This window comes from Bacillus sp. BF2-3, assembly GCF_008368795.1.
GTDB lineage: Bacteria > Bacillota > Bacilli > Bacillales > Bacillaceae_G > Bacillus_A > Bacillus_A cereus.
In genome coordinates this window covers 1-57671 of sequence record NZ_QOSA01000009.1, presented here as the reverse complement: position 1 = coordinate 57671, position 57671 = coordinate 1, and the positions used below count along the sequence as shown (strand labels likewise).

Here is a 57671-nt window from a genome sequence, read left to right as displayed (position 1 = left end):
TGTATAAAGTTGAAGCAATTGAGCTTATAGGAAGCACGACTTCAACTTAACTCCTTGCTCCACCTGAATTTTAAGGTGGGAGTTTTACTGCCTGTAAATAGTGGGCTAAATAGCGAAATAATCCCCACCTTATATTTTTAATAAGGTGGGGATTATTATACTACTCTGCAATTTCCTCATATAAAAAGTACGTTACATTATAAATATGTTCTACTTCATCGTCTGTCATAAACAGTAATTCGTCACGCTCAATCCCTTTTTTCTTTTCAATAAACTCAATCATGTTTTTGCGTTCTTCTCTCTTCATCAATTTTATTTCTCCTCTCAATCTGTTTTAATACAGTTTATTTAAGTTAATGCTATTATATAACAGAATCTTTAGAAAGTTCCACCTATTTTATTGTTTTTTTCAAAAGAACTTTTCGACAAAACAAGCCCACCTAAGGGGGGCTTGTTTTATTTTATAGTCGTAAAAACTCAGGCTCCGTCGTACCGGCACCATCGATGTAATAAATTGTGTCGGGGTTGATTTTTATCAATACGTAATTAGGGTCTTCAGGGCCGAGTAACCAACGTTTTAAGCTATTATTCCAAAACTTGTTTTTTAATGTCGAGTCTTCCTCAATTGAAGCCAATCCTTCAACTTCAATATAATCTTCATCTAATTTTTTCCCTTCTCGTCCGAGTAGTACATGGACATTAGGATTTTGTTCAATATCTGTTATCTTTTTTGATTGTCGATCTGTTGCAACATACAGTACAAAATCTTCATGGAAAAACATCATAAAGGCGCTATGAGGTTTCTCATTTCGTACTGTAGATAATACACCAGTACGTTGACCTTGAATAATAGTTGCGATTTTTTCTTTTAAGTGCATAATTTTAACCCCTTTTCACAATTTATAATTCTGTCTGTTTAAACAAGATAATTTAAATATCTTTCATACTGTTTTCTTCAATCCGATTTTTTAAACGTAATTGTGATGAAATCGGACAAGTTAGGAGAAGAATAATAATAATATTGAGGAGAAATACATACGATGGAAGGATGAAAAACATGTTTAATAAAATATTTCTTATAGTAGCGCTTATAGGTGTACCACTATCTGTACTTGGAAAAACACTTCATTGGCCAGAAACAATTATGTTCGCTGTGTATTGTGTTACGATTATCGCATTAGCTGGTTTTATGGGTAGAGCAACAGAGAGTCTAGCAATTGTTTCTGGTCCTAGAATAGGCGGATTATTAAATGCTACTTTCGGTAATGCTGTTGAACTTATCATTTCAATTTTTGCACTTCAAGCAGGGTTAATTGAAGTGGTGTTAGCTTCTTTAACGGGATCTGTACTTGGAAATTTATTATTAGTAGGAGGGTTATCCTTCTTTGTTGGAGGTCTTAAATACAAAAGACAAAGTTTTAATGTATATGATGCAAGGCATAATTCAGCTTTATTAATATTTGCTGTTGTTGTGGCCTTTGTTATTCCAGAGATCTTTTCAATGAAGATGGACGCTGGCAAGACGTATCAATTAAGTATAGGTGTTTCTATTATTATGATTATCATGTACCTTGCTGCATTACTATTTAAGTTAGTTACGCACCGTGGTGTATATCAACATAAAAGTGACGAAGTAGCGCATGAAGAAGAGCCAGAGTGGTCGAAAGGGAAGGCGCTACTTATTTTAGCGATAGCAACACTAGCGGTAGCTTATGTGTCAGAGGCACTCGTGCATACTTTTGAAACTGTTGCAAAGTCATTTGGCTGGTCAGAGTTATTTATAGGGGTTATTATCGTTGCAATTGTTGGGAATGCAGCGGAACATGCGTCTGCAATTATTATGGCTTATAAAAATAAAGTAAATATTGCAGTTGAAATTGCAATAGGCTCTACATTACAAATCGCCATGTTTGTTGCTCCTGTATTAGTATTACTATCTATGTTCTTCGCGCAAAGGATGCCTTTAGTATTTACCATACCAGAACTTGTGTCTATGATTACAGCCGTTTTCTTAACGATTGCGATTTCCAATGATGGAGATACAAACTGGTTTGAAGGAGGCACTTTACTAGCGGCGTATGTCATTATGGGAATTGGTTTTTATTTATTATGAAAAATAGGCATAACAATTGCGCTCAGAGAAAACAATAAACGAAGTAGTATATATACCTACATAGGAAGGAGCCAGACAGGTGAAACGAGTATACAGCATATGTCTTTCAACTATGGTCTCGTTTATTTTATTATTTCCTAACATGAGTTTTGCAAAGACAACAGTAGGAACAAAAATGCCTTCATCTGTTTTAAATATTTCAAAAGACAATACATTTCCAAATGATGCGCAAGATTTGCCACGTTTACAACCAAGTAAATTTGCTCAAGAGCTATTGAAAACGGCTAATATTAAAATTGAAAATCCAGACTTAATTCGGATGTTTAATGAAACGACAATTTCAAATGCGCCACTTGCAGTAGGGTATCGGGCAAAAATTTATTTAGGTCAATGGGCCTTACATTATGAATCAGTAGACACATCGATTAATTGGGAATATAAACAAGTGAATCGAAATGTGTATGATAATCGCGGAGGAGACCGTTTATATCCACTTCGCTATAAGCAAGAAACACAAAAGACGGTTGAAGGCGATTTAACAGCAGATATGAAAGATGCTGCAGATGTGAAAAAAATGATGCTTCTCAAAGCACTTGAAAAAGTACAATTACCTCTTTCGTTTAAGACAACTATTGGTTATGGTACTGGACATGAGCGTGTGTATAATATTAGTCCGAGTCAACTTGGATATTTATACGCTTATACACCAGCAGTAAATGAAAAGGGAAAAGTAACATTTGGAGAAGTGTATCTTGTATTAAAGGGAAATCAAAAAAGACTTGTTGTGAAAAATATTACTTCTCAAGGAATTGGAGCGGCAATTCCAATTCATGATCATTTGTTTTTTAAATTTATTTCTTCTTCTCACTCGCAATAACATAAAAAACGTCAGCTTATAAGCTGACGTTTTTTTTATAATGTAATGTTTGCTGTTTTTGATAAGAAATCTTCTGTCGGATAGTAGCTGTTTTTTACAAGAACATTTGGTCCAAGACATTTTACTGCAGGACAGTGGCAGCTTAATGATTTTGCTGTTTTTGAAGTGCTCCATTTTTCATACGCTTCTTGTAATGTGTTTGTTTGTATGTTTCCTAGAAGTGGAACATCACCAAAGTCCGTCACAATAATATTTCCATCGAAAATATTTACATTTAAACGAGAACGGCCATCTGGATCATTACGAACAGTTACATTTTTGCTCTCTTGCAATTTTTTAAATGTAGCTATGTCTTTTTCGTCATCGCTACAAGCATAGAAAGGTAACGTTCCAAATAACATCCATACATTTTCATCACGAATTTCTAGTAAATGCTCAATCGCATCACGAATTTCAGCTTTTGTTAAAATCTCTAGATTACTCGCGAAGTCACTTGGATACATTGGATGAACTTCATGACGTTTACAGCCCATCTCTTCGACGATTTGGCGGTGAATATGTTCAATATGTGGTAGAGTTCTTTTGTTTAGCATTGTTTCGGCCGATACAAGTACACCTGCATCTGATAGAGCCTTACTATTTGTAATCATTCTTTCAAATAATTTTGCACGTTGTTCGTAAGTAGGCTTACGCTCCATCATTGCAAATCCGCCTTCAACGAAGTCATCAATTGTTCCCCAGTTATGAGATATATGCAATACGTCTAAATAAGGAATAATCTGTTCGTAACGTGCTAAATCTATAGTTAAGTTAGAGTTGATTTGAGTGCGAACGCCTCGTTCATGGGCATATTTTAAGAGTGGTGTTACATAGTTGTCGACGGATTTTTTTGAAAGCATAGGTTCGCCGCCAGTAATACTTAAAGAACGTAAATGAGGAATCTCATCTAATCGTTTTAATAAAAGATCCATCGGAAGCGGATTTGGGTCTTTCGGCTGTAACGTGTAACCAACAGCGCAATGCTCACAGCGCATGTTGCATAACGTCGTCGTTGTAAATTCAACATTTGTTAATAGTAGTTTGCCGTACTCTTCAAGGTCCATATACGCTTCCCATGGATCGTAAGAAGGAGTAATCGGCTTCATTTTTTGTGATATCGTCATATGAAATACTCCTTTGACTATTGAAATAACAATTTGTCCATTCTCTATAATAGAAGAATATGTGCTTTTTATAAAGTGAAACTTTTTAGCATGGAAAGAGAGAGGGCTTACATTATAGTGGATGACTGTGACAAAATTGATGAAATTTCATGCCCATAGCAATCGTTTTTGCGGTATAATAAAAGCAACTCGAATTAAAAGGAGAGTGCCTTCATGGGAAAAGCAATTCAAGATAAAGATACACAATTAGTATATTTAAAAGAACGTTTAAATATGTTCATTGAAGTAATTGATACAATTGAACCTGAAGAAGTAGAATTAGAAGATGTAGATCGTCTTCTTGCAATGTTAGATGAATTAGAATTAAAATGTGAGCAATTTAAAAAAGACGAATAATATATTAAAAAGGCTACCAATTCCAATTTGGTAGCCTTTTTCTGTTCGGGTAATAGAAGGACGATAGAAAAAGAGGTATAATCAAGTTGTGAAAAATTTCATTTATGCTCTAATAGCGTGAAACAAATAAATAGCTAAAGAGCATAACAATTGAATTTTCAGCTCATAACGTTTTGGTAGCGTTCACAATTGAGGGGGAAGTAACAATGGAAAAGCTTCAAGAAAGCATGTATCAACTAATTGTTGAAACGTCAACGAACTTACCGAAAGATGTTCGTCGTGCGATTCAACAAGCGAAAGAGCGAGAAAATGCAGGGACTCGTTCTGCGATGGCACTTGGCACAATTACAAATAATATTAAAATGGCTGATGATAACATCTCGCCGATTTGCCAAGATACAGGGATGCCAACGTTTAAAATTTATACACCAGTTGGTGTGAATCAATTAAAGTTGAAGGAAGCTATCTATAATGCGCTTGAGCGGGCGACAAAAGATGGTAAACTTCGTCCCAATTCTGTTGATTCTCTTTTTGGAGATAATAGTGGAAATAATTTAGGACCAGGTACACCGGTGATTAAGTTTGAACAATGGGAAAAAGATTATATTGATGCACGTTTAATCCTAAAAGGTGGTGGCTGTGAGAATAAAAATATTCAATATAGCTTACCGTGTGAACTAGAAGGACTTGGACGAGCTGGCCGTGATTTAGAAGGGATTCGTAAATGCCTTCTTCATGCAGTATATCAAGCACAAGGGCAAGGATGTAGCGCTGGTGTAATTGGTGTTGGTATCGGGGGAGACCGCACATCAGGTTATGAATTGGCAAAAAATCAATTATTCCGTACATTAGATGATGTCAATCCAGTACCAGAGTTACAACATCTTGAAGAGTACGTATTAGAAAATGCGAATAAGCTTGGCATTGGTACGATGGGATTTGGCGGAGAAACAACTTTACTTGGTTGTAAAATTGGCGTCTATAATCGTTTGCCAGCTAGTTTCTATGTATCTGTTGCGTATAATTGCTGGGCATATCGTCGCCTTGGTGTGAAAATCCATCCTGAAACAGGAGACATTATGGATTGGCTATATCAAGAAGGTGAAGATACACTTCAGCATGAAATACAAGAAAAAACAGAGCAACGTGAGATTGTATTACAAGCACCAATTACAGAAGAGCAAATTCGTGAACTTCGCGTTGGTGATGTTGTAACAATTAATGGCATGATGTATACAGGTCGTGACGCAATCCATAAGCATTTAATGGATAATGATTGTCCAGTAGATTTAAATGGACAAATTATTTACCACTGTGGTCCAGTTGTTGTGAAAGATGAAAATGACAATTGGCAAATTAAAGCGGCAGGTCCAACGACAAGTATTCGTGAAGAACCGTACCAAGGCGATATTATGAAGAAATTCGGTATTCGCGCTGTCATTGGAAAAGGCGGTATGGGTGCGAAAACATTAGCGGCTTTAGAAGAACACGGCGGTGTATATTTAAACGCAATCGGTGGTGCAGCGCAATATTATGCTGAATGTATTAAAGAAGTGAAAGATGTTGATTTCTTACAATTTGGTATTCCAGAAGCAATGTGGCATTTACGTATCGACGGGTTTAAAGCAGTTGTAACGATGGACTCGCATGGTAATAGCTTACATGCAGATGTTGATAAAACATCACTTGAAAAATTAGCTAGCTTTAAAGAGCCAGTATTTAAGTAAATAAAAAATGCATCTCGAATGATTCGAGATGCATTTTTTTGGTATATATAGAAAAACATGTTCAGCATGAAAGAATGCGTAGCAACAGAAACTACAAGTACGATTATATATGGAAAGGAGACTATTTATGAAATATAAATGGTTATATATCGGTCTCATTTTTTCAATTATGATGGCACTTGTTCCAGTTTCAGCACTGGCTTATACAAATACTCCACATAACTGGGGAATCCCGCGTCCTAAAAATGAAACAGTACCAGATGCAGGAAAGTTATATACAGATTTACTACAAAAAAATGGCGGGTTTTATTTAGGAGATACGAAGAAAAAAGATATTTATTTAACATTTGATAATGGATATGAGAATGGATACACAGGGAAAATATTAGATGTATTAAAAGAGAAAAAAGTACCAGCAACTTTCTTTGTAACGGGGCATTACATTAAAACGCAAAAAGATTTATTGTTAAGAATGAAGGATGAAGGACACATTATTGGAAACCATTCTTGGAGTCATCCTGATTTTACAGCGGTAAATGATGAGAAACTTCGTGAAGAATTAACGAGTGTAACGGAAGAAATTAAAAAAGTAACTGGGCAAAAAGAAGTGAAATATGTACGTCCTCCGCGCGGTGTATTTAGTGAAAGAACGTTAGCTCTTACGAAAGAAATGGGCTATTATAATGTATTTTGGTCACTTGCATTTTTGGATTGGAAAGTGGATCAGCAAAGAGGATGGCAATATGCGCATAATAATGTTATGACGATGATTCATCCAGGATCTATTTTATTACTTCATGCAATATCAAAAGATAATGCAGAAGCACTTGCGAAAATCATTGATGATTTGCGCGAGAAAGGGTATCATTTTAAAAGTCTAGATGACTTAGTAAAAGGCAATCAACCGTAAGCATGTATGCTTACGGTTTTCTCATGCTATAATGATGTGTAAAAAGGATGGGGAAACGTATGTGGAGCGAACATGTTACGTTAGAGTATCCGTATCATTTTGAAGAAGTATTAAAACGTTTATCTTTTGATCCTCTTAACGTCATTCAATTAGATGAGAAAGTTATTTATATCCCGCTTTGTATAGACGAGGAACAGGTTATTGTTCGCTTACAAGGGATTGGTACTGTTCAAAATCCACAGTTTTGGATTTCTAGTCAGACAGGAGATCCAGAGAAAGTCATGAAACGAATGAGGGCCATTTTTCATTGGAATGAACCGTTTCAAGATATACAAAATCATTTTTTAAACACATCATTACGTCCACTATTTGAAACATATGCTTATACTCCAATTATTTTAGAATTTGATTATTTTGCTTGTCTGCTTCGCTGTATCATTCACCAACAAATAAATTTGAAATTTGCTACTGTGTTAACAGAACAATTTGTGAAACGGTATGGAACAGAGAAGAACGGTGTATTCTTTTTCCCCACTCCGGAAATAGTAGCAAATATTTCAATAGAAGAATTGAGAGAGCAGAAGTTTAGTCAGCGAAAGGCTGAATATATAGTAGGATTAGGTCGAAGTATTGTCAGTGGTACATTAAATTTAGCGAGTATAGAAAATGGGACGGAAGAAGACATTTCAGCACAATTGTTGCCAATTAGGGGAATTGGTGCATGGACAGTGCAAAACTTTTTAATGTTTGGGCTTGGACGGAAAAATATGTTCCCGAAAGCGGACATTGGGATTCAGCGTGCAGTGCAAGGTATATTTCAATTAGATGATAAACCTGATGATGCATTTTTAGAAAAAGTGAAACAAGAGTGTGAACCATACTGCAGTTATGCAGCGTTATATTTATGGAAAAGTATAGAGTAGAGGTGTAATAATGATACAAAAGCAACATGAGAGTAAGTTGGAAGTTGGTCAAACGTTTCCTGTGACAATTAAACGTCTTGGGATTAACGGAGAAGGCGTTGGTTATTTTAAGAGACAAGTTGTTTTTATTCCAGGGGCATTACCAGGAGAAGAAGTTGTTGCAGAAACAACGAAAATTCAGCGTGGCTTCGCTGAAGCGAAAGTGAAAAAAGTTCGTAAAGCTTCACCGCATCGTGTGAAAGCACCGTGTCCAGTATATGAGGAGTGTGGCGGTTGTCAGCTGCAACATTTAGATTATAAAGAACAATTGAATCAAAAGCGTGATATCGTTGTACAAGCATTTGAGAAGTACATGAAAAATAGTATGGAAGAGAAAATTCGCCCAACGCTTGGCATGGAAAATCCATGGCATTATCGTAATAAGAGTCAATTACAAGTGGGGCGTAAAGACGAAAAGGTTATTACAGGGCTGTATAAACAAAACTCACATCAGTTAATTGATATCGCTCACTGTATGATTCAACATAAAGCAACGAATGAAGCGACAAAAGTTGTAAGACGTATTTTAGAAAAATTAAATGTTTCTATTTACAATGAGAAAAAACAAAAAGGTTTAGTACGCACAATTGTAACACGTACTGCAGTTCAAACAGGGGAAGTACAAGTTACACTTATTACAACAAAAGAAGAATTACCAAATAAAGAACAATTTATTGCAGAAGTACAAAAACAGATGCCAGCGGTTAAATCAATTATGCAAAATGTAAACTGGCGTAAAACATCTGTTATTTTTGGCGACAAAACATTTAAATTAGCTGGAAAAGAAGTCATTCAAGAAACACTTGGCGATTTATCATTTGAATTATCAGCACGTGCATTCTTCCAGTTGAATCCAGAGCAAACAGTTGTTTTGTATAATGAAGCGAAAAAAGCAGCTGCGTTAACAGGAAACGAGAAGATTGTGGATGCGTACTGTGGTGTTGGTACAATCGGTCTTTGGCTTGCAAATGATGCAGCGGAAGTACGTGGTATGGATGTAATTCCAGAAGCAATTGCAGATGCAAGAAAAAATGCAAAGCGTCACGGATTTACAAATACGAAATATGAAGCAGGTAAAGCTGAACAATGGTTACCGAAATGGGTAAAAGAAGGATGGCGTCCAGATGTAATTGTTGTCGACCCACCACGTACAGGTTGCGATGATAAATTACTGGAAACAATTTTAAAAGTGAAGCCGAAACAAGTTGTGTACGTGTCTTGTAATCCTTCTTCATTAGCACGTGATGTACAAGCATTAATGAAGAGCTATGAAGTGGAGTATGTGCAACCAGTTGATATGTTCCCGCATACTGCGCATGTTGAGAATGTAGTTAGATTAAATTTGAAATAAGAAGGATTAAAAATGTTGATGTGGTTAACTACATCAACATTTTTTGTTATGTTAGTAGATAAATCACGTTACGTAATCAATATCCATACTTTCTGTATGGATTATATGAAATTATTTGCTGCACTCAAAAAAAATTTGTAAAAATATACAGTGTTCAGATTGTATAGACCACTCTGTATTAATAAATTACAATATGGATGTAACATAGCAAATTTGCTATAGAAAATAAGCTAAAAGGGAGAAGATTTATGAAAAAATGGTTGGCATTATTTGTTTTTGGGATGGTTTCTTTATTTGCAACTTCTGCACATGCGGAATCATATGAAACAACAAAAACATTAAAAGTATATGAAAGTCGTAGTTTTAATTCGCCTGTGAAAAAAGAACTGCAGCCAGGAGAAAGGGTTTATGTTACAAATCAACATCCTAGTGGATGGTGGAAGATAAGTGGTGGATTTATCGCACCAGAGGGCGCTAAAGTAGAAATTAATCGAACTTTTGAAGCTTTTGATTGGATTAATATGGACAGTGCGAAGTACGTATTTAGTCCTCAAACTGTTATTGCACGTGATGGTACACTAAGAGGTGAAATTTTGATTGATACATATTTGGGGCAGAAGTGGACAAGTGTAAATGGAATGCCACAAATAATGAAGCAGAATTTTGCAGCATACAGTAGCCCTGAAGCTAAAAATCCAGATGCTTGGTTCGCTCCACAAACGGTTAATATTTTGCAGACAAAAGAAAACGGTTGGTCTTTAATTAATACGTATTTAGGGCCAAAGTGGATTGTTCGTTATCCACACGTGGAACATATTAATCGTGATTTTTATGCATACAATGAACCTAAGTACATGCATCATGGTGTGAAATTCTCAGCCCAATCTGTAAGAGTACTTCAACAAGGAGAAAATGGTTGGAAGAAAATTAAGGCTGAGGTTGGAGAAAAATGGATTGCGCCACAAGGGTCTTATTACCATGTCCCAAATGTGTTTACAGCATTTGATCAACCTTTCGGTAGAGCAATCGGCACTTTTGCACCACAAACGGTATTTGTAGTTGAAGAATCTACAACATCATTTGGTTGGTTAAAAATTAGAACATACTTAGGAGATTCCTGGATTCGAACGAATCGTAATTAGTAAATAGATTACTTTATTCCTTTTAGAATGAAGTAACAATATGTTATAGTTCCCTCATATGGAAAAGCTGTATGAGGGATTATATTTTTAGGTCAATAAGACAAGGAGAATACGATGCATAATTATAAATTAACGATTCAGTACGACGGCGCACGTTTTAAAGGATGGCAACGTCTCGGTAATAACGATAATACAATTCAAGGAAAAATCGAAAGTGTCATATCTGAAATGGTCGGAAAAGAAATTGAAATTATCGGTTGTAGTAGAACAGACGCTGGTGTACATGCTTTGAATCAAGTTGCTAACTTTCAAAGTGATGAGAAGTTAGTGGAACATAAAGTGAAAAAATATTTAAATCAATATTTACCTAACGATATTAGCATTACGAATGTGGAAGAAGTACATGATCGTTTCCATGCTCGTTACAATTCTAAAGCAAAAACATATCTGTATAAAATTTGGAATGAAGAGCATACAAATCCATTTATGCGTAAATACAGCATGCATGTGAATAAAAAATTAAATGTGAAAAGCATGAAAGCAGCTGCAAAACATTTAGTTGGTTCACATGACTTTACTGCTTTTTCAAATGCGAAATCAAAGAAAAAATCTATGGTTCGAGAAGTATATACACTTGATGTGATGGAAGAGGCAGGGTTTGTACAAATTAGAGTAAGTGGTAACGGCTTCCTTCATAATATGGTAAGAAAAATTGTCGGGGCATTAATTGAAGTTGGATTAGGACAATTAGATGCTGAAGCAATTCCAAACATTTTAGAGGAAAAGCAGCGCAATCAAATTAATTGTCTTGCTGAGGCAAGTGGGTTGTATTTAGAGAATGTTGAGTTTTAATGGCAAATAAAAAAATCGGGCTAAGTAGCTCGATTTTTTTAGTATTAAGAAGATTTTTCGTTTTTTATACGTATCTTCAAATTCCAAAAAGTAGCAAGCATAATAGCTGCAAAGGAGCCAAAAATTGTTCCTAATAGCTTTGCATAAGGAGAGCTGCTTACATCGGCATTAATGAATAACATCATACAGAGCATGGCAGGGAAAAAGTATAAGTATTGTAATAACTTTAATTTTTTATCATTACTCATATATATAGCCCCTTTCTAGCATGTTATATGTTTATTATAACATATTTTACCAAGTCATTTTTACACTTGGAGACATGTTTATTTCATATGTGTAAATGCAGTTTTTTAATTCGATATTGTAAGTTTTGCCTACTTAATCCTAAAAATTTTGCAGCTTGTGAGATGTTGCCATGATTCTCTTTAAGAATTTGGTTAATGTAGTTCTTTTCCATTTTTTCTATTGTGTGTTTTAAAGTTTTAGGTGCATCAGTATTGTGAGTAGTTAGTGCATGTTGCATATTGAATTCTGTTTTTATTCGTTCGCGAAAGCGAGTAGGAAGATGAAACGCTGTAATGATGGTTTCATCTTCTATCAAGTTCATGGAACCTTCAATTATATGTTCCAACTCCCGTACGTTTCCAGGCCAATCGTAGGCATAGAAAAATTCTCTTACATTTACATCTACATCGGTTACGTTGAGCCCGAATTGAGTATTATATTTTTCAATAAAGTGCTGAACAAGAGCTGGAATATCTTCTTTTCTTTCACGTAAAGGCGGAAGACATAAAGTAACGACGCTTAATCGGTAATATAAGTCTTCCCTTAATCGATTATGTGCGATGGCTTCAAAGGGATCTTCATTGATAGTTGCTATAATGCGAACATCAATTTCTTTTTCGTGTGTACCTCCGATTCTTCGTATTGTTTTTTCTTGTATAGCCCGCAGCAACTTAGCTTGAAGTATTGGGCTTAATGAATTGATTTCATCTAATAACAAAGTTCCTCCGTTTGCTTCTTCGAATAAGCCTGATTTATCTATTGCTCCTGTAAAGGCACCTCGATTTGTGCCAAATAGTAGGCTTTCCATTAAGGTATCAGGTATAGCGGCACAGTTTTGTGAAATAAAGGGTTTTGTTGAACGCTGACTTTCATTATGGATGCTTTGTGCAAATAGTTCTTTACCAGTGCCTGTTTCTCCTACTAGAAGTATGGAGGAAGATGTACGAATTACTCTTTTTCCTTCTGTAATGATTGATTGAATGGCTTCAGAATCACCAATTATGTGATCAAAGGTAAATTTAGTGCTTTGTTTTCGAGAAGGACCTATTTTTATCGTTTGCTTTAAGTTACTAATTTCTTTTGATATTTCAATAGCGCCTTTAATTTTTCCATTTTCTATTATAGGGAAAGTATCGTTAATCGTTGTAATTTCTTGTCCTTTATTGTTAAAATACGTTTGTTTTATATTTTTCTTTGTTTTTCCAAATTTTAATGCCTCTATAAGAGTACTATTTTTATTTTCCTCAAATGCGAATACTTCTAAAGGACTTTTATATAGCACATCTGAGCGCTCCATTGATTCAATTTCCATCATTTTGCGGTTATAGATAATCGTCTTACTTTCCTCATTAATAATATGAATTCCGATGTCGAGTTCATTGAGTAAAGTTTCATATAGCATATTCATTTCAATGATCTGTTTTAAATTAATTTCTTCTGTACGCATAGATTATCTTCTCCTCATTCCACCCTATGAAGACTGACTTTTTATAATTTTATTAAAATTCTTATAAAATCGCAAAAATTTTTTGCTATTTTCCTTTTAAAATCTCTGAAATGATAGAAAAATTTTGCGGTTATGAAGTTTTTTTTTTGAGAAACCTTCATTTTAAATAGGAATTGGAGATTGGTACGCATTTTGCATAAATAATAATTGATATATCTAAAGGAGGGGTATGCAACGTTTCAGTACCAACTAATAAGAAGGAGGAGTGTATAAAGTGAAGACGGTTATAGAATGCGTGTATAGTCCTTGTTACGGGAAAGTAGAGAAGTTATTTGTTACGGAAAGTTCTTACGTATATGAGTGGGAGAAATTAGCATTAATTGAAACAATAGATAAACAGAAAGTAGAAATTAAGATAGGGATCAGTGGTTATATTGAATCATTAGAAGTAGTAGAAGGACAAGCTATTGCTGATCAAAAGTTATTAATAACAGTAAGGGATGACCTTTTAGTAACAGGCAGTGATTAATGTAAGTGACGTGTATTTTTGCTCTTTTAAATCATTATTTTTACGGTGAATAATTTTAAAAACGCTTACATTAAATGGGTTTACAAAGTGAAAAGGGGGGATTTATATGATGAATCAAAATCAAGGATTAAAAAGAGAATTGAAAAGCAGGCACATATTTATGATTGCACTTGGAGGTGTTATTGGTACCGGTCTTTTTTTAGGATCTGGGTATACAATTCATGAAGCTGGGCCTGGAGGAGCGATTGTAGCATATCTTGTTGGAGGATTTGTTATGTATTTAACGATGCTCTGTCTTGGAGAGTTAGCTGTTGCAATGCCTGACGCAGGATCTTATCAAACGTATGCTACGAAGCATATTTCCCCTGCAGCGGGTTATGTAGTTGGATGGATGTCATGGTTAAACTGGTCAGCTACGATAGGGATTGAACTAATTGCAGTTAGTATTTTAATGAAACGATGGTTTCCTGATGTACCTTCATGGATTTGGTGCGTAGTGTTTGCGGTACTCCTCTTTGCTATTAATGCGTTATCTTCAAGAAGTTTTGCGGAAGTTGAATTTTGGTTTGCAAGTATTAAAGTAATTACGATTATTGCATTTATTATTTTAGGTGGGGCAGCAATGTTTGGTTTTCTAGATATGAAAGGAAATGAACCAGCACCGATGTTCTCTAGTTTTACTGATTATGGTGGATTGTTCCCCAATGGATTATCAGCCATTTTAATTACGATGATTGCAGTTAATTTTTCTTTCCAAGGAACAGAATTAGTTGGTATTGCAGCAGGTGAGAGTGAAAATCCAGAGAAAACAATCCCGAAGGCAATTAACAATACAGTTTGGCGTATACTTGTTTTCTTTGTACTATCTATTTTTATTCTTGCTGGACTATTCCCTTGGCAACAAGCGGGAGTAATTGAAAGTCCATTTGTAGTTGTATTTGATAAAATTGGTATTCCTTATGCAGCAGATATTATAAATTTTGTTATCATTACAGCAGTGCTATCCGTTGCGAATTCAGGGTTATATGCAACTTCTCGTATGCTATGGTCTATGTCTAATCAAGGAATGATTAGTCCGATTTTTGGTAAGTTATCTAAAAACGGTGTTCCTATTTATGCATTGATTGTAAGTACAATTGTAGGCTGCCTTTCATTACTATCAGGTATTTATGCGGAAGATACAGTTTATTTATGGCTACTTTCTATTGCTGGGTTCGGGGCGATATTAGTTTGGGCATCTATTGCTCTATCTAACTTATTAGCTAGGAGGTCATACATAAAGCAGGGCGGGGATGTGAAAGAATTGAAATTTAAAACACCTCTGTATCCATTCGTACCACTGCTTGCACTAGTATTAAATGTAACAGTAATTATTGGTATGGCCTTTATTCCAGAGCAAAGAATGGCATTGTATTGCGGAATTCCATTTATGATTGTTTGTTTACTGTTTTACCGTGCGACAAGAAATAAGGCACGTAAAGTAGAACATATTGAAAAGACAAATACGACGGAAGTAGAGAGCTTCTAATATGAATTAATTTGGAGACTGTAAGATTTGTAAACAGTCTCTTTTTTTGTGAAAATAAAGTTGGAAACATACTACGTATGTAAAGGGGAATTAGTGATGAATAAAAAAGTTTCACAGCTATTAGAGCAGATTGATTTACGAAAAGATGAGTTACTAGAGCTTACAAAGAATTTAATTCGTTTTGAAACACCAGCACCGCCGGCGAGAAATACAAATGAGGCACAACAATTTGTTGCAGAGTTTCTAAGAGAACAAAATTTTAGTGTTGATAAATGGGATGTATATCCTAATGATCCGAACGTTGTTGGTGTGAAAAAAGGGGCAAAAAGTGACTCATATAAAAGTCTTATTATTAATGGACATATGGATGTAGCTGAAGTATCGGCAGATGAGGCGTGGGAAACAAATCCGTTTGAGCCATTTATAAAAGATGGTTGGTTAGTTGGACGTGGTGCAGCTGATATGAAAGGGGGAATAGCTGGAGCGCTATTTGCTATTCAGCTATTACAAGAAGCTGGTATTGAATTACCTGGAGATTTAATCTTTCAATCCGTAATTGGAGAAGAAGTTGGAGAAGCTGGTACACTTCAATGCTGCAAAAGAGGTTATGATGCTGATTTTGCAGTCGTAGTGGATACGAGTAATTTACATATGCAAGGACAGGGCGGCGTAATTACTGGCTGGATTACTGTGAAAAGCCCTCAAACGTTTCATGATGCAACGCGTAGGCAAATGATTCATGCTGGAGGACGTTTATTTGGAGCGAGTGCAATTGAAAAAATGATGAAAATTGTGCAAAGTTTACAAGAATTAGAGCGTCATTGGGCAGTTATGAAAACATATGAAGGCTATCCGTCTGGAACAACAACAATTAATCCAGCTGTTATTGAGGGTGGAAGACATGCAGCTTTTATTGCGGATGAGTGCCGGTTATGGATAACAGTGCACTTTTATCCGAATGAAACACATGAACAAATAATAAAAGAAATTGAAGAGTATATCGGTAAAGTAGCAGCTGCCGATCCATGGCTAAGTGAAAATCCACCACAATTTAAGTGGGGCGGAGAATCAATGATTGTGGATCGTGGCGAAATTTTCCCTTCTTTAGAAATAGATAGTGAACATACAGCTGTAAAAACGCTTAGCTCAGTACATGAATCAATTCTTTCTAAAAACGCAATTTTAGATATGTCTGCAACGGTAACGGATGGTGGTTGGTTTAGTGAATTTCATATTCCGGCTGTTATTTACGGACCAGGCACATTAGAGGAAGCTCATTCAATAAATGAGAAAGTAGAAGTAGAGCAGTTAATTGAATTTACAAAAGTAATAACAGCATTTATATATGAATGGTGTCATATGAAAAAATAGATTAGTATGTTGAAATCGTACAGGTATGTATACTTGTACGATTTTTTAGTGAACTATTTCAGAGTTAAATAGAAACAACTGAAATAGTTCTTTATTTTTCTATGTCTTTCGTTTTAGTTCCATTAATTTCTCTTTTGCTAATTCAACAGCAATCGCATCATCTAAATAGCCAATTGGAAAGAGATAGTCGGGAATAATATCTGTCGATAAAATGAAATACAGTAATGCGCCACCAAGAACTGCACGCTCTTCTTTTGGAATCGTTTCATTGCAAAATTGTTGATACATATCTGTTAATTGTTCAATGAAAGGGCCAGCACTATCAATTTGTTCTAACTTGCTCGCGAAACTTTCATGAATGCGCTTTTCACCTTCTGTTGTTTGAGCATATCGTTCATAGTTTTCAAGTTCTTGTTTTACGCGGGTTGTTGTGTAGTCGAAATCGAATAAGTTAGAGGATTGCAGAGTTTGCTGAATTGTATCAAGAGATGTGTACATATCCGTCTTTTCTTTATTAATGTGAGGAGAATCAGGATACATTTCATCAAATAACAATTGGGGTGGAACTTGCAGACATTCTGCGAATTTTTGTAGGTGTTTTTGTTTTGGCGGTTGTTTACCATTCATAATTCTTGAGATTGTTGCGGGATCAATATTTGTAAGCATTCCGAGTTGGCGCATAGATAAGGCACGTTCTTTTAAAAGTTTTTTTATTAATCTACTAAGCCGCTCATTTGGATTTTCTTTAGGCATAGCGAAGGCACTCCTTTTTATTGTTGAAAAAATGTTGAGCATTTATTACATGTATATGAAACAGACAGGCACAGTTGCTCAACATTTTCATAAGATGCATGGAAAAGTGAGGAAAAGGGGTGGCTATTTATGAGTACGGCAGGTCTATTTTCAATTTTTTTAATCGGGATTGCTTCTAATTTAGATAATGCAGGTGTTGGGATTGCATATGGCATTCGTAAAATTAGAATTTCGTGGTTCAACAATTTTATCATCGCATTTTTTGGGTTTTTATTTACTTTATTAGCTGGATTTTTTGGGAACTGGATCGCGTTATTTATTTCAGAGTTTACAGCAAACCTGATTGGAGCAATCGTTTTAGGGATAATCGGGGTGTTTATTTTGTGCCAGCCTTTCTTGAGTCAAAGAAATACCGTAGGCTCTAAAGATCGTAATGTACTTATGGGAATTTTACGTGATCCAGAAAAAGCAGATTTTGATGGTTCTAAAACAATTAGTTTTTCAGAAGCAATTGTATTAGGGATTGCGTTGTCTATTAATAATATTGCAGGTGGATTTGATGCTGGGATAACAAATTTGAACCTTTGGCTTACAGCAACTATTTCAGGGGTGTTTAGTTTTATTTGTATTAGTGGCTTTGCGTATGTAGGGAAACGATTTTTAGCAGAATACTTAGGAAAGTGGGCGACAGTTATCGCAGGAGTGTTATTAATTCTTATTGGGATTGATCAGTTGTTGTAAGGAGAGTAGAAAACAAGGTTCGAGTATTTCCTTGGAAATACAGCAAGGGATTGCATATATCGACGTACTTTTCTCCATACTAATACGGATTTCTTTTAAGAAAGGGGGATTTGTATGGGACGCGGGAAAGCATTTGATCATAAGAAAAAAGGGCATGATCATCAACCACCTAAAGGTGCGTTCATTCATAAAGATGTAAATGAACATACTTTGGAAGAGGAAGAGCTACCAGTAAATATTGAGGCGTATAAAAATAGTTTAAAAAAACATTAAAAGCACCTACATAGGTGCTTTTTTACCGTATATCTTCAATTAATTGTTCCGATTCTTCATGCATACTGTACTCACTTAATACTTGAATGCAAAGCCATTTTAATTCCTCAATCGTATGCTCAAGTTCTTCAGGAAGCACGTGATAAATGTCTTCAAGTCCCATCCCGAAATGAATAAGTTCAAGTACTTGATCATCGATGTTCCGATCCATTAATAATTCAAGTACTTCTAAATTGAATATGTATCGGTGAGCTTCGTCGAGTGAAACAACTTTTAACTTCAAGCTTTCTACAATACTCAATATAAAAAGAAGGATTGTTTTTTCAAGAACAGGTTGTTTTCCCATTTGAAATATTAGTTTCATCTTTCACACCTCCACATATAGCGCTAGGTTGTACTATATTATTCAGGAGGGGGGAACAAATATGCATGATATAGAGAAACTTTCAGCACTGTTTTTATAAGAAGATTGATAACTGACAAAATTGAGGTTTTGGCGAAATAAAAAATCCTGCTAGTATAGCAGGATAACTCGCGATTAAAAAATGCTCCAACCTTCTTGAGCAGAAAGAAGTTCAAGAATTTTAAAACCAGCAATACTATTTCCGTTTGCATCTAAAGCTGGTCCGAAAATACCGATTCCCATGTCTCCTTTTACGCAGCCAAAAATACCACCGGCTACACCGCTTTTTGCAGGAATACCAACACGAATTGCAAATTCACCAGATTCGTTATACATACCACATGTGACCATAAATGTTTTGCAAATTTTTGTAATATGTTTAGGGATGATTTGTTTCTTTTTATATGGATCATATCCATCCATTGCAAAAATTAAGCCGATACGTGCTAAATCGATGCAGTTTACTTCAACTGCGCATTGACGAGTATATAAATCCATAAGTTCTTCAATATCACAATCGATAATTCCGTTTTGTTTCATATAATAACAAAGTGAACGGTTTAGATAAGCTGTCTCTAGTTCTGAATCGGCAACTTTAGAGGAATAATTAATAGTAGGATTATCTGTTATTTCACGTACAAAGTGAAGAATACGTTCCATTTTTTCCTCGTTATCTTTTCCTGCTAACATGCTTGTAATAGCTAATGCTCCTGCATTTATCATTGGATTAAGGGGTTTGGACGGACTTGTCGTTTCTAACTTAATAATAGAATTAAATGGATCACCCGTTGGTTCCATTCCAACTTTAGAAAATACATATTCTTCACCACGGTCTAAAAGGGCAAGGGCAAGTGTAATTACTTTGGAAATACTTTGAAGAGTAAATAGTGTTTGTGAGTTGCCTGCATGGATATATTCTGTTTCTTTATGGAAAATGGCAATCCCTAAATCGTCTGGATTTGCATTTCCTAGTTCGGGGATATAAGTAGCAAGTTTTCCTTTTTTCGTATATGGTTTTACTTGTTCTAACAACTGTTGTAAGTTGTTTGTTTCAATGCACTGCATAGTACCAACGCTCCTATTTTGAATTAACTAAGTTTACTTTTCCCGATATGCTCGGAAATAAATAATAACATGAAAAAGTGGAATGATAAAACGAAAGTTCAATGTGATATAATAGGTCTTTCGTTTCGAGTATTCTGTATTTTAAAAAGGAGAATTTTCCTTTTATATAACAGTTTGGAAATAGAAGATTTATCCATAAAAAGTTCAGAAATAAAAACTACACATCTATACAACTATATGTTATTATGGTTATGTAATAGAAAGCGTTTTCTAAAGCGTACTTATAATGATAACGATTTCATAAATTTAATTAGGGGGAATTAAAATGTTGCAGTTTTTACAACGTATTGGTAAAGCTTTAATGCTTCCGATCGCAGTACTACCAGCAGCAGGATTATTGCTTCGTTTAGGGCAACCAGATGTATTTGATATTCCTGTTATGGCACAGGCCGGCGCAGCAGTTTTTGATAACTTAGCACTTATTTTTGCAATTGGTATTGCAATCGGTCTTTCAGTGGATGGTAGTGGTGCAGCAGGTCTTGCAGGTGCAATTGGTTATCTTGTTATGAAAAATAGTATTGATGCACTTAGCAAAGGGTATTCAACTGCTGAATTACAAGGTAAATTAGGTAAAGTCCAAGATTTAATAGGTAATAGCGCAAATGTAGATCCATCTAAGCTTGCAGATACAATGACACAAGTATCTAAGGCTGCTGAATTATCGACTAAAGTAGATATGAAAGTTTTAGGTGGTATTATTGTTGGTGTTATAGCAGGACTCCTTTATAATAAATTCCATAAGATTAAACTTCCAGAATGGTTAGGTTTCTTTGCTGGAAAACGTTTCGTTCCAATTGTTACATCAGTTGTGATGCTGATATTAGGAATTCTATTTGCACAAATTTGGCCAACAATTCAAAATGGTATTGATGCATTAGCTCATGGAATTGTTAATTTAGGTGCAATTGGTTCAGGATTATTTGGTTTATTAAACCGTTTATTAATCCCAATTGGTTTACACCACGTAATGAACACATACTTCTGGTTTGTATTTGGGGACTTTACAAATGCAGCAGGTAATGTTGTTAATGGTGATATTGCTCGTTTCCTTGCAGGTGACAAAACAGCAGGTATGTTTATGACTGGTTTCTTCCCAGTTATGATGTTCGGTTTACCAGCAGCATGTTTCGCAATGATTGCAGCTGCTAAACCAGAAAAGCGTAAAGCAGTTACTGGTATGTTAGCTGGTCTAGCATTAACTTCATTCTTAACTGGTATTACAGAGCCTATTGAATTCTCATTCATGTTCTTATCACCAGTATTATATGGTATTCATGCTGTACTAACAGGTCTTTCTTTATTCATTACAACATCACTTGGCATTCATGATGGTTTCTCATTTAGTGCCGGTGCAATCGATTATGCTTTAAACTTCGGTATTGCAACAAAACCAGTCTTACTAGCAGGTATCGGTTTAATTTACGCAGCAATTTATTTCATAGTATTCTACTTCTTAATTAAGAAGTTCGATTTAAAAACTCCTGGTCGTGAAGATGACGATGAGTTAGTTGAAGATGGTGATGCACCAGTTGCAGGTTCAATTGGTGAAACTTACGTAGCAGCTTTAGGCGGAAAAGAAAACTTAACAGTTATTGATAACTGTGCAACACGTCTACGCTTACAAGTAAAAGATGCTGGTCAAGTAAATGAAGCAGCATTAAAACGTGCTGGTGCAAAAGGTGTTATGAAATTAAGTAATACTAGTGTACAAGTTATCGTAGGTACAAATGTTGAATCTGTTGCCGATGATATGAAAAAACACGTATAAATAATGAGATAAGAGGATGTCCCAAAAGATTGATAACATCAATTTTTTAGAGGATATCCTCTTTTTTTTTTGTTAATAATTTAACGGGAATCTTACTTTTGTAAATTTTCTTTTTCTTTTTTGTACATATAGGTTGGTAATATGTGCAGTGCGTGATAAAGTAGGGATGATATAGAATGGATTATCCATAATCTACTAAAACGAATCTTTAGTAGAGGAATTAAATTATTGGTGAGTAAGGGGAAAAAAGCAATTATGGATCAGGAAAAAAATAATGCGAATGGGAAAGCACATCGGCCGATTGTATACATAAAAAGAACAATCATTCTCGTCTTACTATTATCACTTGTATATTTCATGTATACAAAAATTGTTGCGCATAATAAGAAAGAAGAAACTTTAAAAGCGGCAGCAGAAATGAAGAAACAAGAAGAGTTAAAAAAGAAAGAAGAAAAAAAGAAACAAGAAGTACAGAAGCAAAAACAAAAAGAGCAGGAAGAACAAATGAAGCAAGCGCAAGCAGCGGAGAAACCTGCTGAAGGACCACCTCAAGAAATTAATGAAAACGCTCAATTGGACCAGTATTTACAAAACGCAGGATTTAGCGGGACAGCTGTTATTGTGAAGAACGGAAAAGTTCTTCTGAATAAAGGGTACGGTATGGCAAATAAAGAGCAGCAAGTACCGAATAATTCAGAGACGACTTTTTATATTGGTTCTATTTCAAAGGCGTTTGTAGCAACTGCTATTATGCAATTGAAAGATCAAAATAAATTACAAGTAGAAGATACTGTTGCGAAGTATATTCCAGATTTTCCACAAGGTAATAATATTCAGCTAAAACATCTATTAACACATACATCAGGGATTCCCGAATATGAGCAGGGAAAAGAAGATATTTCTCATGAAGAACTGATAAAGCGGATAGGAAATCAAAAGCGTATTGGTGGTCCGGGAGAGAAGTGGAAGTATTCTGATTCGAACTACTCTATACTTGCTTATATTGCAGAGAAGGTAAGTGGGCAGTCACTCGAAGAATATATTAAACAACATATTTTTGCTACTGCGGGTATGAAACATTCTGGCTTTGGCACAGCGTTAGAACAAACAAGATTCCCATCAACGGGTTATAAAATAGTAAATAATAATATGACAACACCTAATATTCCAAGCATGTCACAACTTTATGGTTGTGGTGATATATATACGAGTGCACATGATTTATATTTATTTAATGAGGCGTTATACTCTGGAAAATTAATTTCAAAAGAGAGTTACGATCAAATGTTTACGGGTGGAAAAAAGGATTACGGGTTTGGATGGTACGTAGACCCAGGAAGCTATTCGAATCATGGTGTAATGCCAGGTTGGAATTGCTTAAACGGATTTAGTAAAAATGGCAGTGTATATGTTGTTTTATTATCTAACATTCAAAATAATATTAAATCATTTGGTAAAGTGAATAATGACATTTATTCGATATTGCGGAATATTGAAGTGTAAGAAACTATCCTTTTGGATAGTTTTTTTTATGCTCTGAAACAAATATTTCTTTTAGAAAATGTATGTCTTACCTATCACAAAAATATCCATTTTGTATACATTAAGATGTATGGATGTAAAATTTTATAATCTAAAAATAATAGGAGGAGAAGTGTATGTGTCTGTTCAGAAAATATTGGCATAAATTATCAAGATTGTTTAATAGACAATTAGATTATTTTTTAGATAATAAGTTATTGCCTGCTGTGGAAAGACTTTTATTTTCACAAAACTTCGCGAGATTTATTCAAAGAAACTCTAAGCAAGCTACGGAAGAAGTTATTGAATCAAGTAGATTTCAATCTATTATTTGTAACATTTTAAAAGAATGCAATACATCACCTTTTAAAGAAATTGCAAAGCGGTATTTAGGTAAAAACGTAGAAATTACGGTGACAGTTGGACAATTAACAGGTGTTATTGTAGCAGTTGGTGATGACTTCTTAACATTGCAAGAAGGAATAGGAACAGAGGTTTTATTACCATTTATAAGTATTATATCAATTAAAGAAGCGTAAGAAAGGAGACTTATATATGTTATTTACTGATGAATTACGTAACCATGTTGGCGAACTAGTGCAAGTTGTGACAGCTGTAGAAATCATTGCAGGCGTTCTTTTATCTGTGACGGATGGGGCAGTAATTGTTCGTACTTCTCCTTCTTATGGACCACCAGAAGATGTAGTTGTGCGTATTCCTATTATTGCTTATGTTCGCTTGGAAGGGTAAGAGTGATACAAGTATGAGAGTGTCAGTTGTTATTCCAGTGCATAATGAAGCAAGTACTTTATCAAAAGTTTTAGTAGAGGTAAGAAAGCTCGAACCATATGAAGTTATCATAGTAGATAATGGATCTACAGATGGGACGAAGGAAATAGCATTACAGCATAATTGCCGTGTGATTTATTATAGAGATTCTCTTGGTAATGATGTGGGACGGGCAATTGGTGCTAGAGAAGCAAAAGGTGAGATTGTTTTGTTTTTAGATGGTGATATCGTCATGAAAAGTGAAGAATTATACAATTTTATTAAAGGAATACGACAAGGGCATGAGATTGTTTTAAATAATTTAACATGGTCCGTTTACTTGAAGATGAGACCGCATTATACGACGGTTGGAAAATATATGTTAAATCGTTATTTGAACAAGAAAGAGTTTGTTGTAGGATCTTTAATTGCAATACCACATGCGATAAGTCGTAAAGTGATTGAAAAACTGGGGTGGTGGAATTTAGCAGATCCAGCATTATTTCAAGCGATGGCGATGTCTAGAGGAGTAGATATTTCTGATATGGCTTCAGTTGATGTCATCTACACAAATAAAGTTCGACCTGTGCATACTGGTACATCACCTGGCTCTCCTTATCCGAAAGCGACTAGTCGTATTATGGGTGATCATTTGCGAGCTTTACAATACGTAATCGAAACATATGGTAAACGCGGTGGTTTTTCAGAGAACAATAGAGATAGAGAGTTTGTAGGAAAGTATAAACCAGTTTTATTACAAAAGAATAAAGCGAAATATAGTGCCATTATCCCAGTATCAGAAGAGAAAATAACCATAAGGTCTGTTATAAAAGAAGTGAAAGAAGCAGGTGTAGATGAAATTATAGTTGTCGCGAATGGAGCAGATGTTGAGACTGTTAAACAGGCAAAGCTAGAGAATGTTATTGTTGTTGAATTTACGAAGGCGCTTGGACATAATGTAGCACGAGCAATAGGTGCCATGCATGCTACGGCAGATATTTGTTTATTCGTTGATAGTGATCTTGTTATTCCAGCAAAAAAACTCACTCTATTTTTACATGCTGTTGAAGATGGAAATGACGTGGTGTTAAATGATTTACAATGCTTATTAGATATGTTTCATCCAGCAGATCCAATTAGTATGGGAAAATACTTTGTGAATTTGATAGCGAAACGACCAGATTTATGGAATAACTCACTAACTGCTGTACCACATGCCATTCATAAGAAGGTAATAGAGAAAATAGGATATGATTCACTTATCATTCCGCCATTAGCACAAGTGAAAGCTATTTTAGAAGGATTCTCTATTACAACAGTAGAGTTAGTAGATGTTATAAAAACAAATCGCGTACGTCCAGAGCAACACGAATTTGTAAATGGGCGTATTTCAGCATTTGATCGTATTTTCGGTGATCAACTTGAAGCGGTTGCGTATTTATTACAATGTACGGACGAACGTGGTGGTTTTACAGATGGAGATAGAGATAGAGATGTAATTCAACAATTGAGAAGGGAAGAAGAGAATACAAATGAATAGTAGTAAAGTAGCTATTATTGGGCTAGGGTATGTTGGCCTTCCTTTAGCGGTACATTTTGCAGAAAGAGGGCATACAGTACTTGGATTAGATAAAGATATTAGAAAAATAGACTCAATTATAAAAGGAGAAAGTTATATTCCGGATGTTTCTTCTAAAGAGTTACAAAGTTTATTGACGAAAAAAAAATTAACAGTAAATACACCGGATCAAGGCATTGCTGATTTTCAAAATAGTGATTATGTTATTGTCACTGTCCCGACTCCAATTAATGAACAAAGAGAACCAGACTTAAGTGCCCTCATTTCAGCTTCGCATTATATACAACAAAACCTTCAAAAAGGACAAACCTTCATTTTTGAAAGCTCCACATATCCAGGCACACTTGAAGAAGTCATCCTACCTATTATTTCTCAAAATGGTAAAAAGGTAGGGGAAGATTTCTATATCGGATATTCCCCTGAGAGAATTGATCCAGCAAATAGTCAATATTCAGTTCAAGCTATTCCAAAAGTTATTAGTGGACAAACAGAAAAGTGTAAACAAAAGGTACAGGATTTATATAGTACCATTTTTGACGAAGTTGTACCTGTTAGCTCTCCGAAAGTAGCAGAGATGTGCAAGCTATTTGAAAATATTCAGCGCTTAGTTAACATTTCTTTAGTAAATGAACTAAACACACTATGTGAAAGTTTAGGCATTGATTTTTATGAGGCCATTGAAGCGGCATCTACAAAACCATTTGGGTTTACTCCGTATTGGCCAGGGCCAGGGATAGGGGGACATTGTATTCCCGTAGACCCTTTATATTTTCAATGGAGAATAAAAAAGAATGGGGCAATTAGTCAATTAATTGAGGCTGCACATATAATTAATGAAGAAATGCCAGAGAAAATGGTCCGGAAAGTAAAAAGTGTGGTGCAATTACCTGCAACGGTGTTAATTGTAGGGATTGCGTATAAAAAAGATGTAAATGATTTGAGAGAATCACCAGCGTTACCGATTATTCAATTATTAAGAAATCAAGGATACGAGATAGAATATCATGATCCTTATATTTCTTCCGCAGAAATTGGAGATAAGGTGTACCAATCTGTTTCTTTAGATGAAGAAAAAGTTAAAAAAGCGGATTGTATTTTAATTTTAACGGATCATTCTAATATTGATTGGAAGCTTTTTAAAGGAATGGATCGAGTAATAGATACACGCGGGATTGTAAAGAAGGTGAGTAAATGAGTAAGAAATGTTTAATTACAGGTGGGGCCGGATTTATCGGGTCGCATTTAGCTGAAGAGTTGATGAGAAGAGGTTATGAGGTCACTGTTGTGGATAACTTTTATAAAGGTAAAAATAAGTACCATAAAGAGTTAATGAAAGAAATCCGTGTTATTCCAATAAGTGTTTTAGATAAAAATTCTATTTATGAATTAGTAGATCAGCATGATGTCGTGTTTCATTTAGCAGCAATTTTAGGTGTGAAAACAACAATGGAAAAAAGTATAGAGCTCATAGAAACGAATTTTGATGGGACAAGAAATGTTTTACAAGCAGCGTTAAAAGGAAAGAAGAAAGTAGTTTTTGCTTCTACTTCAGAAGTATATGGTAAGGCCAAGCCGCCTTTCTCTGAAGAGGGAGATCGATTGTACGGGGCAACTTCTAAAATTCGTTGGAGTTATGCAGTTTGTAAAACGTTGGAAGAGACATTATGTTTAGGGTACGCATTAGAAGGTTTACCAGTAACGATTGTTCGATACTTTAATATTTATGGTCCAAGAGCGAAAGATGGTCCATATGCAGGAGTAATCCCGCGATTTATCCGCGCGGCACTGCAAGGAGAAGACATTCTCGTATATGGAGATGGAAAGCAGACACGTTGTTTTACGTATGTAAGTGATGCGGTAGAGGCAACGATTCGGGCAATGGATGAGAAGGTAAATGGTGAGATTATTAATATAGGTTCTGAGAATGAAAAGAGCATAAAAGAAGTAGCAGGAGTAATTAAAAAATTAACGAATTCTTCTTCGAAGATTGTCCAAGTGCCTTTTGAAGAAGTATATCCTCATGGTTTTGAAGAAATTCCAAATAGAAGACCAGATGTAACAAAATTAAAAGAGCTTGTTCAATTTCAGGCGAAAGTAACGTGGGAAAACGGATTGAAGGAAACAATTAAGTGGTTTCTTGAACAAAACAATGGCTAAGTCATTATCTGTTATTATTCCTGCATGTAATGAGGTCGATACGATTTCAGACGTTATTCAATCGGTAAGACCATTAAATCCAGTAGAAATCATTGTAGTAGCAAACGGTTGTAATGATGGAACAGAAGATGTTGCAGATCGTTTAGGGTGTAAAGTAATCAAGCATACAGAGCTACTAGGGAACGATGTTGGACGTGCAGTCGGCGCAAAACATGCGATAGGTGATGTATTACTATTTATAGATGGTGATTTTGCTATTCCAACTTCAAAATTAAAATTATTCCTTAATCCGATTTTATACGATCAGGCAGATGTAGTTTTAAATAATTTGGATGCATTATTTTTAAAAAGGAAAAAAACCACTTCTATTACAGTATGGCGCCAAATATTAAATGCAATGTTAGAGCGTGAAGAATTAAAAATGAATTCTTTATTAGATGTACCTCATGCGCTGACGAAAGAAGTCGTTCAAAGCATCGGATATGAATGTTTTGTTAATCCTATTGTGGCTCATTTACGCCTAGTTCAAAGTAAATGGAGAATTAGTCGTCATTGTGCTATTGACGTTATTACGCCGAATAAATTTCGTCCATTCCAGCATGCTGCATATGGGACAAATCTTTCCCAATCTGAAAAAAGAATGATAGGTGATCATATAGAAGCAGTAGCAGAACGGATATTAAGCAGTGATGAGCGCGGAGGATATTATGATGGAAATAGGAAAAGGGATAGTGTCTATCATACTTTAAGTTTTGAAGAGTTTTATCAAGGGTGGGGTGTTACATCTGATTTCTATAAAGGAAAGCAACTATCGGTTGTTATTCCCGTACAAGATGAAGAGAAAACAATTGGAAACGTTATAGAAGAGCTTCGCAAAATTGAACCCTTCGAAATTATCGTTGTCGTAAATGGTTCGTCAGATAAAACGAAAAAAATTGCAAAAGACAAAGGGGCAACGACAATTGTATATAAAGAAGCACTCGGAAATGATGTGGGGCGCTCACTTGGAACGTATTTTGCAAAAGGAGAAATTGTGTTATTTATAGATGGCGATTTTGTTATTCCAGCGAGTGAGCTATATCCTTTTGCGAAAGCTATTGCAGATGGAACAGATGTTGCATTAAATGATCTGAATCATTATTTAGATTTAAGAGTACCGCTTCATCTTGTAACTGCATTTAAATATGCATTAAATTTAGCTTGTGATAGAAAAGATCTAGGCGTAGGCTCTCTTATCGCTGTACCGAATGCGTTTAGCCGTAAGTGTTTGAAAGAAATTGGGTATAGATCTTTACTGGCGCCGTGTGTAGCCCAAGTGAAAGCTATTCTTTCAGGATTTGAAGTTGCATGTGTAAGTCGTGTTGAGGTCGATAAGATGAACCGTATTCGTCCCAGTGAACATTTTGCTAAAATAGGTCATCCACCAGCTGTACTTCGAATTATAGGTGATCATATAGAAGGACTAGATCAAATAATTGCATTAACAGACAATCGTGGCGGATTCTATGATGGCAATAGAAAAAGAGATGTTTTATAGAAGTAACAAAAAAAGTGTACAACATGTGTACACTTTTTTGTTCTGTTATAAAAACTATAACAGATTAGGAGATAAGAGTATTACAGCTCTACAATGGGTATTGTTCTTATATTACAAAATAGGACTCGTATATAAGGATACCAAAAAAATACAATTAAGGAAAGGGTTAATTTTAAAGACTTTTAAATGAAGTTAACACTATATATATAGTATTTTGCTCAACATTTCACAAACATGTCACAACTATTTCGTTCACTTTCGTAAAAAAGTAGTATTCTAAGTGTGTAAGCTGTTATATAAAAAATCTTAGTCCTGTACTAATCAAAAATGGAGGAGATTAGGATGACTCAAGTATTAGAAAATGTTAAAAACGCATGGGAAAACTTTAAAGGTGAAAAATGGAAAGCAGAGATTGATGTTCGCGATTTCATTTTAAATAATGTAAACGTTTTCGAAGGGGACGAATCTTTCTTAGCAGAAGCAACTGAAGCAACGAAACAACTTTGGGATCAAGTAATGGATTTAACAACGAAAGAACGTGAAAACGGTGGCGTTCTTGATATGGATACAAAAATTGTTTCTTCTATTACATCACATGACCCAGGATACTTAAATAAAGATATTGAAAAAGTAGTCGGTTTCCAAACTGATAAACCATTTAAACGTTCTTTACAACCATATGGTGGTATTCGTATGGCAGAACAAGCTTGTGAATCTTATGGATACGAAATGGATAAAGAACTTAGTCGTATTTTTAGAGAGTGGAGAAAAACTCATAACCAAGGTGTATTTGATGCATACACACCAGAAATGAGAAATGCACGTAAATCAGGTGTTATTACTGGTCTTCCAGATGCATACGGACGTGGACGTATTATCGGTGACTATCGCCGAGTAGCGTTATATGGTATTGATCATTTAATTGAAGCGAAAAAAGCTGATTTGAATTTAACTGGTGGTGTAATGAGCGAAGATACAATGCGTTTACGCGAAGAGTTATCTGAGCAAATGCGTGCACTTCAAGAGTTAAAAGAAATGGCTGCTTCTCATGGCTTCGATATTTCTAAGCCAGCAACAAATGCACAAGAAGCATTCCAATGGTTATACTTCGCATACCTTGCAGCGATTAAAGAGCAAAACGGAGCTGCAATGAGTCTTGGACGTACTTCTACATTCTTAGATATTTACATTGAAAGAGATTTAGCAAATGGTACTTTAACAGAAGAAGAAGTACAAGAAATTGTAGATCACTTCATTATGAAATTACGTCTTGTGAAATTCGCAAGAACACCTGATTATAATGAATTATTCTCTGGTGACCCAACTTGGGTAACTGAATCTATCGGTGGTATGGCATTAGATGGTCGTCCATTAGTAACAAAGAACTCATTCCGTTTCTTGCATACATTAGATAATTTAGGACCAGCTCCAGAACCAAACTTAACTGTTCTTTGGTCTAAACAATTACCAGAGAACTTTAAAAACTACTGTGCGAAAATGTCTATTAAAACATCAGCAATTCAATATGAAAATGATGACATTATGCGTCCTGAATACGGCGATGATTACGGTATTGCATGTTGCGTATCTGCAATGAGAATCGGTAAACAAATGCAGTTCTTCGGAGCTCGTGCAAACTTAGCGAAAGCATTATTATATGCGATTAACGGTGGTAAAGATGAAAAGTCAAAAGCACAAGTTGGTCCTGAGTACGCACCAATTACTTCTGAAGTATTAAATTATGAAGAAGTTATGCATAAGTTTGATATGACAATGGAATGGTTAGCGGGTCTATATTTAAACACATTAAATGTTATCCATTACATGCATGATAAATATAGCTATGAACGTATTGAAATGGCACTTCATGATACAAACGTTCTTCGTACAATGGCAACAGGTATCGCTGGTCTATCTGTAGTAGCAGATTCATTAAGTGCAATTAAGTACGCAAAAGTAAAACCAATTCGTGATGAAAATGGTATTGCAGTTGACTTCGAGATTGAAGGAGATTTCCCTAAATACGGTAACAATGATGATCGTGTAGATGAGATTGCTGTAAATCTTGTAAAAACATTTATGAATAAACTTCGTAAACATAAAACATACAGAAACTCTGTTCATACAATGTCAATCTTAACAATCACATCTAACGTTGTTTACGGTAAGAAAACTGGTAATACTCCAGATGGCCGCCGTACTGGAGAACCATTTGCACCAGGTGCGAACCCAATGCATGGACGCGATACAAAAGGTGCATTAGCTTCATTATTATCTGTGGCTAAATTACCATATGAAGATGCACAAGATGGTATTTCTAATACATTCTCTATTATTCCGAAAGCACTTGGTAAAGAAGATGATGTACAAGTACGTAACTTAGTATCAATGCTTGATGGCTATGCAGTAAAAGAAGGGCACCACTTAAATATTAACGTATTTAACCGTGAAACATTAATGGATGCAATGGAACATCCTGAGAAGTATCCACAATTAACAATTCGTGTATCTGGTTATGCTGTAAACTTTATTAAATTAACTCGTGAACAACAAATTGATGTAATTAACCGTACAATGCATGAAAGCATGTAAATGAAAAAGGTTTCCCTTCGCTCTTAATATATAGCGAAGGGAGGCTGTTTCAATAAAGGAGGAAGTAACATGGTAAAAGGAAGAATACATTCTGTAGAGTCTTGTGGTACTGTTGATGGCCCGGGGATTCGTTATGTCATATTTACACAAGGGTGTTTATTACGTTGTCAATATTGTCATAATGCTGATACGTGGGAAATCGGTAAAGGTAAAGAAATAACAGTTGAAGAAGTGATGCAGGATGTGACATGTTACCTTCCATTTATTGAAGCTTCCGGAGGCGGTATAACAGTTAGCGGTGGAGAGCCATTATTACAGCTAGACTTTTTAATTGAGTTGTTTAAAAAGTGTAAAGCGGCTGGTATCCATACAACAATCGACTCTTCTGGTGGTTGTTATTCTGAGGAACCAGAATTCCAAAATAAGCTAGATATTTTAATGGATTATACAGATTTAGTTTTATTGGATCTGAAACATATCGATTCCAAAAAGCATCGTAAATTAACAGGGAAATCAAATGAACATATTTTACAATTTGCTCGTTATTTATCGGATAAGAATAAACCGATTTGGGTACGACACGTATTAGTTCCTGGTGTTACGGATAATGAAGAGGATCTACAAAAACTATCTAGCTTTATTCAAAGTCTGTCTAATGTTCAAAAAGTTGAAGTGTTACCATATCATAAGCTTGGTGTATATAAATGGGAGGCGCTTGGACACAAGTATCCACTCGCAAATGTAGAACCACCTACTGAGAAAAATGTAGAACATGCTAAATATATTTTACAAGCGGTCTAATCCAAATATTGGATTAGGCTTTTTGCTTTCTTTACAATAAAATCTAGAGTATATATTGATAAAAGAGTATACTGAAAGTAGAATATCCATAATTTTGTACGGAATAAATGGAGAAATTTACATAATTGTAAAGGGAAATCAAAATAGTAAAAAGAATTAAGAAGTAAAAGAGTGAGTATCATGGAATAGAGAACATTTGTAAGTTATTGCGAAAGCTCTTATAGGAAAGTATAATGTAAAGATATGAGCACAGATAGGATTAAGGGGTCAATCTTATATGCTTTGCATATCCACGACAGGTACATAGCTGAAAGGGAATTATTAGAATCTGTTTATGTAATTTTTAAGGAAAATGTTTTTCCTATTGTCGTATATGCAATATGGAGAAACAAAAAGCTAGGAGTGGATTTGTTTGATAAAAAACCCCAAGGTTTTAATATTAACTGCACATTACGGTAATGGTCATGTGCAAGTAGCAAAAACATTAGAACAAACATTTCGCCAAAAAGGAATTGAAGATGTTATTGTATGCGACTTGTTTGGAGAATCACATCCATTTATAACTGACATTACAAAATATCTATATTTAAAAAGTTATACAATAGGAAAAGAATTATATCGTTTGTTTTATTACGGGGTAGAAAAAATTTATGATAAGAAAATAGCATCTTGGTATGCGAACTTTGGAAGAAAACGTTTGAAAACACTATTACAGGTGGAGAAACCAGATATTGTAATTAATACATTTCCAATTATCGCTGTACCAGAATTGAAGAAACAAACAGGTATTTCAATTCCTGTCTATAACGTATTAACGGATTTTTGCGTGCACAAAATATGGATTCATCGAGAAGTAGATCGTTATTTTGTTGCAACGGATCATGTGAAAGAATTGATGGTTGATATCGGTGTACCTGCGGAACAAATTGTTGAAACAGGAATTCCAATTCGGAGTAGTTTTGAGTTAAAGGTAAATCCAGAAATCATATATACTAAATATCAGTTATGTAAGAATAAAAAGATTTTACTAATTGTAGCAGGTGCTCATGGGGTATTAGGAAATGTAAAAGAACTATGCCAATCATTTATGTCAGTGCCTAATTTACAAGTAGTTGTCGTTTGTGGGAAAAATGAAGCTTTAAAACAGGATTTATTAAGTTTACAGAAGCAAAATTCCGATGTATTAAAAGTGTTTGGGTATGTTGAAAATATTGATGAATTATTCCGTGTTACTTCTTGTATGATTACGAAGCCAGGCGGAATAACATTAAGTGAAGCAGCAGCGTTGCAAGTACCTGTCATTTTATATAAGCCTGTTCCAGGACAAGAAAATGAAAATGCGATGTACTTTGAAAGAAAGGGAGCAGCAGTTGTCATTCGCGATGATAGTGAGGTTTTTGCAAAAACAGAGGCATTATTACAAGATGATGTGAAGCTTCTTCAAATGAAAGAAGCAATGAAAAGCATCTATCTTCCAGAGCCAGCTGGTCATATTGTAGATGCAATTTTGGCAGAAAATCATGCAGAACCGCGTCATATACCTATTAAATCACCTGCTCTTGCACAATCTTTTACTTAATATGAAACCCTCTTTGTATATGTAAAGAGGGTTCTTTATTATTTTCAAAGAAAATTCAGCCAGTTATCCACAAAAGGATTGCGCTTTCATTAAACAGTAAAGTCGGAATATTAACAACTATATCCACATTGTCCACAATTTTTAGAAAAATATCCACAATTAAAACAGCTGATATATGCTTTAATATAGAAAAATATTAAATGTTTTTGAAAATTACTAACAATTCTGTTGGTTTTGTGGATAAAGTTGTCCACAGCAAAAAAAGCCCATTATGTATAAGGGGCTTTTTTGCTTACTTCTATCAATCGAGAAAATTATGTAATGAAAATGAATAATTAGGGGGGAAACTTCTAATTATTCATTTTCACTTTAAATGCTTTTCGAGCGATATCCTGCTGCACGATCTGCTTTTTGAAATTCGCGTTGATAGAGAACTTCTTGTGTACTAGATAATGTGTTTTTTGCTTTATCACGTTTCTTTTTATCCATTACAAATCACCTCGTGTCTTAAAGTTACTATTTATCGTTTCCAAAGACATGAGGGGATATACGCATATGGAAAATGTTAATGATTGATTATCATTTCAGAAAATTTAGATTATGCTTCTTTTAATTGATGAGCATCTTGGAAGGTTGTATCTCGCATTGTAGCAAGTGTGTATTGATCTTTTGGAATTTCATATAAGTTATATACTTCTTCGTTTGCGTTAATTTCATCATATACGGCTTTTCTTGTTTCGTTTGCTAGATTCACATATTGCAGTTTTTCTGCAGCTTTAATAGAACGAATATTTATTTTACGAATACGCATGAAAATTGTTTCAATATCTAATTCATAGAAAAGTTCACTAAAAAATGAATCTTTTGCCAATTTATTATAGCCTTTTCCATGATATGGTTTGCCAAGCCATGTCCCGAGAAATCCAGCTTTTTCTTGCACATCAAATAAAGTAATTGTTCCGATAGGGTTACCCCATTCATCTAAAATTGTGCGTGAAATTAATTCACCACGCTCTTCAGCTTCAATCGTTTGTTTTGTTAAGAATAAATATTCTTCATAAGAATAAGCCTTTTGACGCACAAAAGGGAAGACAGCTGGATCCACCATTAACTCGTATAGAACGTGGCTGTCGTGTAAGTCGCGTTTTTTCAACATACTAACTCCTCCTCACACGAGGGTAGCATGACGAAAAAACACCCCACCCTCGAAATTTTTATATCAATCTTTAAAAAATTTCGGGGTGGGAATCGAACCCACTAGAACCAGTTTCTAACGCTGGTGGCGCACCATTTGCCTTCCCCATTCATCAATTTGAAAATGATAATCACGACACAAATTGATTATGGTTTCATTCAGTTTATAATCGTATAATACTTTATCTAGTCAAAAAAATAAACTAGTTTTTTTTATTTTTTTTGTAAATTATTTTTCCATCAATCATAGTTAGTACAGGCTTGGCTAAATAATGGAAAGGATGATGAGTCCATAACACGAGATCGGCGTCTTTTCCAACCTCGATGCTTCCAATTCTATCCTCTAAACGCAAATTTCGCGCTGGGAATATGGTGATTCCTTCTAGTGCTGTTTTCTCGTCTAATCCTTCTCTTACTGCGACAGCGGCACAAATATTTAAATATTGAATGGGTGTATAAGGATGATCTGTTGTTATAGAAACTTCCACACCATTTTTAGATAATATATGGTAAGTATCCCATGTCTTGTTTTTTAGTTCGATTTTAGAACGACGTGTCAGAGTGGGACCAACTGAAACCTTCAAATTATGTTTCGAAAGCTCTTCAACAAGAAAGTGTCCTTCTGTACAATGTTCAATACGTAGATCGAGGTTGAATTCCGTTGCAAAGCGTAGCGCAGAACTAATATCATCTGCTCGGTGAGCGTGGATACGTACGGGTATTTCACGACGTAATGCTTTTAAAATAGGAAGCATTCGAAAATCAGCTTCGTGCCCGTAGTGTTGTGCTTCATAGAATGATTCCCGAAGTAACCCCATAATCCCCATACGTGTAATGGATTCTTTTGTTCCATTACTATGGACTTTTTTAGGATTTTCTCCAAAGGCAATCTTTAAACCAGCAGGTTCTTGAATAATCATATGATCAATACAAGTTCCAGCTGTTTTTATTACACAAGTAGTCCCCCCGATAATATTTTGACTGCCAGGCATAACGTGAACGGTTGTAATTCCGTTTTGTACAGCGTCTTGAAAGGCGATATCCAAAGGGTGGATTCCATCTAAAGAACGAATATGTGGTGTTGAAACTTCAGATGTTTCATTGGCATCATTTCCAGCCCAACCAGTGCCTTCATCATAGAGACCAAGGTGAGTATGGACATCAATAAAGCCAGGTAAGAGATGGAGTGCTCGTGCATCTATAACGGTCATATCTTGAGTAGGTTGAATAAAAGGTTTGACCTCGGTAATTCGCTCTCCTGTAACGAGTACATCGCCTTGAAACTTTTGAGATGTAATAGGGTATACAATGGCTTGTTTGAGCAATATTTTCATAGGTACCTCATTTCTGTTACTTTATAATGCTAATGGAAGTTAAGGGAAAGTAACTGAAAGGTTATTTGTATGGTAATGCTTCGGATCCTAGAAAATGAAAGTTTTGAAAGAGCCCATGTAAAATTGTGTTTTAGAAGTACTACATTGTATGCGAAAGTATATTTTGTAATGCATGGTCTATTGCCGGAAATGTGTATTGGTATCCATGTTCAATTGCCTTAATGGGTAATACACGTTGCCCTTCTAGTACAAGTATGCTCATTTCACCTAATAAAGTTTGAATGATAAATGAAGGTACAGGCAACCAATGAGGCTTGTTCATTATAGTTGCAATGTTTTCTCCAAATTCCTTCATTCTTATGGGTGTTGGTGCTGTCATATTAAGAGGACCATCAATTTCTTTTTTGTGTATGATGAAATCCATCATACGAACGACATCGTCTATATGAATCCATGATAACCATTGTTTCCCAGAACCAATGGTGCCGCCGATATAGAATTGATAGGGAAGTAGCATTTTTGGAAGAGCTCCTCCATTTGCACCTAATACGACTCCAAATCTTGCGTAGATTGTTCGTATTCCGAGAGAACGTGCTTTAGATGCTTCTTGTTCCCATGAATATACTGTATTTGCTAAAAAGTCATTTCCAGGAGTCTCATGCTGTTCTGTAAAAGACTCTATTTCAGATGTTCCGTAGTATCCAATAGCACTTGCGTTAATAAATGTGTGTGGCTTTGTATGGAGTCCCTGCAATTGTTTAATGAGTCCTTTTGTTGTTTGAATTCTACTGTTTAAAATGGCTTTCTTTTGTTGCTTTGTCCATCTACTATTAATAGACTCTCCGGCTAGATTAATAACTACATCAATAGAAGAGAGGGGGAAGGTTTGTAAATCTGGTGTCCATTGAACATACTGAAGGTTAGGGTCGGAAGTTTCAGTAGTTTTTTTTCGTGTGAGAATGTAAACAGTATATCCTTTTTGAATAAAAAAAGTAGAAAGGGATTTACCGATAAAGCCTGTACCACCAGAAATTGCGATTTTCACAAGTATTTCCTCCTCATTATATATATTCTTGAAAAGAAAAAATGTTCCTCGACTATGTTAAAATAATAGAGAGGTGAGAGTATGGCTGTCATTACAAAAATAGAAGTACAAAAACGATCGAAAGAACGATTTAATATTTATATTGATAAAGGTCAAGGCGAAGAGTACGGATTTAGTGTGGATCAAGTAATCTTAATAAAACATGGATTACAAAAGGGCTTAGAAATTGATGAAATCGAGTTAGGGAATATTTTGTACAATGAAGAAGTACAAAAAGCATATTTACAAGCAATCTCCTATTTATCCTATCAAATGAGAACAAAACAAGAAATAGAAGATTTTTTACGAAAAAAAGAAGTGGGACAGGCCATCATCTCTGAAGTCGTTTCGAAATTATTACATGACCGATATATTAATGATAAAGAGTATGCTGTTTTATATATGCGAACGCAAAGTAATGTGAATCGAAAAGGTCCAACTGTTATTAAAAGAGAGTTATTAAATAAAGGTGTTCAGGATTTAATTATTACACATAGTTTACAAGAATATCCGAAGGAAAAGCAAATTGAGAATGCCTTGTTTCTCATAGAGAAGAAGAAAAAATCTTATCAAAAACATTCTTTTTTACAAATGAAACTAAAGTTAGATGAGATGCTTGTTCGAAAAGGATATTCTAGAGAAGTAATTCAAATTTGTTTGGAAGAATTGAAAGACGAAAAAGATGACGAAAAGCAACAAGAAGCGTTACACTATCATGGGAATAAATATTATGAGAAATATAAGAAGCATGATGGATGGACATTTGAAAACAAGATGAAACAAGCGTTATATCGAAAAGGATTCTCTATTGATGAAATCGAGATATTTTTGCAAATGAAACGCGAAGAGGAATGAGGAGAATAAGATGAATATGCCAAAACGCTACAGTGAAATGACACCGCATGAGCTAAGGGAAGAAATTGGCGCTTTGAAGGAGCAAGCAGTAAAAGCTGAGCAGCTTGGGATTGTCAATGAATTTGATGTATTAATGAGAAAAATGGCAATGGCTCGTGCTTATATGACGGATATAAACAAGTTCCATATTGGTGAAAAATATGAATTAGTAGAAGAACCTGGTGTATTATTTAAAATTACGTATTTCAATGGGGTATTTGCTTGGGGATATAAGCAAAATGATAATGAAGAGATTGGCATACCAATTTCCTTATTGCAAGAAAAATAAAAACCAGAGAGCACATATCTCTCTGGTTTTCATCTTTGGTAGGCGTTAAAGGAGATAGGAGATTCTAAAATTGGCGTTTTTTACATTCATTTGCCAATATAATGAGAGACTGGGTTTGTTGCGTCTGTCCGTTAACTTGCGCTTTCGCATGTTTTGGACGAGTCCACGTATGGTTAAATAATTCAGAACGACTATCTAAGCGATCACGGTAGCTCATCTTTATCACCTCGTGTAGGAAGTTAATTTAATTTGTACTACTCTTCCTGCTGATTTGCAGCACGCATACGTTCTTGTGGGTGCGTGTTAATTGTGCCGTTAGGTCGTTTCGAAGCGAAGCGTGATTTCGCTTTCGGTTGACCGTCGATTTTGCTGTTGTTTTTTGACTCAGACCAAAATTCGGCTTGTTTACCCATTGCGAACGCCCTCCTCATTATCGGTTGATACCTTTTTAAGAAGTATCAATTATAGAATGTGCAAAATTGAAGAAACTATCCTTTAGAAATGAAGGGATAAATAGGTAAAAGGAGATTATAATATGAATGATATTTATGAAACATTAACGAAAGAATTATTAGACAAGAATGACAAGCTTTCTTACGCACAAGCTCGTGCGTGGGTTGAGTTACTATGGGAAGATTTTCAAACAACTTATGCAAAATCAGGTCGTTATCAAGGCGATGAAATGACGGAACAAGTGGTACGATCATGGATTAATAATCATGGTGTACGCCTTCATGAAATGCGGACAAATAATCCGAAGTATAGTCATTTAATTAATCAAGAAGATCATTTGAAACATTAAAAAAAGCGACTTAAGTCGCTTTTTTTAATGTGGAAGTAATTCCAGTTTTTTTCGAAGCTTTTCTTCACTAAAGATCCATCCTGTATAGGAACTAATAATATTTAAATTGTGGTCGAGCTGAACGATTGCAACAAATGGATAATAATCTTTACTTCGATATCGTAAATCAATGAATCGTACTTCATAATAATGGTCATGATCAAAAATATCCCAGCGATATACAGGAGAGAAAGATAGGAAGGCTGAGATGTTTTCATCTTGTTTAGCTGCTCGCATAATATTATTGTCTGGGAACGGTACCCGATCGAACTTGTCATATATCATGATGTTACCACGGTGCCATCTCGCAACGTAGTAATAATCAGCCGTAACGACTGCTAAATGGTAATGATAAAATCGGTAAGAAGGAGAAATGATAATCTTTTCGACATTTTTGAAACGTTTGTGTACAACGCTTCTTATATTTCTGTGCATCATAATCCGTCCGATATAGTAAACAATCATTAATATATATGCCGCTAAAGCTGTATATCCCTTATGAGAACCGACGAGCATGCAAGCAATTGCAAGTATATGGATAAAGAAAATTACGGTATCGAATGTATTAATTATGCCAAGTGCGACCCATTTTTTTGTGAAAGGTCGTAATGCTTGTGTACCATAGGCGTTGAAAATATCTACAAAGACGTGAAGAAAGACGGCAATAAATGACCAAAGTAGTAGATGAAGATATGGAGCTTCTGAAAAGAAGGCGAAAGAGATGCCACTTATAAGGAATGACCAAAGAATTACCGCGGGAATAGAATGAGTAATCCCACGATGATTTCTTATATATTTAGCGTTATTACGCAATTTTAGAACTGTGTCAATGTCAGGAATGTTGGAACCAGCAATTGTAGCAAGCATAACAGCTTGGGGGCCAATATCACTTTGTGCTATAGCTGGATCTAATGTTGCTAAGCTACCTAAAGTGATACCCATAACAAGGTGAGTGGCTGTGTCCATAGAAATCCACCTCCGTTTTTTATTAATGTAACTCTTTTTATTCGATACCTCAAGTCCTTTGCCTTCTATTTCCTGTATCATCTTACTTAAATTTTTTCCTAAAATCTTTATAATAGTACTTATATGCAAAAAAATGAGGGGGATCAAGTTTGACACTTGAAATACTAAACAATTTTAATATAGAGCAGTTTCAAAATGATTTAATTGGTTGGTTTGAAGAAGAACAGCGCGACTTACCGTGGAGAAAGAATAAAGATCCATACCGCGTTTGGGTTTCTGAAATTATGTTACAGCAAACAAGAGTAGAAGCTGTAAAACCATATTACGCAAATTTTATGGGGAAGTTTCCTACACTTGAAGCGTTAGCGAACGCAGATGATGAAGAAGTATTAAAAGCATGGGAAGGTTTAGGATATTATTCTAGAGCACGTAATTTACATGCGGCAGTAAAAGAGGTAAAAGAAGTATACGGCGGAGTTGTACCAAGTGATGTAAAGAAAATTGAAAAGTTAAAAGGAGTCGGACCATATACAAAAGGTGCTATTTTAAGTATCGCATATGGTATACCAGAGCCGGCAGTTGATGGAAATGTTATGCGTGTATTATCTCGTATTTTATCAGTATGGGATGATATTGCAAAACCAAAGACTCGAAAAGTTTTTGAAGAGATTGTGCGTGAAATTATTTCGATTGAAAATCCATCTTATTTTAATCAAGGTTTGATGGAATTAGGTGCACTAATTTGTATTCCGAAAAATCCAGCATGCTTACTTTGTCCTGTACGTGAACATTGCAGAGGGTATGCTGAAGGTGTTCAAAAAGAATTACCAGTAAAAAGTAAAGCGAAAGCTCCTAAAATGGTACCTATTGTTGCAGGTGTACTTCAAACTGAAGACGGTCGTTACGTTATTAATAAACGTCCAAGTACAGGTTTGTTAGCTAACATGTGGGAGTTTCCGAATGTGGAACTTGGAGAAAGTATTCGAAATCAGAAGGAACAGCTTATAGATTATATGAAAGAAAAATTTGAGCTCGAGGTTTCTATTGATGAATACGCAATGAATGTACAACATACGTTTACACATCGTACTTGGGATATATTTGTATTTTACGGAAAAGTAACAGGTAATATTGTTGATACAGATACATTAAAATTTGTATCAAAAGAGGTATTTGAGCAATTACCTTTCTCAAAATCACACCGTACTATTTATGAAAATTGTGTGGAGAAAATTACAATGCAATAAATAAAAAAGTGTTCCCAATCTAGGGAACACTTTTTTAATCGTAAGAAATTTTTGTCCCATGAGTCCAACTAGCTTCACTTTCTTGTAAGCCGCCTCTTGATTCGATTTCTACTACAATTTCTTTGTAAATACTTTGCCCTTCTACATTTAAATAAGGCAGAACCTGTTGTAGTGAGTGATGAAAATAAGCTAATTCATCTTCTTTCCATTCATTTTTTGAAATCATCGTTAGTTCAGTCATATCGCGTCCTATATACATATTTACACCTCCATTTTCTATAGTTTGAATGAGTAACAAAAGTTATATGCGGAAATTTTAAAAAAGAAAATTACGGATAGCTTCTAAGTGAATTGGTTACATTATTGATTGTGGAGGTGAGAAAGATGAGTAAAAAACAACAAGGTTATAACAAAGCAACTTCTGGTGCTAGCATTCAAAGTACAAATGCTAGTTATGGTACAGAGTTTTCAACTGAAACAGATGTACAAGCTGTAAAACAAGCAAACGCACAATCAGAAGCAAAGAAAGCACAAGCTTCTGGTGCACAAAGTGCAAACGCTAGTTATGGTACAGAATTTGCAACTGAAACAGACGTGCATTCTGTGAAAAAACAAAATGCTAAGTCAGCTGCAAAACAATCACAATCTTCTAGCTCAAATCAGTAATGAAAGAAAAACACTTCTCTAATTCGGGAGAAGTGTTTTCTTTTTGCGTGGATCGTTGTAATGAAAAGAAAGCGAACGACATAACTTCTAATAAGTCAACAAATGTAGTCAAAGGAGAAGGAAGTTAACAATTAGAATTATGTAATTAGGAATAATAACTGATGAATAAGTCCAAAAGGGGGTAAGTAATGAACGATTTTGATAAGTTGGTAGGGGAGCAATTAGAAACGATGGATGAGTTGTTAAAGTTACAAGCACATCTAGAGAAGTATCAACAAATCGAAATGAATGAAAAAGATACGTGCGATAAAAAAGAACTGCATTTTATCCGTCAGGAAATATATAGAACAGAAGTAGCGTTGAAGATGTTACATGAGAAATTTGAAGAACAAACGAATAGTGTAATTCAATCTTTTGCAACTGAAAAAATGATTTCAAATTTAGGGTAAGATATATTGTTATCTTCAGGTGAAAAGTCCTTCTTTGTATGGAAATAGAGAAGGGCTTTTTCTATTACATGTCCTCGCTTATAAATAATACAGTACAATCCTTTTATCTCCTAAGAAGCGGTGGGGCATAGTATTCAACGATAAACCTCCTACATATTCAGTTTGAAAAATAGAGTCTTATCCCTTTAGTTTTAAAATTTCGACAAAAAAGTTATAATAGAAAAAAAGTGAATGCCGTTCAAAGGGCATTTGCAGTTGAAAGAAGGGAGCATATATGGGATTTCCCAAAGAAGGAGAAAAAGTACAAATACATAGTTATAAACATAATGGCTCCATTCATAGAATGTGGGAAGAAACAACAATTTTAAAAGGGACACAGAGTCTTGTAATCGGAGCGAATGATCGTACAGTAGTTACAGAATCGGATGGCCGAACATGGATTACTCGTGAACCAGCAATTTGCTATTTTCATGCCAACTATTGGTTTAATGTGATTGGGATGCTTAGGGAAGATGGCGTATATTATTATTGTAATTTAAGCTCACCTTTTGCGTATGATCCTGAAGCATTAAAGTATATTGATTATGATTTAGATATTAAAGTATATCCAGATATGACATATACGCTTCTAGATGAAGATGAGTATGAAAAACATAGTGAAATTATGCAGTATCCACCTGTTATTGATACAATTTTAAAACGAAATGTAGCACATTTAACACAGTGGATTCATCAAAGAAAAGGTCCATTTGCACCAGATTTCGTAGATATGTGGTATGAACGATATTTAATGTACAGAAATTAAAACAAACCTGCAGGGGGCTTCCCGGCAGGTTTGTCCTATTAGAGGGGGGATTATGTGCAAGGCATAAAAAGATATTTACAATTTGTTAAACCATATCGGTGGCTTATTGCTATTACAATTATTATTGGACTAGTTAAGTTCGGTATCCCACTTATTATGCCGTGGTTATTAAAGTATATTATCGATGATGTAATTCAAGGCGCTGGCTCACTTCAAGATAAAACATCTCAATTAATAACAGCGATTGGAATTGCTTTCTTTATTTTTGCGGTATTAAGACCACCGATTGAATATTATCGTCAATATTTCGCCCAACGTATCGCAAATACAATACTGTATGATTTGCGGAAGCATATTTTCGGTCACTTACAAAAGTTAAGTTTACGTTATTACTCCAATACAAAAACAGGGGAGATTATTTCGCGTGTCATCCATGATGTAGAACAAACGAAAGATTTTGTAATTACTGGTTTGATGAACGTCTGGTTAGATACTGCAACAATTGCTATTGCTATCATTGTTATGTTTTCTATGAATATAAAATTAACATTTGTTGCGTTATTGATTTTACCTATTTATGTAATTGCAGTGAAATATTTTTTCGGGCGTCTTCGGAAATTGACGAAAGAGCGTTCACAAGCGTTAGCGACGATGCAAGGGTATTTGCATGAACGTATTCAAGGAATGCAAGTGACACGTAGCTTTGCGTTAGAAGAGTATGAGGGGAAGCAGTTTGAAAAAAGAAATAATGAATTTTTAACGAAAGCATTAACCCATACAAGTTGGACGGCAAGAACATTTTCGGCAGTAAATACGTTAACTGATTTAGGTCCGTTACTTGTGATTGGTTTTGCAGCATATGAAGTAATTCAAGGACAGTTAACGCTAGGAACGATGGTAGCTTTTGTTGGATATATGGATAGTTTATATAGTCCGCTTCGCCGCCTTGTTAATTCATCTACAACATTAACACAATCTTTTGCATCGATGGACCGTGTGTTTGAACTGTTAGATGAAAAATACGATATTGTTAATGTGCCAAATGCGGTACAAACGAAAAAATTAAATGGAGAAATTGTATTTGACAATGTTTCTTTTCGTTATAATGTAGATGAAAAAGAGATATTACACAACTTGTCATTAACTATGCAGCCTGGAGAGAAAGTAGCGCTTGTAGGAGCAAGTGGGGGAGGAAAGTCATCTCTTGCTAGTTTGATCCCGCGTTTCTATGATGTTTCTGAAGGCACGGTTTATGTAGATGGCATAGATGTAAGAAAGTATAATATGAGAAATTTGCGTAGTCATATTGGAATTGTACTGCAAGATAATTTATTGTTTAGCGATACAATTGGAGCTAATATTTTATATGGAAATCCGAAGGCTACAGAGAAAGAGGTGATTGCAGCTGCTAAAGCTGCGCAAATTCATGATTTTATTATAGACTTACCAGATGGTTATAATACTGTCGTTGGAGAACGTGGTGTGAAGCTATCGGGCGGGCAAAGACAACGCGTGGCAATTGCACGAGTGTTTCTAAAGAATCCTTCGGTACTTATATTAGATGAAGCAACTTCAGCATTAGATTTAGAAAATGAAAGGTATATTCAAGAGGCGCTTCAGACGTTAGCTGCTGACCGGACAACGATTATAATTGCACATCGATTAGCGACGATTACGCATGTTGATACGATTATTTACATTGAAGACGGTGAGATTAAAGAGACTGGTTCTCATGAAGAGTTAATGCAAAAAAGAGGATTTTATTACAATTTATATCAACTTCAACATATAACAGAAACAGCTCCTTTAGCATAAAAGGAGCTGTTTTTTTATTCGTCTTCTTTTTTATCATCGATTTGGAGTTCTTTTTCTGGTTTATGGTATGTGTAGAAGCTATCTACAAGCAAATCTAAATGCTCTACTTCTTCACTATAGTTAATGATGGAAGAAATAAGAGGGAAGAGATGTAACCATGTTTTATATGCTTCTTCATCGTCTTTATTTTGATATTCCATAAAGATATCAATTAATTCTTGTTTACCTGTTTCAACTTCATCAAGCATTTCGACTGATTGTTGTTTTTTTGCTTTACCAATAAATTTTAATAAAACTTGTTCATGATAATGCGTTAATGAGTCAAGTTCGTTTTGGATAGATTCCTGAAATTCTTCCGGCATATAGCGCAGTTCATTTTCAGTACGGTGTAATGATTTTAACGTACTTAAAGCACGGCTTGTTGTCGCTAACATTTGTCTGAATAAAACGAGCTTACGAATTTTTGCGAACTTTACTTTTTTCGTGTAGCTTCTTTCTTCTTTATACAGCAAATAGTAATGGTTTAGTTTGATCATTTTTTCTTTCATACGATCAATATCAGTTTTTAGCGTTGTAAAATCAGAAGCCTGCCTGCTATTCATTCGAATCCATTTTACAATTTCTTCTGTATTATCAACGATACGATGATAAAGTTTTGTTTCATATTTTGGCGGCATAAATACTAAATTTACAAGTGAAGCCGCAATAATACCAATCATAATCGTCGCAAATCGAAGTAAGGCAAAACTAAAGAAATCTTCGCCTTGATACTCCATAATGGCGATAACTGTTACTAAAGCAATTGATATTGTGTTTTCTAATCGTAATTGTAATGTAAGAGCAATTACTAATATACATGTTAATCCAATAATAAAAGGATTATGTCCAAAAGCAGTAGCAAATGCGATAGCAAATATCGCACCAATTACATTTGCTTGAATTTGTTCAAGTGCTGTTAAATAAGAACGGTATACAGACGGTTGAACAGCAAAGATAGCTGAAATTCCCGCAAATACCGGACTCGGTAATTGAAGTAAAATACAAGCAAATAAAGCTAACGTGATGGCAATACCCGTTTTTAAAATGCGAGCACCAAGTTTCATACCCTTAATAAGATCCTTTCTCTTGTCATAATGAATGTACAACATGATACTATACATTCATTACAATATGTTAGCAAGTGATATTTTAGTGACGTTAAAAGAAATTAGTGTTCATTTTATCCCGCTAATTGTGAGTAGTAAGATTCACGCCTCAAAATTCAGAAGCTGGATGCCGGTAAACGTCCGATTGGTGTAGGCTAATTAAAGTTTCACTTTATAATTTTTCCTAATTCCTTTTAAACATCAGTTTTTAGTAAAAAAACCTGCTGAATTTCAGCAGGTCTCAAATTGTTACTATAGATTACTATGAGAAGCGTACTTCGTCAATTTTTTCTTAATAATGAAAATTACTCATTTTACTCTGTTGAGATAGATGGATCTGCCTGTTCTTTTTTCGGGATAATCTCAAAAAACTTGTTCTGTATATCATCTAATAATGGTGTTAACAAAGCAACTTCCTCATATTGCTCGTGCTCGTTTAGTACACGAATATAGTCTAGCAATAATTCAGTTACATCTTTCAAACCATTTTTACTAATTGGTTGTAATGTAACATTTGCGCCTTTTGCGATTCTTCTTTTTAAGGCCTGTTCTGTTAAGCCTAAGTTTGAATCACGACGCAAATAAACAACACCGCCAGTCATGCCAGCGCAAATCCATGGACCAGGGTCACCTAAAACAAGCGCTCGCCCGTTTGTCATATATTCAAAAGCAAAACCTTTAATATTGGAGTATGCACCTATATTTCCTTGCTCTTTTTCACGGAGTGGTTTTGTTATTCTACCTCCAATTATCATGTCTGCCCCAGAAAGGCGAATGCCAGCGCGAGCATCAGCGTTCCCTTGTACGTATAGTGCCCCTTTTTGTGCACCATATCCAAATCCTTTTCCGACAGAACCGTTATAATATACTCCGTCTTTTCCTTTTGATTTCGTTATATAAATCCCACCACCAAAGGAAGTTTTACCAATGCCATCTTGTGCGCCGCCATTTACGTGTATAAATAAATTTTCACTATTGTAAGCACCTAACCCATTTCCGGGAATAGAACCATTCGTATACTTTAATGTAAGTGGTTCAAGTTGAGTAGCTTCATATAGTTTACTGCGAACGCGATAACATGATTCTAGACCACCCATAACGCGTTGCTCTACACCAACGCCTACCAATTCTTTTGAGTCAGCGGAATGAACTGTCTTAAATTGTTTTTCCGATACGCCTTCTGTTGTTGTAACAGATGGATGTTCTATTATTTGTAGTAAATTACGTAAGTTTAATAAATTTTCGCCTCGAACTTGCTCTAATAAATCAGAACGCCCAACAATTGCTTGTAAATTTGTATAACCAAGCTGTCCTGTTAATCGTTTTAGTTCTACACCGAAAGAGGTGAATAAATTTAGCAGGCCAGCAACTGCGCTTTCTAATTCGCGTGGGACGAAGCGGCGTAACCCGTGTTCTTTTGCTTGTGCTTCAGACTCGATTTGTGTCGCAATTCCAACATGGCAAGTATCTAGATGGCACCCACGGCAAGTAGTACAGCCGATTGCAATCATTGATAGTGTGCCAAATCCAATACGGTTTGCTCCGAGGAGCATGATTTTCAAGGCATCATTTACACTTCGAATACCACCATCTGCCCAAATCTCTACTTTATGTCTCATGCTTGCTTCTAATAAAGCGTTGTGAGCGGCTTTAACACCAATTTCTACAGGGAGACCTACATGCTGCAATGCGTGAATACGTGCAGCGCCTGTTCCGCCATCGAATCCGCTAATGTTAATAAAATCAGCGCCAGCTTTGGCGATACCGACAGCAATTGTTCCGATATTAGGAACAACAGGGACTTTCACGGCTACTTTGGCAAGTTGATTAGCTGTTTTAATTTCTGTAATCATTTGAGCTAAATCTTCAATTGAATAAATATCATGGTTATTAGAAGGCGAAATTAAATCTGAGCCGATTGTCGCATTACGTGCTTCAGCGATTTTGGCTGTCACTTTTGAACCAGGTAAATGCCCACCTTCCCCAGGCTTTGCGCCTTGACCGATTTTGATTTCAATTAAGTTTGATGAGTTTAGTAGTTCGGCATTTACTCCAAATCGCCCAGATGCTACTTGTTGTCCACGTGTATGTGGATATTTTCCAATCATATCTTTAATTTCGCCGCCTTCACCGTTCAAGCTAATCATATTTAGCTGATCGGCTGCTTCTGCATATGCGCGAAAGGCAATTTCGTTTTGAGAACCAAATGACATAGAACTAATAATAAATGGTAAATTATGATTTTTGATGCCGATAGATACTTCTTCAGTTGGAACGACATGTTTTGTTTGTTTCGTTTGAACAAGGTGTCTGATTGCGATTGGATTATTCTCTTCTAGTTCACTTAACTTGTCACGGTAATCATCATAAGAATTTCCTTTTGCAACATCGCCGATTGCTTTCCAAATTCGCGGGAATATATGAAATGATTTTCGCATTCTAATTTTAGGATTGTTATAATCCTCTGCTCGTATTTTTGCATCTTCAACAAGTGATTCAAGTGAAAAGGCTAAATCATTTGAACCGAAGAAATTTGTAATCTGTAATATATTTGCGATTTCTTCATGTAATCCAATAGATGAATAGAGACGTCCGTAACCACGTAACTCATGAATTCCAATTGTTGAAATGACTTTTTCTAATCCTTTATTAAGTGCAGTATATAGATTCGTAATTGGTGTTTTTGTTCCATCATTTACAGTCGCGAATAATAAATATGGATTAATACCATCTGCTCCTAATCCATATAGCGTGACAATGTCATGTAAGGAGCGAAGAGCACCAGAACGTATAACGAGAGAACAATTGCGGCGTAATTTATTTTCACTTAATGCTTGATGTACTTTAGCGGTAACTAAATGTGGATCAATCCACAATCGTTCATTTAGATGGGCTTTTGCGTCATCTAATACTAGTAGGGAAGCGCCATTGTTAACAGCAGCTATCGCTTCAGAACTAATGCGGCTTAATGCGCATTGCAGAGTTTCTGACGAGCTGAATGTAGCAGAGATTGTGGCGATAGAGTTATGAGTCTTAAATAGCTCTATGAGTTGTTCGTACGTAATTGTGTGTAATTCCTCTGCAATAGGTTGTGCCACGCTGCCTTCTAAAATAATTGGTGAAAGCATTTCAACTACAAATGGCCGTTTTGCGCCGCTTAATAAACTTGGACGCTCTCCAAGTACAGTACGTGTAGAGAAGTGTTCAATTTCACGGTCACGGTCAATTGCAGGGTTTGTAACAACAGCTACACTTTCTTTAATAAAGTCAGCGATATTTCGTCTATCAGTATCGAGTGCGGCAAGTGGTGAGTCATGCCCAAGTGAGCGTATTGGCTCAACGCCTTTTGTTGCCATCTGTTCAAGAAGTTGAATATGTTCTCGGTCCCATCCGAAAGCGACGTATTCTTTCGTTTCAACTTGAACAGAATCACATAGCCCTTGGATTTTTTTCGTTTCAGGGATAGATAAATTTAAATGGTAATTGGTAGTATCAATTCGCTTTTTAAAACGGTTATATACTTGGATTTGATATTTGTCATATTCATAAAGAACAAGTTCATCTTGTTCATTCCATTTTAATCCGACTTTTTCTCCAGGAGCGAGTGGTTTTGGTTCTGCTACATATTTAGTTGGTGATACAACTCCAGGTTCAGAAGAGAAAATATAAGAGCTCTCTGTCTCTACTTTCCATACTGGGCGTAATCCAAGGGAATCAACGCTGAAAACAGCTTCATCTTTAAAACGGGAAATGATGCCAGCTGGTCCTTGTGCAAAATGTCCCCATGCTTCACGTATATACGTATATAAATCTTGTAAAGGTGTTTCATAAAGTTTAATTTCATTAATAATTGGTGGGAATAGAATTTCCATTGCTTCAAATAAGCTGTAGCCGTATTGAACAAGTAGGGTTTCTAAGGTGCGGTTTAAATCTTGAGAGTCACTGCCTCCTGCAGTAAGTGGTACATCAATCATTTCAGCTTGATCGCGTAATTTCGCAATTGTGTTAATTTCACCATTATGTCCGAGAATGCTAAATGGTTGTACACGAAAAAAATTAGATAATGTATTAGTAGAGTAGCGGTTATGTCCTAATGTCATAGTTGAAGCGATAAGCGGATGTTGTAAATCATTATAGTAGGCAACAAGCGTATCACCAGCACCTAGAACTTTATATACAACATGATCATGACTTAATGAAGCAACATGAATTGCTTCGTTTTCCTCTATTTTTATTGTGACAGAAAATAATGTTTGCTCAATATTTATAATTTCGTTTTCTGCGATAAGGGCAACTTGCCAAAATAAAGGTTCTTCTTGTTTACCAAGTGGACCGAGCGCATCTGAGTTTGTTGCATCGTCACTTTCGAAAATAATAGTAAAGTTTTTGTTGTTTAATTGCGTACGAATATAATCTTTTAAGGCAGTAATGTTTTCTTTTTTATTTAGAAAAAAATGTCCAACGATAAAGTGGGGATGATCCACAATCGTTGGATTATATCCGCTACTTTTTAGTTTTTCATTCCAAAGTGTTTTTGGTATATCAATGTGAATGCCGATGCCATCGCCCTCGCCATTAATGAAACCAGCTCTATGATTCATTTTGACGAGTGATTGTATGCAAAGGTCAATGTTTTCTTTTGTAGCAATTTTTCGTTTCTCCATAACGGAAACGATTCCACACGCATCATGTTCTGCATTTCTATAATCTCGAAATAAAGACGGTGTCCATGTATTTTTTTTATTGAGCATCCGTCAATCCCCCCTCTTGTAAAAGTTAGAATAATCTTACTATTTAAGGCGCAAATCACCTTGTACACAGAGATAGTAATGCTGTAAAAGAATATAAAACAGATAATTATGAATAATTATACTATTAATACGTAATTTATGAAATAGAAAAAAGGAAAAAAGAAAGGTGAGCTTTCTTTTTTCCTTTTAATGACGGGATTATTTATTGTCTGCTAGGGCAGCAAATGCTCTGCCGACAGCTTCGATTGTATATTCAATATCTTCTTTTGTATGTTCTGTAGTTAAGAACCATGCCTCGTATTTAGAAGGTGCTAAGTTAACTCCTTCTTGAAGCATAAGCTTGAAGAATTTACCGAACATTTCACCGTCTGTATCTTGTGCGGCATCGTAATCTTCAATTGTATTAGTTGTGAAGTATACAGTTAAAGCCCCTTTTAGACGATTTAATGTAATGTCGATATTATGTTTCGCTGCTTGCTCTAAAATTCCTTTTTCAAGCATTGCACCAAGTTCATCTAATTTCTCATAAAGCCCTTCTTGTTGAAGTACTTCTAGACAAGCGATACCTGATGCCATAGAAGCAGGGTTTCCTGCCATTGTACCAGCTTGGTATGCAGGTCCAAGCGGAGCAACTTGTTCCATAATTTCTTTCTTACCACCGTAAGCACCGATTGGTAAGCCACCGCCAATAACTTTACCAAGCGCTGTTAAGTCAGGTGTAACACCAAGTAAGTCTTGAGCACCGCCGTACATAAAGCGGAAAGCAGTAATAACTTCATCATAAATTACTAGTGCGCCAGCTTCGTGAACAAGTTCATTCACTTTTTCAAGGAATCCAGGTTTAGGCTCTACAATACCGAAGTTTCCAACGATCGGTTCTACAAGGATAGCTGCTACTTCATGACCCCATTTATCTAAAGCTTCTTTTAAAGTTTCTACATTGTTAAATGGAACGGTAATAACTTCTTGTGCGATACTTTGTGGTACGCCAGCTGAGTCAGGAGTTCCTAAAGTAGAAGGGCCAGATCCAGCTGCCACAAGTACTAAATCAGAATGACCGTGGTAACAACCAGCAAATTTCATGATTTTTGTGCGACCTGTATAAGCACGAGCAACACGAATCGTTGTCATCACTGCTTCTGTACCAGAGTTTACGAAACGGACTTTATCTAATGCAGGCATTGCTTCTTTTAACATTTTTGCGAATTTTACCTCTAGCGCTGTTGGTGTTCCATAAAGTACCCCATTTTCAGCAGCTGTTGTAATTGCTTTTGTTATATGCGGATGAGCATGTCCAGTAATAATAGGACCGTATGCTGCTAAATAATCGATATATTTATTTCCGTCTACATCCCAGAAATAAGCGCCTTTCCCACGTTCCATAGCAACAGGAGCGCCGCCGCCAACTGCTTTAAAAGAACGAGAAGGACTGTTAACACCGCCAACGATATGCTCTAAAGCTTCTTTATGTAATGCTTCTGACTTTGTGAAATTCACTACAATTCATCTCCTTACAAAAATCTATGTATTATTCTAACATGTTTTTCGAAAAGACGTATTGTTTGTGATAGCGAAGGCAGTTGGGTAAACTATTCGTTGTGACATTTAGGAGGGGGGGCCGATTATGAAATCGGTAATTGAGGTACAAGGGTTACGTAAAGAGTTTACAGCCTATTCAAGTCGTCCGGGCTTAAAGGGTGCATTTCGCGATTTATTAAATCGTAATTGTAAAATAGTACCAGCAGTAAATGATGTATCTTTTACTGTAAAGCAAGGTGAAATGGTTGGTTATATCGGTGAGAACGGTGCTGGTAAATCAACAACAATTAAAATGCTTACGGGGATTTTAACTCCGACATCAGGGCAAATCACAGTAAATGGAATGAACCCACATAAACAAAGAGAAGAATTTGTAAGAACAATTGGTGTTGTTTTTGGACAGCGTTCGCAACTTTGGTGGGATATTGCAGTACAAGAATCGTTTCGTTTATTAAAGAAAGTGTATGGTGTATCAGACGCTCAGTATAAGGAGCATATGGAGCACGTAATTGAAACGTTAGATATAGGGCCCTTATTAGATAAACCAGTTCGAAAATTATCTCTTGGTCAAAGGATGCGTTGTGAATTAGCGGCAGCCTTAATTCATAATCCACCGTTATTATTTTTAGATGAGCCAACAATTGGGTTAGATGTACTTGTGAAATTGAAAATACGTGAATTTTTAAAAGAAATGAATGAACGTTATAAAACAACAATTTTATTAACAACACACGATATTACTGATATTGAAGCTTTATGTGAGCGCGTTATCATGCTGGATGAAGGAAATATTATGTATGACGGTTCTTTAAATAATCTTCGTACGCAGTGGGGAGCGGAGAAGGAAATTCACTTTCAGTTTGTTGCACCAGTTTCCTATCAGGCTTTATCAATGGTTATGCCAGATAATCATGTCGTTTGGTCGAAAGCAAAAGAGGAAAATGCATGGGTTGCAAAAATTCCGAATGAAGAAGTTATTATTTCAATGCTTATTTCTAAAGTAGTACAAGCCTTTCAAATTAAAGATTTAAAAATTAACGAAGTGTCTACAGAGGAAATTATTCGTAACATTTATGAAGAGGGTATTACGCATGGGTAAGTATATTGAAATGATTCGAATTCGCTTTTTAATGATGCTTGCGTATCGTACAAATTACTATAGCGGGATTTTAATTTATACGATTAATATCGGTGCTTACTATTTTTTATGGCAAGCAATTTATAGTGGAAAAGAGAATATTGAAAGTTTATCTATTTCGCAAATGACCACGTATATCGCAATCGCGTGGATGGCACGTGCCTTCTATTTTAATAATATAGATAGGGAAATTGCGATGGAGATCCAAGAAGGACGTGTGGCTGTAGAATTAATTCGTCCGTATAACTATTTGGGAATGAAAGTTATGCAAGGTCTTGGCGAGGGAATATTCCGTTTTGCCTTCTTTTCCATTCCAGGCATGGTTATCGTTACGTTATTATTTTCGTTGCAAATTACAACAAATTTTCAAACTTGGTTATATTTCTTCTTATCTTTAATATTTAGTTTTATTATTAATACACAAATTAATTTAATGACGGGAATGCTTACGTTTTTCCTATTTAATAATAGTGGGATTATGTATGCAAAACGCGTTGTTATTGATTTATTTTCAGGTCTATTATTACCAATTAGTTTTTATCCGCTATGGGCCCAAAAAGCAATGATGTTTTTACCGTTTCAGGCTATTAGTTATATTCCAAGTATGATTTTTTCTGAAGGTATACAGGGGAGTAAGTTGTATGAGGCTTTAGTATTTCAAGTGATTTGGGCGATTGTACTTATTATTCCAATTGTACTCATGTGGAGAACGGCGAGAAAACGTCTAATTGTACAAGGGGGATGATGAGATGCTATATATAAACTTATTTTTACAATATGCAAGTCAATATATAAAAACAAAATTGGAGTATCGAGGCGATTTTATCGTTGGTTTACTTTCTGATTTATCGCTTCAAGCAGTTAATTTAATATTTATTCTCGTTGTATTTGGGCATACACAAGCATTGAAGGGATGGAGTCGAGAAGAAGTAATCTTTATTTATGGTTTCTTTTTAGTACCATTTGCCATCTTTTCAGCTTTCTTTAATATATGGGATTTTAATGATCGATACATTATTAAAGGGGAGATGGATCGTGTATTAACGCGGCCGATCCATAGCCTATTTCAAATTATATTAGAAAGAATGGAACTTGAATCTTTAATTGGAGCTATTACAGGGATTGTTGTAATGGGATATGCAGCTGTGGAGTTACAATTATCTTTTTACTGGTATGATTTCTTCTTATTTATATTGATGGTAGGAGGAGGAGCACTTGTATATGGAGGGATATTTGTTACGCTGGCGAGCCTTGGTTTTTGGTCGGATGCGAAAAGTTCAATTATGCCTCTTATGTATAACATAGGTAATTACGGGCGCTATCCTGTTAATATTTATAATCGTGTAATTCGTTTCATTTTAACGTTTGTTTTACCGTTTGCGTTTGTTGGAGTATATCCAGCGGCATACTTTTTAAGAAAAACAGAATGGAATAGTTATGCATTTGCGACGCCAATTGTTGGTGTTATCTGTTTTACGATTGCAATCACCCTCTGGAACCAAGGGGTAAAAAGGTATCGTGGCGCGGGTAATTAATTATAGAAGCTTGTTCGTTGCTAAGGGATAAATCAGTTCTCCACCTCATACATATAAAATGAGGTGGAGGACATGTTATGGGGATTTATTCTATTAATTGCAGCAATCGCTATTTTGAAAAGTGTCCAATTATTATGGAGTTCCTATTCGGATTCAACGCGTTTTTTTTCGCTCTATAATTTGGCCACATTATTTTTAATCTATACAACAGTACTAATCGCATTTGGATTAAGTTACGTTGTATTAGAGGAAATGGGTTTTGCAGTTTTGAAAGAGGACGGAGAAAGTTTGAACGCTCATTCTTTTCAACTCGTCGAAGTTTGTTTATATTTTAGCGCAGTTACTTTATTGTCTGTTGGATATGGTGACATATCTCCGATTGGAATTGGGCGATGGATTGCAATCGCAGAAGCGCTAATTGGATATACACTCCCTTTTGCTTTTGTGATGAGGTCTGTAATAGACAATGAAAAATAAGGAAGCATTTGTTATAGTAAAGGAAAAGAGTAGGAGTGATAACTATGATTACAGTAGGAGAAATGGCACCAGAATTCACATTAGAGGGAAGTAACGGAGAAGAAGTTCGCCTAGCTGATTTCCGCGGTAAAAATGTAGTTCTCTATTTTTATCCGAAAGATATGACGCCAGGATGTACAACTGAAGCATGTGATTTTCGTGATGCGTATGGAGTATTTCAAGAGAAGGATACGGTTATTCTTGGAGTAAGTCCTGATTCAGCGAATAGACATTTGAAATTCATTGAGAAACATGAATTGCCATTTACACTTTTAGTAGATGAAGATCATAAAGTAGCAGAGTTATACGATGTTTGGAAGTTAAAAAAGAACTTTGGGAAAGAGTATATGGGAATCGAGCGTTCTACATTCCTTATTAATAAAGACGGTGAACTTGTAAAAGAGTGGCGTAAAGTGAAAGTGAAAGGACATATTGAGGATGTTCTTTCTTATATAAAATAAATCTACATTGGAGATAAAATATGCAGAAACAAGGCAAGTGTCTATACATATTTTACTGCCTTACATAAAGTGGAAGTGTAGGGCATACCTCCTCAGATGATAGTATTCCAAGTGCGATTATGTCGCACTTTTTTCTATGGAATATATGAAGAAAAAAGGGAAAGATACATAAAAACAAGTCCTGAATATAAAAATAAACTACATACTTATAGTAGAAATATTGACGATTTATAAGAAAAGGAGTACACTCTTTATAAGAATTATAAAATAATAATCCGTATAGAATCGGGGTGCATGACGGTGGTCAAAGAAGAATTAAAAGAAGCGCTAGAAATGCTGAAAAATACGGGTGTACGCATTACTCCACAGCGTCATGCTATTTTAGAGTACCTTGTGGAATCAATGACGCACCCAACAGCGGATGATATTTATAAAGCATTAGAAGGTAAGTTTCCAAATATGAGTGTTGCAACTGTCTATAATAACTTACGTGTGTTTAAAGAGGTTGGACTTGTAAAGGAATTAACTTATGGAGACGCTTCAAGTAGATTTGATTATGTTACAAGTCAACATTATCATGTGATTTGCGAAAAATGTGGTAAGATTGTTGATTTTCCTTATGGAGGCTTGGAAAAGCTGGAAGAGGAAGCTGCGAAAACGACAGGCTTCGTTATCAATAGTCATCGCTTAGAAATTTATGGCGTTTGTCCAGAGTGTCATAAGGCGTAATATATAAGAAAGAAAGAGGC

General features: G+C 35.4%; 59 protein-coding genes and 1 pseudogene. 41 read left to right on the top strand and 19 right to left on the bottom strand.

What is annotated here, in order from left to right:
- Window positions 1-160: 160 nt before the first annotated feature.
- Together DN401_RS08960 and DN401_RS08955 are read right to left on the bottom strand one after the other, a co-directional pair.
- A complete protein-coding gene (locus DN401_RS08960) occupies window positions 161-307 on the bottom strand; it encodes a BH0509 family protein (protein ID WP_000817786.1) in 147 nt (48 codons plus the stop codon).
- A gap of 154 nt (window positions 308-461) precedes the next feature.
- On the bottom strand, window positions 462-878 hold the full coding sequence (locus DN401_RS08955; RefSeq protein WP_000550220.1) for a pyridoxamine 5'-phosphate oxidase family protein: 417 nt from the start codon (window positions 876-878) through the stop codon (window positions 462-464).
- Between the two features lie 179 nt (window positions 879-1057).
- Here DN401_RS08955 and cax point away from each other — a divergent pair, with 179 nt between their 5' ends.
- Both cax and DN401_RS08945 read left to right on the top strand, forming a co-directional pair.
- Window positions 1058-2113 (top strand): calcium/proton exchanger, encoded by a 1056-nt coding sequence (gene cax, locus DN401_RS08950; RefSeq protein ID WP_000482137.1) that lies wholly within the window; start codon window positions 1058-1060, stop codon window positions 2111-2113.
- Between the two features lie 79 nt (window positions 2114-2192).
- Window positions 2193-2990, top strand: coding sequence for a YfkD famly protein (locus tag DN401_RS08945; RefSeq protein WP_002083605.1), 798 nt, complete (start codon window positions 2193-2195; stop codon window positions 2988-2990).
- A 35-nt stretch (window positions 2991-3025) separates the two neighbouring features.
- Here the strand turns inward: DN401_RS08945 and yfkAB are convergent, their stop codons facing one another.
- Window positions 3026-4153 carry a radical SAM/CxCxxxxC motif protein YfkAB gene (yfkAB, locus tag DN401_RS08940; protein ID WP_000156016.1) on the bottom strand — a complete coding sequence of 376 codons (1128 nt, stop codon included), beginning with the start codon at window positions 4151-4153 and terminating at the stop codon, window positions 3026-3028.
- A 213-nt stretch (window positions 4154-4366) separates the two neighbouring features.
- Here yfkAB and DN401_RS08935 point away from each other — a divergent pair, with 213 nt between their 5' ends.
- The 7 genes from DN401_RS08935 (at window position 4367) to truA (ending at window position 11493) form a co-directional block, all read left to right on the top strand.
- Entirely contained in the window at window positions 4367-4549 is a 183-nt protein-coding gene (locus DN401_RS08935) for an SE1561 family protein (protein WP_000513558.1), read from the top strand.
- A gap of 206 nt (window positions 4550-4755) precedes the next feature.
- Window positions 4756-6276, top strand: coding sequence for a class I fumarate hydratase (gene fumA, locus DN401_RS08930; protein WP_149287662.1), 1521 nt, complete (start codon window positions 4756-4758; stop codon window positions 6274-6276).
- A gap of 127 nt (window positions 6277-6403) precedes the next feature.
- Entirely contained in the window at window positions 6404-7186 is a 783-nt protein-coding gene (gene pdaA / locus DN401_RS08925) for a delta-lactam-biosynthetic de-N-acetylase (RefSeq protein ID WP_000875956.1), read from the top strand.
- 59 nt (window positions 7187-7245) lie between these two features.
- Complete coding sequence (locus DN401_RS08920) at window positions 7246-8109, top strand: DNA-3-methyladenine glycosylase family protein (RefSeq protein ID WP_149287661.1); 864 nt, start codon at window positions 7246-7248, stop codon at window positions 8107-8109.
- A gap of 10 nt (window positions 8110-8119) precedes the next feature.
- Window positions 8120-9499 carry a 23S rRNA (uracil(1939)-C(5))-methyltransferase RlmD gene (rlmD, locus tag DN401_RS08915; RefSeq protein WP_000615207.1) on the top strand — a complete coding sequence of 460 codons (1380 nt, stop codon included), beginning with the start codon at window positions 8120-8122 and terminating at the stop codon, window positions 9497-9499.
- A gap of 248 nt (window positions 9500-9747) precedes the next feature.
- A complete protein-coding gene (locus DN401_RS08905; protein ID WP_000758930.1) occupies window positions 9748-10641 on the top strand; it encodes an S-layer protein in 894 nt (297 codons plus the stop codon).
- A gap of 114 nt (window positions 10642-10755) precedes the next feature.
- Entirely contained in the window at window positions 10756-11493 is a 738-nt protein-coding gene (truA, locus tag DN401_RS08900) for a tRNA pseudouridine(38-40) synthase TruA (RefSeq protein ID WP_000553118.1), read from the top strand.
- Window positions 11494-11537: 44 nt separating this feature from the next.
- Here truA and DN401_RS08895 read toward each other — a convergent pair whose 3' ends face one another.
- The gene (locus tag DN401_RS08895; RefSeq protein ID WP_000063863.1) at window positions 11538-11741 is read right to left on the bottom strand and encodes a hypothetical protein; all 204 of its coding nucleotides are present in this window, start codon (window positions 11739-11741) and stop codon (window positions 11538-11540) included.
- 83 nt (window positions 11742-11824) lie between these two features.
- On the bottom strand, window positions 11825-13228 hold the full coding sequence (locus tag DN401_RS08890) for a sigma-54 interaction domain-containing protein (protein WP_001258445.1): 1404 nt from the start codon (window positions 13226-13228) through the stop codon (window positions 11825-11827).
- Between the two features lie 274 nt (window positions 13229-13502).
- On the opposite strand from DN401_RS08890, the gene DN401_RS08885 reads away from it, so the two are divergent.
- From DN401_RS08885 to DN401_RS08875, 3 genes are all read left to right on the top strand, one after another.
- Entirely contained in the window at window positions 13503-13757 is a 255-nt protein-coding gene (locus DN401_RS08885; protein WP_000859480.1) for a biotin/lipoyl attachment domain-containing protein, read from the top strand.
- A 106-nt stretch (window positions 13758-13863) separates the two neighbouring features.
- Window positions 13864-15285, top strand: coding sequence for an amino acid permease (locus DN401_RS08880; protein ID WP_000981867.1), 1422 nt, complete (start codon window positions 13864-13866; stop codon window positions 15283-15285).
- Between the two features lie 48 nt (window positions 15286-15333).
- Window positions 15334-16656: an acetylornithine deacetylase gene (locus tag DN401_RS08875; RefSeq protein WP_127063770.1), complete on the top strand. Its 1323-nt coding sequence runs from the start codon at window positions 15334-15336 to the stop codon at window positions 16654-16656.
- A 99-nt stretch (window positions 16657-16755) separates the two neighbouring features.
- Here the strand turns inward: DN401_RS08875 and DN401_RS08870 are convergent, their stop codons facing one another.
- The gene (locus tag DN401_RS08870) at window positions 16756-17409 is read right to left on the bottom strand and encodes a helix-turn-helix domain-containing protein (RefSeq protein WP_001123718.1); all 654 of its coding nucleotides are present in this window, start codon (window positions 17407-17409) and stop codon (window positions 16756-16758) included.
- Between the two features lie 129 nt (window positions 17410-17538).
- Between DN401_RS08870 and ytaF the strand changes: the two genes are divergently transcribed.
- Together ytaF and DN401_RS29755 are read left to right on the top strand one after the other, a co-directional pair.
- Window positions 17539-18150, top strand: coding sequence for a sporulation membrane protein YtaF (gene ytaF, locus DN401_RS08865; protein WP_000100731.1), 612 nt, complete (start codon window positions 17539-17541; stop codon window positions 18148-18150).
- 114 nt (window positions 18151-18264) lie between these two features.
- Window positions 18265-18423: a hypothetical protein gene (locus DN401_RS29755; RefSeq protein ID WP_000532409.1), complete on the top strand. Its 159-nt coding sequence runs from the start codon at window positions 18265-18267 to the stop codon at window positions 18421-18423.
- 22 nt (window positions 18424-18445) lie between these two features.
- Here the strand turns inward: DN401_RS29755 and DN401_RS08860 are convergent, their stop codons facing one another.
- Both DN401_RS08860 and glsA read right to left on the bottom strand, forming a co-directional pair.
- Window positions 18446-18787 (bottom strand): DUF3969 family protein, encoded by a 342-nt coding sequence (locus DN401_RS08860; protein ID WP_000766604.1) that lies wholly within the window; start codon window positions 18785-18787, stop codon window positions 18446-18448.
- A 174-nt stretch (window positions 18788-18961) separates the two neighbouring features.
- Entirely contained in the window at window positions 18962-19891 is a 930-nt protein-coding gene (glsA, locus tag DN401_RS08855; protein WP_001149850.1) for a glutaminase A, read from the bottom strand.
- 69 nt (window positions 19892-19960) lie between these two features.
- Here glsA and DN401_RS30450 point away from each other — a divergent pair.
- The 13 genes and pseudogenes from DN401_RS30450 (at window position 19961) to DN401_RS08790 (ending at window position 34253) form a co-directional block, all read left to right on the top strand.
- Window positions 19961-20075: pseudogene (locus tag DN401_RS30450) on the top strand (transcriptional regulator).
- 141 nt (window positions 20076-20216) lie between these two features.
- Window positions 20217-21719, top strand: a complete 1503-nt coding sequence (gene nagE / locus DN401_RS08845; RefSeq protein WP_000938900.1) for an N-acetylglucosamine-specific PTS transporter subunit IIBC — start codon at window positions 20217-20219, stop codon at window positions 21717-21719.
- A 255-nt stretch (window positions 21720-21974) separates the two neighbouring features.
- Window positions 21975-23222: a serine hydrolase domain-containing protein gene (locus DN401_RS08840; RefSeq protein ID WP_000371812.1), complete on the top strand. Its 1248-nt coding sequence runs from the start codon at window positions 21975-21977 to the stop codon at window positions 23220-23222.
- A 155-nt stretch (window positions 23223-23377) separates the two neighbouring features.
- Window positions 23378-23779: an LSm family protein gene (locus DN401_RS08835; protein WP_000335533.1), complete on the top strand. Its 402-nt coding sequence runs from the start codon at window positions 23378-23380 to the stop codon at window positions 23777-23779.
- 16 nt (window positions 23780-23795) lie between these two features.
- Entirely contained in the window at window positions 23796-23990 is a 195-nt protein-coding gene (locus DN401_RS08830; protein WP_000899469.1) for an LSm family protein, read from the top strand.
- 13 nt (window positions 23991-24003) lie between these two features.
- The gene (locus tag DN401_RS08825) at window positions 24004-25548 is read left to right on the top strand and encodes a glycosyltransferase family 2 protein (protein WP_001266466.1); all 1545 of its coding nucleotides are present in this window, start codon (window positions 24004-24006) and stop codon (window positions 25546-25548) included.
- On the top strand, window positions 25541-26782 hold the full coding sequence (locus DN401_RS08820; RefSeq protein ID WP_001088925.1) for a nucleotide sugar dehydrogenase: 1242 nt from the start codon (window positions 25541-25543) through the stop codon (window positions 26780-26782). The genes DN401_RS08825 and DN401_RS08820 overlap by 8 nt, the downstream gene beginning before the upstream one ends.
- Complete coding sequence (locus DN401_RS08815; protein ID WP_000037021.1) at window positions 26779-27744, top strand: NAD-dependent epimerase/dehydratase family protein; 966 nt, start codon at window positions 26779-26781, stop codon at window positions 27742-27744. The genes DN401_RS08820 and DN401_RS08815 overlap by 4 nt, the downstream gene beginning before the upstream one ends.
- The gene (locus tag DN401_RS08810; RefSeq protein ID WP_002204874.1) at window positions 27737-29281 is read left to right on the top strand and encodes a glycosyltransferase family 2 protein; all 1545 of its coding nucleotides are present in this window, start codon (window positions 27737-27739) and stop codon (window positions 29279-29281) included. The genes DN401_RS08815 and DN401_RS08810 overlap by 8 nt, the downstream gene beginning before the upstream one ends.
- Window positions 29250-29471, top strand: coding sequence for a hypothetical protein (locus DN401_RS08805; protein WP_002094217.1), 222 nt, complete (start codon window positions 29250-29252; stop codon window positions 29469-29471). Before DN401_RS08810 ends, DN401_RS08805 begins: the two co-directional genes overlap by 32 nt.
- 152 nt (window positions 29472-29623) lie before the next feature.
- A complete protein-coding gene (gene pflB, locus DN401_RS08800; protein ID WP_000195471.1) occupies window positions 29624-31873 on the top strand; it encodes a formate C-acetyltransferase in 2250 nt (749 codons plus the stop codon).
- A gap of 69 nt (window positions 31874-31942) precedes the next feature.
- The gene (gene pflA / locus DN401_RS08795) at window positions 31943-32674 is read left to right on the top strand and encodes a pyruvate formate-lyase-activating protein (protein WP_000238459.1); all 732 of its coding nucleotides are present in this window, start codon (window positions 31943-31945) and stop codon (window positions 32672-32674) included.
- 412 nt (window positions 32675-33086) lie between these two features.
- Window positions 33087-34253, top strand: coding sequence for a diglucosyl diacylglycerol synthase (locus tag DN401_RS08790; RefSeq protein WP_000594693.1), 1167 nt, complete (start codon window positions 33087-33089; stop codon window positions 34251-34253).
- A gap of 369 nt (window positions 34254-34622) precedes the next feature.
- Here DN401_RS08790 and DN401_RS08785 read toward each other — a convergent pair whose 3' ends face one another.
- The 4 genes from DN401_RS08785 to DN401_RS08770 form a co-directional block, all read right to left on the bottom strand.
- Complete coding sequence (locus tag DN401_RS08785; protein ID WP_000358482.1) at window positions 34623-34742, bottom strand: YfhE family protein; 120 nt, start codon at window positions 34740-34742, stop codon at window positions 34623-34625.
- Window positions 34743-34851: 109 nt separating this feature from the next.
- Window positions 34852-35409, bottom strand: a complete 558-nt coding sequence (locus DN401_RS08780) for a GNAT family N-acetyltransferase (protein ID WP_000914737.1) — start codon at window positions 35407-35409, stop codon at window positions 34852-34854.
- Window positions 35410-35650: 241 nt separating this feature from the next.
- Entirely contained in the window at window positions 35651-36781 is a 1131-nt protein-coding gene (locus tag DN401_RS08775) for an amidohydrolase (protein ID WP_000698319.1), read from the bottom strand.
- A gap of 139 nt (window positions 36782-36920) precedes the next feature.
- Complete coding sequence (locus DN401_RS08770; protein WP_000684382.1) at window positions 36921-37826, bottom strand: TIGR01777 family oxidoreductase; 906 nt, start codon at window positions 37824-37826, stop codon at window positions 36921-36923.
- Between the two features lie 81 nt (window positions 37827-37907).
- Here DN401_RS08770 and recX point away from each other — a divergent pair, with 81 nt between their 5' ends.
- Window positions 37908-38720, top strand: coding sequence for a recombination regulator RecX (gene recX, locus DN401_RS08765; protein ID WP_000268501.1), 813 nt, complete (start codon window positions 37908-37910; stop codon window positions 38718-38720).
- 10 nt (window positions 38721-38730) lie between these two features.
- A complete protein-coding gene (locus DN401_RS08760) occupies window positions 38731-39048 on the top strand; it encodes a YfhH family protein (protein WP_001057018.1) in 318 nt (105 codons plus the stop codon).
- Window positions 39049-39112: 64 nt separating this feature from the next.
- Here the strand turns inward: DN401_RS08760 and DN401_RS08755 are convergent, their stop codons facing one another.
- Together DN401_RS08755 and DN401_RS08750 are read right to left on the bottom strand one after the other, a co-directional pair.
- Window positions 39113-39265, bottom strand: coding sequence for a YpzG family protein (locus DN401_RS08755; protein WP_000122093.1), 153 nt, complete (start codon window positions 39263-39265; stop codon window positions 39113-39115).
- A gap of 37 nt (window positions 39266-39302) precedes the next feature.
- Window positions 39303-39461 (bottom strand): small, acid-soluble spore protein K, encoded by a 159-nt coding sequence (locus DN401_RS08750; RefSeq protein ID WP_000517891.1) that lies wholly within the window; start codon window positions 39459-39461, stop codon window positions 39303-39305.
- Window positions 39462-39583: 122 nt separating this feature from the next.
- Between DN401_RS08750 and DN401_RS08745 the strand changes: the two genes are divergently transcribed.
- Complete coding sequence (locus DN401_RS08745; RefSeq protein ID WP_000998166.1) at window positions 39584-39850, top strand: YfhJ family protein; 267 nt, start codon at window positions 39584-39586, stop codon at window positions 39848-39850.
- Window positions 39851-39874: 24 nt separating this feature from the next.
- Here DN401_RS08745 and DN401_RS08740 read toward each other — a convergent pair whose 3' ends face one another.
- Window positions 39875-40855 (bottom strand): metal-dependent hydrolase, encoded by a 981-nt coding sequence (locus tag DN401_RS08740; RefSeq protein WP_000379112.1) that lies wholly within the window; start codon window positions 40853-40855, stop codon window positions 39875-39877.
- A 149-nt stretch (window positions 40856-41004) separates the two neighbouring features.
- Between DN401_RS08740 and mutY the strand changes: the two genes are divergently transcribed.
- Window positions 41005-42102, top strand: a complete 1098-nt coding sequence (mutY, locus tag DN401_RS08735; protein ID WP_000171391.1) for an A/G-specific adenine glycosylase — start codon at window positions 41005-41007, stop codon at window positions 42100-42102.
- Between the two features lie 34 nt (window positions 42103-42136).
- On the opposite strand, the gene DN401_RS08730 is transcribed toward mutY, so the two are convergent.
- A complete protein-coding gene (locus tag DN401_RS08730; protein WP_000275438.1) occupies window positions 42137-42361 on the bottom strand; it encodes a hypothetical protein in 225 nt (74 codons plus the stop codon).
- A 125-nt stretch (window positions 42362-42486) separates the two neighbouring features.
- Here DN401_RS08730 and DN401_RS08725 point away from each other — a divergent pair, with 125 nt between their 5' ends.
- From DN401_RS08725 to DN401_RS08710, 4 genes are all read left to right on the top strand, one after another.
- Window positions 42487-42768: a gamma-type small acid-soluble spore protein gene (locus DN401_RS08725; RefSeq protein WP_000039046.1), complete on the top strand. Its 282-nt coding sequence runs from the start codon at window positions 42487-42489 to the stop codon at window positions 42766-42768.
- 188 nt (window positions 42769-42956) lie between these two features.
- Window positions 42957-43217, top strand: a complete 261-nt coding sequence (locus tag DN401_RS08720; RefSeq protein WP_000997575.1) for a YgaB family protein — start codon at window positions 42957-42959, stop codon at window positions 43215-43217.
- 274 nt (window positions 43218-43491) lie between these two features.
- Window positions 43492-44022: a nucleoside tri-diphosphate phosphatase gene (ntdP, locus tag DN401_RS08715; RefSeq protein ID WP_000506622.1), complete on the top strand. Its 531-nt coding sequence runs from the start codon at window positions 43492-43494 to the stop codon at window positions 44020-44022.
- A gap of 54 nt (window positions 44023-44076) precedes the next feature.
- A complete protein-coding gene (locus DN401_RS08710) occupies window positions 44077-45837 on the top strand; it encodes an ABC transporter ATP-binding protein (protein ID WP_001161599.1) in 1761 nt (586 codons plus the stop codon).
- A 14-nt stretch (window positions 45838-45851) separates the two neighbouring features.
- On the opposite strand, the gene DN401_RS08705 is transcribed toward DN401_RS08710, so the two are convergent.
- From DN401_RS08705 to hemL, 3 genes are all read right to left on the bottom strand, one after another.
- The gene (locus tag DN401_RS08705) at window positions 45852-46940 is read right to left on the bottom strand and encodes an aromatic acid exporter family protein (protein WP_000765787.1); all 1089 of its coding nucleotides are present in this window, start codon (window positions 46938-46940) and stop codon (window positions 45852-45854) included.
- A 356-nt stretch (window positions 46941-47296) separates the two neighbouring features.
- Complete coding sequence (locus DN401_RS08700) at window positions 47297-51733, bottom strand: glutamate synthase-related protein (RefSeq protein ID WP_000932762.1); 4437 nt, start codon at window positions 51731-51733, stop codon at window positions 47297-47299.
- Between the two features lie 198 nt (window positions 51734-51931).
- Window positions 51932-53230, bottom strand: coding sequence for a glutamate-1-semialdehyde-2,1-aminomutase (gene hemL, locus DN401_RS08695; protein ID WP_001011863.1), 1299 nt, complete (start codon window positions 53228-53230; stop codon window positions 51932-51934).
- A gap of 127 nt (window positions 53231-53357) precedes the next feature.
- On the opposite strand from hemL, the gene DN401_RS08690 reads away from it, so the two are divergent.
- The 6 genes from DN401_RS08690 (at window position 53358) to perR (ending at window position 57651) form a co-directional block, all read left to right on the top strand.
- Entirely contained in the window at window positions 53358-54371 is a 1014-nt protein-coding gene (locus DN401_RS08690; RefSeq protein ID WP_000843638.1) for an ABC transporter ATP-binding protein, read from the top strand.
- Complete coding sequence (locus DN401_RS08685) at window positions 54364-55155, top strand: ABC transporter permease (protein WP_000521519.1); 792 nt, start codon at window positions 54364-54366, stop codon at window positions 55153-55155. The genes DN401_RS08690 and DN401_RS08685 overlap by 8 nt, the downstream gene beginning before the upstream one ends.
- A 4-nt stretch (window positions 55156-55159) precedes the next feature.
- The gene (locus tag DN401_RS08680; RefSeq protein ID WP_000965773.1) at window positions 55160-55945 is read left to right on the top strand and encodes an ABC transporter permease; all 786 of its coding nucleotides are present in this window, start codon (window positions 55160-55162) and stop codon (window positions 55943-55945) included.
- A gap of 72 nt (window positions 55946-56017) precedes the next feature.
- A complete protein-coding gene (locus DN401_RS08675; protein ID WP_000964343.1) occupies window positions 56018-56422 on the top strand; it encodes a potassium channel family protein in 405 nt (134 codons plus the stop codon).
- A gap of 44 nt (window positions 56423-56466) precedes the next feature.
- Window positions 56467-56922, top strand: coding sequence for a thioredoxin-dependent thiol peroxidase (bcp, locus tag DN401_RS08670; protein WP_000633710.1), 456 nt, complete (start codon window positions 56467-56469; stop codon window positions 56920-56922).
- Window positions 56923-57222: 300 nt separating this feature from the next.
- Complete coding sequence (gene perR, locus DN401_RS08665; RefSeq protein ID WP_000237829.1) at window positions 57223-57651, top strand: peroxide-responsive transcriptional repressor PerR; 429 nt, start codon at window positions 57223-57225, stop codon at window positions 57649-57651.
- Window positions 57652-57671: the final 20 nt, after the last annotated feature.

What these genes read in the sequence shown, in the direction of transcription:
- DN401_RS08755 (WP_000122093.1), bottom strand. Translation starts at nt 39,265, where the DNA reads ATGAGCTACCGTGATCGCTTAGATAGTCGTTCTGAATTATTTAACCAT.
- DN401_RS08935 (WP_000513558.1), top strand. Translation starts at nt 4,367, where the DNA reads ATGGGAAAAGCAATTCAAGATAAAGATACACAATTAGTATATTTAAAA.
- DN401_RS08895 (WP_000063863.1), bottom strand. Translation starts at nt 11,741, where the DNA reads ATGAGTAATGATAAAAAATTAAAGTTATTACAATACTTATACTTTTTC.
- DN401_RS08690 (WP_000843638.1), top strand. Translation starts at nt 53,358, where the DNA reads ATGAAATCGGTAATTGAGGTACAAGGGTTACGTAAAGAGTTTACAGCC.
- DN401_RS08955 (WP_000550220.1), bottom strand. Translation starts at nt 878, where the DNA reads ATGCACTTAAAAGAAAAAATCGCAACTATTATTCAAGGTCAACGTACT.
- DN401_RS08750 (WP_000517891.1), bottom strand. Translation starts at nt 39,461, where the DNA reads ATGGGTAAACAAGCCGAATTTTGGTCTGAGTCAAAAAACAACAGCAAA.
- rlmD (WP_000615207.1), top strand. Translation starts at nt 8,120, where the DNA reads ATGATACAAAAGCAACATGAGAGTAAGTTGGAAGTTGGTCAAACGTTT.
- DN401_RS08890 (WP_001258445.1), bottom strand. Translation starts at nt 13,228, where the DNA reads ATGCGTACAGAAGAAATTAATTTAAAACAGATCATTGAAATGAATATG.
- recX (WP_000268501.1), top strand. Translation starts at nt 37,908, where the DNA reads ATGGCTGTCATTACAAAAATAGAAGTACAAAAACGATCGAAAGAACGA.
- DN401_RS08810 (WP_002204874.1), top strand. Translation starts at nt 27,737, where the DNA reads ATGGCTAAGTCATTATCTGTTATTATTCCTGCATGTAATGAGGTCGAT.
- DN401_RS08825 (WP_001266466.1), top strand. Translation starts at nt 24,004, where the DNA reads ATGAGAGTGTCAGTTGTTATTCCAGTGCATAATGAAGCAAGTACTTTA.
- DN401_RS08720 (WP_000997575.1), top strand. Translation starts at nt 42,957, where the DNA reads ATGAACGATTTTGATAAGTTGGTAGGGGAGCAATTAGAAACGATGGAT.
- DN401_RS08680 (WP_000965773.1), top strand. Translation starts at nt 55,160, where the DNA reads ATGCTATATATAAACTTATTTTTACAATATGCAAGTCAATATATAAAA.
- cax (WP_000482137.1), top strand. Translation starts at nt 1,058, where the DNA reads ATGTTTAATAAAATATTTCTTATAGTAGCGCTTATAGGTGTACCACTA.
- DN401_RS08775 (WP_000698319.1), bottom strand. Translation starts at nt 36,781, where the DNA reads ATGAAAATATTGCTCAAACAAGCCATTGTATACCCTATTACATCTCAA.
- DN401_RS08815 (WP_000037021.1), top strand. Translation starts at nt 26,779, where the DNA reads ATGAGTAAGAAATGTTTAATTACAGGTGGGGCCGGATTTATCGGGTCG.
- DN401_RS08860 (WP_000766604.1), bottom strand. Translation starts at nt 18,787, where the DNA reads ATGAAACTAATATTTCAAATGGGAAAACAACCTGTTCTTGAAAAAACA.
- DN401_RS08675 (WP_000964343.1), top strand. Translation starts at nt 56,018, where the DNA reads ATGTTATGGGGATTTATTCTATTAATTGCAGCAATCGCTATTTTGAAA.
- DN401_RS08780 (WP_000914737.1), bottom strand. Translation starts at nt 35,409, where the DNA reads ATGTTGAAAAAACGCGACTTACACGACAGCCACGTTCTATACGAGTTA.
- DN401_RS08905 (WP_000758930.1), top strand. Translation starts at nt 9,748, where the DNA reads ATGAAAAAATGGTTGGCATTATTTGTTTTTGGGATGGTTTCTTTATTT.
- DN401_RS08745 (WP_000998166.1), top strand. Translation starts at nt 39,584, where the DNA reads ATGAATGATATTTATGAAACATTAACGAAAGAATTATTAGACAAGAAT.
- pflB (WP_000195471.1), top strand. Translation starts at nt 29,624, where the DNA reads ATGACTCAAGTATTAGAAAATGTTAAAAACGCATGGGAAAACTTTAAA.
- DN401_RS29755 (WP_000532409.1), top strand. Translation starts at nt 18,265, where the DNA reads ATGGGACGCGGGAAAGCATTTGATCATAAGAAAAAAGGGCATGATCAT.
- pdaA (WP_000875956.1), top strand. Translation starts at nt 6,404, where the DNA reads ATGAAATATAAATGGTTATATATCGGTCTCATTTTTTCAATTATGATG.
- DN401_RS08880 (WP_000981867.1), top strand. Translation starts at nt 13,864, where the DNA reads ATGATGAATCAAAATCAAGGATTAAAAAGAGAATTGAAAAGCAGGCAC.
- fumA (WP_149287662.1), top strand. Translation starts at nt 4,756, where the DNA reads ATGGAAAAGCTTCAAGAAAGCATGTATCAACTAATTGTTGAAACGTCA.
- DN401_RS08840 (WP_000371812.1), top strand. Translation starts at nt 21,975, where the DNA reads ATGGATCAGGAAAAAAATAATGCGAATGGGAAAGCACATCGGCCGATT.
- truA (WP_000553118.1), top strand. Translation starts at nt 10,756, where the DNA reads ATGCATAATTATAAATTAACGATTCAGTACGACGGCGCACGTTTTAAA.
- nagE (WP_000938900.1), top strand. Translation starts at nt 20,217, where the DNA reads ATGTTGCAGTTTTTACAACGTATTGGTAAAGCTTTAATGCTTCCGATC.
- DN401_RS08805 (WP_002094217.1), top strand. Translation starts at nt 29,250, where the DNA reads ATGATGGCAATAGAAAAAGAGATGTTTTATAGAAGTAACAAAAAAAGT.
- glsA (WP_001149850.1), bottom strand. Translation starts at nt 19,891, where the DNA reads ATGCAGTGCATTGAAACAAACAACTTACAACAGTTGTTAGAACAAGTA.
- ntdP (WP_000506622.1), top strand. Translation starts at nt 43,492, where the DNA reads ATGGGATTTCCCAAAGAAGGAGAAAAAGTACAAATACATAGTTATAAA.
- DN401_RS08725 (WP_000039046.1), top strand. Translation starts at nt 42,487, where the DNA reads ATGAGTAAAAAACAACAAGGTTATAACAAAGCAACTTCTGGTGCTAGC.
- ytaF (WP_000100731.1), top strand. Translation starts at nt 17,539, where the DNA reads ATGAGTACGGCAGGTCTATTTTCAATTTTTTTAATCGGGATTGCTTCT.
- DN401_RS08820 (WP_001088925.1), top strand. Translation starts at nt 25,541, where the DNA reads ATGAATAGTAGTAAAGTAGCTATTATTGGGCTAGGGTATGTTGGCCTT.
- DN401_RS08785 (WP_000358482.1), bottom strand. Translation starts at nt 34,742, where the DNA reads ATGGATAAAAAGAAACGTGATAAAGCAAAAAACACATTATCTAGTACA.
- DN401_RS08960 (WP_000817786.1), bottom strand. Translation starts at nt 307, where the DNA reads ATGAAGAGAGAAGAACGCAAAAACATGATTGAGTTTATTGAAAAGAAA.
- DN401_RS08685 (WP_000521519.1), top strand. Translation starts at nt 54,364, where the DNA reads ATGGGTAAGTATATTGAAATGATTCGAATTCGCTTTTTAATGATGCTT.
- DN401_RS08920 (WP_149287661.1), top strand. Translation starts at nt 7,246, where the DNA reads ATGTGGAGCGAACATGTTACGTTAGAGTATCCGTATCATTTTGAAGAA.
- bcp (WP_000633710.1), top strand. Translation starts at nt 56,467, where the DNA reads ATGATTACAGTAGGAGAAATGGCACCAGAATTCACATTAGAGGGAAGT.
- yfkAB (WP_000156016.1), bottom strand. Translation starts at nt 4,153, where the DNA reads ATGACGATATCACAAAAAATGAAGCCGATTACTCCTTCTTACGATCCA.
- DN401_RS08760 (WP_001057018.1), top strand. Translation starts at nt 38,731, where the DNA reads ATGAATATGCCAAAACGCTACAGTGAAATGACACCGCATGAGCTAAGG.
- DN401_RS08870 (WP_001123718.1), bottom strand. Translation starts at nt 17,409, where the DNA reads ATGCCTAAAGAAAATCCAAATGAGCGGCTTAGTAGATTAATAAAAAAA.
- DN401_RS08835 (WP_000335533.1), top strand. Translation starts at nt 23,378, where the DNA reads ATGTGTCTGTTCAGAAAATATTGGCATAAATTATCAAGATTGTTTAAT.
- DN401_RS08830 (WP_000899469.1), top strand. Translation starts at nt 23,796, where the DNA reads ATGTTATTTACTGATGAATTACGTAACCATGTTGGCGAACTAGTGCAA.
- DN401_RS08705 (WP_000765787.1), bottom strand. Translation starts at nt 46,940, where the DNA reads ATGAAACTTGGTGCTCGCATTTTAAAAACGGGTATTGCCATCACGTTA.
- DN401_RS08740 (WP_000379112.1), bottom strand. Translation starts at nt 40,855, where the DNA reads ATGGACACAGCCACTCACCTTGTTATGGGTATCACTTTAGGTAGCTTA.
- pflA (WP_000238459.1), top strand. Translation starts at nt 31,943, where the DNA reads ATGGTAAAAGGAAGAATACATTCTGTAGAGTCTTGTGGTACTGTTGAT.
- DN401_RS08700 (WP_000932762.1), bottom strand. Translation starts at nt 51,733, where the DNA reads ATGCTCAATAAAAAAAATACATGGACACCGTCTTTATTTCGAGATTAT.
- DN401_RS08730 (WP_000275438.1), bottom strand. Translation starts at nt 42,361, where the DNA reads ATGTATATAGGACGCGATATGACTGAACTAACGATGATTTCAAAAAAT.